51 protein-coding genes (1 of these 51 running past the window's edge) are annotated in these 57671 nt (G+C 46.7%); 13 read left to right on the top strand and 38 right to left on the bottom strand.

Annotated elements, in window-relative coordinates:
• The 4 genes from BK127_RS29715 to BK127_RS29700 all read right to left on the bottom strand — a co-directional run.
• Positions 1-1058, bottom strand: the 5' portion of a protein-coding gene (locus BK127_RS29715; RefSeq protein ID WP_076235736.1) for an ABC transporter substrate-binding protein. 319 nt of this gene lie to the left of the window's left edge; 1058 of the gene's 1377 nt are visible here — the first part of the coding sequence; its start codon is at positions 1056-1058; its stop codon lies beyond the left edge, outside the window.
• 42 nt (positions 1059-1100) lie between these two features.
• Positions 1101-2657, bottom strand: coding sequence for an ABC transporter substrate-binding protein (locus BK127_RS29710; RefSeq protein WP_076235735.1), 1557 nt, complete (start codon positions 2655-2657; stop codon positions 1101-1103).
• Between the two features lie 61 nt (positions 2658-2718).
• Entirely contained in the window at positions 2719-3267 is a 549-nt protein-coding gene (locus BK127_RS29705; protein WP_083689701.1) for an RNA polymerase sigma factor, read from the bottom strand.
• A gap of 132 nt (positions 3268-3399) precedes the next feature.
• Complete coding sequence (locus BK127_RS29700; RefSeq protein WP_076235734.1) at positions 3400-4833, bottom strand: hypothetical protein; 1434 nt, start codon at positions 4831-4833, stop codon at positions 3400-3402.
• Positions 4834-5002: 169 nt separating this feature from the next.
• Here BK127_RS29700 and BK127_RS43985 point away from each other — a divergent pair, with 169 nt between their 5' ends.
• Positions 5003-5149, top strand: a complete 147-nt coding sequence (locus BK127_RS43985; RefSeq protein ID WP_179097652.1) for a hypothetical protein — start codon at positions 5003-5005, stop codon at positions 5147-5149.
• 24 nt (positions 5150-5173) lie between these two features.
• A complete protein-coding gene (locus tag BK127_RS29695; RefSeq protein ID WP_076235733.1) occupies positions 5174-7234 on the top strand; it encodes a peptidoglycan D,D-transpeptidase FtsI family protein in 2061 nt (686 codons plus the stop codon).
• 152 nt (positions 7235-7386) lie between these two features.
• Here BK127_RS29695 and BK127_RS29690 read toward each other — a convergent pair whose 3' ends face one another.
• A complete protein-coding gene (locus tag BK127_RS29690) occupies positions 7387-7611 on the bottom strand; it encodes a hypothetical protein (protein ID WP_076235732.1) in 225 nt (74 codons plus the stop codon).
• 278 nt (positions 7612-7889) lie between these two features.
• Here BK127_RS29690 and pdxR point away from each other — a divergent pair, with 278 nt between their 5' ends.
• Positions 7890-9320: a MocR-like pyridoxine biosynthesis transcription factor PdxR gene (pdxR, locus tag BK127_RS29685; RefSeq protein ID WP_076235731.1), complete on the top strand. Its 1431-nt coding sequence runs from the start codon at positions 7890-7892 to the stop codon at positions 9318-9320.
• 122 nt (positions 9321-9442) lie between these two features.
• On the opposite strand, the gene BK127_RS29680 is transcribed toward pdxR, so the two are convergent.
• A complete protein-coding gene (locus tag BK127_RS29680) occupies positions 9443-10669 on the bottom strand; it encodes a benzoate/H(+) symporter BenE family transporter (protein WP_076235730.1) in 1227 nt (408 codons plus the stop codon).
• Positions 10670-11020: 351 nt separating this feature from the next.
• The gene (locus BK127_RS29675) at positions 11021-14017 is read right to left on the bottom strand and encodes a family 78 glycoside hydrolase catalytic domain (RefSeq protein WP_076235729.1); all 2997 of its coding nucleotides are present in this window, start codon (positions 14015-14017) and stop codon (positions 11021-11023) included.
• 169 nt (positions 14018-14186) lie between these two features.
• On the opposite strand from BK127_RS29675, the gene BK127_RS29670 reads away from it, so the two are divergent.
• Positions 14187-15062 carry an AraC family transcriptional regulator gene (locus tag BK127_RS29670; protein ID WP_076235728.1) on the top strand — a complete coding sequence of 292 codons (876 nt, stop codon included), beginning with the start codon at positions 14187-14189 and terminating at the stop codon, positions 15060-15062.
• Positions 15063-15108: 46 nt separating this feature from the next.
• Here the strand turns inward: BK127_RS29670 and BK127_RS29665 are convergent, their stop codons facing one another.
• Positions 15109-16500, bottom strand: coding sequence for an MFS transporter (locus BK127_RS29665; protein ID WP_076235727.1), 1392 nt, complete (start codon positions 16498-16500; stop codon positions 15109-15111).
• Entirely contained in the window at positions 16497-17420 is a 924-nt protein-coding gene (locus tag BK127_RS29660; protein ID WP_076235726.1) for a LysR family transcriptional regulator, read from the bottom strand. Before BK127_RS29660 ends, BK127_RS29665 begins: the two co-directional genes overlap by 4 nt.
• Before the next feature lie 110 nt (positions 17421-17530).
• Between BK127_RS29660 and aroA the strand changes: the two genes are divergently transcribed.
• Positions 17531-18922 carry a 3-phosphoshikimate 1-carboxyvinyltransferase gene (gene aroA, locus BK127_RS29655; protein WP_076235725.1) on the top strand — a complete coding sequence of 464 codons (1392 nt, stop codon included), beginning with the start codon at positions 17531-17533 and terminating at the stop codon, positions 18920-18922.
• Between the two features lie 134 nt (positions 18923-19056).
• On the opposite strand, the gene BK127_RS29650 is transcribed toward aroA, so the two are convergent.
• From BK127_RS29650 to BK127_RS29610, 9 genes are all read right to left on the bottom strand, one after another.
• Complete coding sequence (locus tag BK127_RS29650; protein WP_076235724.1) at positions 19057-19965, bottom strand: dihydrodipicolinate synthase family protein; 909 nt, start codon at positions 19963-19965, stop codon at positions 19057-19059.
• A gap of 55 nt (positions 19966-20020) precedes the next feature.
• Positions 20021-21298, bottom strand: a complete 1278-nt coding sequence (locus BK127_RS29645; protein WP_179097651.1) for a nickel pincer cofactor-dependent isomerase, group 22 — start codon at positions 21296-21298, stop codon at positions 20021-20023.
• 54 nt (positions 21299-21352) lie between these two features.
• Positions 21353-22315, bottom strand: coding sequence for a phosphoglycerate dehydrogenase (locus tag BK127_RS29640; RefSeq protein WP_144026597.1), 963 nt, complete (start codon positions 22313-22315; stop codon positions 21353-21355).
• On the bottom strand, positions 22315-23145 hold the full coding sequence (locus tag BK127_RS29635; protein WP_076235722.1) for a carbohydrate ABC transporter permease: 831 nt from the start codon (positions 23143-23145) through the stop codon (positions 22315-22317). Before BK127_RS29635 ends, BK127_RS29640 begins: the two co-directional genes overlap by 1 nt.
• An 11-nt stretch (positions 23146-23156) precedes the next feature.
• A complete protein-coding gene (locus BK127_RS29630; RefSeq protein WP_076235721.1) occupies positions 23157-24029 on the bottom strand; it encodes a carbohydrate ABC transporter permease in 873 nt (290 codons plus the stop codon).
• Positions 24030-24100: 71 nt separating this feature from the next.
• Positions 24101-25426 (bottom strand): ABC transporter substrate-binding protein, encoded by a 1326-nt coding sequence (locus tag BK127_RS29625; RefSeq protein WP_083689699.1) that lies wholly within the window; start codon positions 25424-25426, stop codon positions 24101-24103.
• 168 nt (positions 25427-25594) lie between these two features.
• Complete coding sequence (locus BK127_RS29620; protein WP_076235719.1) at positions 25595-27250, bottom strand: response regulator; 1656 nt, start codon at positions 27248-27250, stop codon at positions 25595-25597.
• Position 27251: 1 nt separating this feature from the next.
• Complete coding sequence (locus tag BK127_RS29615; protein WP_076235718.1) at positions 27252-28973, bottom strand: sensor histidine kinase; 1722 nt, start codon at positions 28971-28973, stop codon at positions 27252-27254.
• 242 nt (positions 28974-29215) lie between these two features.
• Entirely contained in the window at positions 29216-30115 is a 900-nt protein-coding gene (locus BK127_RS29610; protein WP_076235717.1) for a LysR family transcriptional regulator, read from the bottom strand.
• A gap of 114 nt (positions 30116-30229) precedes the next feature.
• Between BK127_RS29610 and BK127_RS29605 the strand changes: the two genes are divergently transcribed.
• Positions 30230-31510 (top strand): adenylosuccinate synthase, encoded by a 1281-nt coding sequence (locus tag BK127_RS29605; RefSeq protein ID WP_076235716.1) that lies wholly within the window; start codon positions 30230-30232, stop codon positions 31508-31510.
• Positions 31511-31615: 105 nt separating this feature from the next.
• Here BK127_RS29605 and bcp read toward each other — a convergent pair whose 3' ends face one another.
• Entirely contained in the window at positions 31616-32083 is a 468-nt protein-coding gene (bcp, locus tag BK127_RS29600; protein ID WP_076235715.1) for a thioredoxin-dependent thiol peroxidase, read from the bottom strand.
• A 351-nt stretch (positions 32084-32434) separates the two neighbouring features.
• Between bcp and BK127_RS29595 the strand changes: the two genes are divergently transcribed.
• Positions 32435-32695: a GlsB/YeaQ/YmgE family stress response membrane protein gene (locus tag BK127_RS29595; RefSeq protein ID WP_076235714.1), complete on the top strand. Its 261-nt coding sequence runs from the start codon at positions 32435-32437 to the stop codon at positions 32693-32695.
• Positions 32696-32727: 32 nt separating this feature from the next.
• Positions 32728-33186 (top strand): YtxH domain-containing protein, encoded by a 459-nt coding sequence (locus BK127_RS29590; protein ID WP_076235713.1) that lies wholly within the window; start codon positions 32728-32730, stop codon positions 33184-33186.
• A 95-nt stretch (positions 33187-33281) separates the two neighbouring features.
• Here BK127_RS29590 and BK127_RS43135 read toward each other — a convergent pair whose 3' ends face one another.
• The 6 genes from BK127_RS43135 to BK127_RS29565 form a co-directional block, all read right to left on the bottom strand.
• On the bottom strand, positions 33282-33521 hold the full coding sequence (locus tag BK127_RS43135) for a hypothetical protein (RefSeq protein WP_144026596.1): 240 nt from the start codon (positions 33519-33521) through the stop codon (positions 33282-33284).
• Positions 33522-34059: 538 nt separating this feature from the next.
• Positions 34060-34377, bottom strand: coding sequence for a hypothetical protein (locus BK127_RS29585; protein WP_076235712.1), 318 nt, complete (start codon positions 34375-34377; stop codon positions 34060-34062).
• Positions 34378-34507: 130 nt separating this feature from the next.
• Entirely contained in the window at positions 34508-35284 is a 777-nt protein-coding gene (locus BK127_RS29580) for a sigma-70 family RNA polymerase sigma factor (RefSeq protein WP_076235711.1), read from the bottom strand.
• Complete coding sequence (gene rsbW, locus BK127_RS29575; protein WP_076235710.1) at positions 35281-35730, bottom strand: anti-sigma B factor RsbW; 450 nt, start codon at positions 35728-35730, stop codon at positions 35281-35283. The genes BK127_RS29580 and rsbW overlap by 4 nt, the downstream gene beginning before the upstream one ends.
• A 19-nt stretch (positions 35731-35749) precedes the next feature.
• Positions 35750-36085, bottom strand: a complete 336-nt coding sequence (locus tag BK127_RS29570; protein WP_076235709.1) for an STAS domain-containing protein — start codon at positions 36083-36085, stop codon at positions 35750-35752.
• Between the two features lie 92 nt (positions 36086-36177).
• Positions 36178-36639: a DUF948 domain-containing protein gene (locus BK127_RS29565; RefSeq protein ID WP_256711504.1), complete on the bottom strand. Its 462-nt coding sequence runs from the start codon at positions 36637-36639 to the stop codon at positions 36178-36180.
• A 164-nt stretch (positions 36640-36803) separates the two neighbouring features.
• Between BK127_RS29565 and BK127_RS43980 the strand changes: the two genes are divergently transcribed.
• Complete coding sequence (locus tag BK127_RS43980) at positions 36804-36959, top strand: hypothetical protein (protein WP_179097650.1); 156 nt, start codon at positions 36804-36806, stop codon at positions 36957-36959.
• A gap of 130 nt (positions 36960-37089) precedes the next feature.
• Here BK127_RS43980 and BK127_RS29560 read toward each other — a convergent pair whose 3' ends face one another.
• From BK127_RS29560 to BK127_RS29535, 6 genes are all read right to left on the bottom strand, one after another.
• Positions 37090-37677, bottom strand: a complete 588-nt coding sequence (locus tag BK127_RS29560; protein WP_076235708.1) for a hypothetical protein — start codon at positions 37675-37677, stop codon at positions 37090-37092.
• 227 nt (positions 37678-37904) lie between these two features.
• On the bottom strand, positions 37905-39086 hold the full coding sequence (locus BK127_RS29555) for a glucose-1-phosphate adenylyltransferase (RefSeq protein WP_256711503.1): 1182 nt from the start codon (positions 39084-39086) through the stop codon (positions 37905-37907).
• A gap of 169 nt (positions 39087-39255) precedes the next feature.
• Positions 39256-40482, bottom strand: coding sequence for an ATP-binding protein (locus BK127_RS29550; RefSeq protein ID WP_256711502.1), 1227 nt, complete (start codon positions 40480-40482; stop codon positions 39256-39258).
• Positions 40479-41357 carry a CheR family methyltransferase gene (locus BK127_RS29545; RefSeq protein WP_144026595.1) on the bottom strand — a complete coding sequence of 293 codons (879 nt, stop codon included), beginning with the start codon at positions 41355-41357 and terminating at the stop codon, positions 40479-40481. The genes BK127_RS29550 and BK127_RS29545 overlap by 4 nt, the downstream gene beginning before the upstream one ends.
• Positions 41358-41405: 48 nt before the next feature.
• Positions 41406-45101: a response regulator gene (locus BK127_RS29540; protein ID WP_076235773.1), complete on the bottom strand. Its 3696-nt coding sequence runs from the start codon at positions 45099-45101 to the stop codon at positions 41406-41408.
• 44 nt (positions 45102-45145) lie between these two features.
• Positions 45146-46285 carry a PP2C family protein-serine/threonine phosphatase gene (locus tag BK127_RS29535; protein ID WP_076235706.1) on the bottom strand — a complete coding sequence of 380 codons (1140 nt, stop codon included), beginning with the start codon at positions 46283-46285 and terminating at the stop codon, positions 45146-45148.
• Positions 46286-46508: 223 nt separating this feature from the next.
• Between BK127_RS29535 and BK127_RS29530 the strand changes: the two genes are divergently transcribed.
• Positions 46509-46952 carry a YflT domain-containing protein gene (locus BK127_RS29530; RefSeq protein ID WP_076235705.1) on the top strand — a complete coding sequence of 148 codons (444 nt, stop codon included), beginning with the start codon at positions 46509-46511 and terminating at the stop codon, positions 46950-46952.
• Between the two features lie 111 nt (positions 46953-47063).
• Here BK127_RS29530 and BK127_RS29525 read toward each other — a convergent pair whose 3' ends face one another.
• Both BK127_RS29525 and BK127_RS29520 read right to left on the bottom strand, forming a co-directional pair.
• Positions 47064-48959: an S-layer homology domain-containing protein gene (locus tag BK127_RS29525; protein ID WP_076235704.1), complete on the bottom strand. Its 1896-nt coding sequence runs from the start codon at positions 48957-48959 to the stop codon at positions 47064-47066.
• Between the two features lie 72 nt (positions 48960-49031).
• Positions 49032-49967: a DMT family transporter gene (locus tag BK127_RS29520; RefSeq protein WP_076235703.1), complete on the bottom strand. Its 936-nt coding sequence runs from the start codon at positions 49965-49967 to the stop codon at positions 49032-49034.
• A gap of 140 nt (positions 49968-50107) precedes the next feature.
• Here BK127_RS29520 and BK127_RS29515 point away from each other — a divergent pair, with 140 nt between their 5' ends.
• Positions 50108-51463 carry an aminotransferase-like domain-containing protein gene (locus BK127_RS29515; protein WP_076235702.1) on the top strand — a complete coding sequence of 452 codons (1356 nt, stop codon included), beginning with the start codon at positions 50108-50110 and terminating at the stop codon, positions 51461-51463.
• Positions 51464-51550: 87 nt separating this feature from the next.
• On the opposite strand, the gene dgoD is transcribed toward BK127_RS29515, so the two are convergent.
• A complete protein-coding gene (dgoD, locus tag BK127_RS29510) occupies positions 51551-52699 on the bottom strand; it encodes a galactonate dehydratase (protein ID WP_076235701.1) in 1149 nt (382 codons plus the stop codon).
• Complete coding sequence (locus BK127_RS29505) at positions 52689-53372, bottom strand: FadR/GntR family transcriptional regulator (protein ID WP_076235700.1); 684 nt, start codon at positions 53370-53372, stop codon at positions 52689-52691. Before BK127_RS29505 ends, dgoD begins: the two co-directional genes overlap by 11 nt.
• 240 nt (positions 53373-53612) lie before the next feature.
• Between BK127_RS29505 and BK127_RS29500 the strand changes: the two genes are divergently transcribed.
• Together BK127_RS29500 and BK127_RS29495 are read left to right on the top strand one after the other, a co-directional pair.
• Positions 53613-54341 (top strand): response regulator transcription factor, encoded by a 729-nt coding sequence (locus BK127_RS29500; protein ID WP_076235699.1) that lies wholly within the window; start codon positions 53613-53615, stop codon positions 54339-54341.
• The gene (locus BK127_RS29495; protein WP_076235698.1) at positions 54338-55771 is read left to right on the top strand and encodes a sensor histidine kinase; all 1434 of its coding nucleotides are present in this window, start codon (positions 54338-54340) and stop codon (positions 55769-55771) included. Before BK127_RS29500 ends, BK127_RS29495 begins: the two co-directional genes overlap by 4 nt.
• Positions 55772-55834: 63 nt before the next feature.
• Here BK127_RS29495 and BK127_RS29490 read toward each other — a convergent pair whose 3' ends face one another.
• The 3 genes from BK127_RS29490 to BK127_RS29480 form a co-directional block, all read right to left on the bottom strand.
• Positions 55835-56317: a C40 family peptidase gene (locus BK127_RS29490; RefSeq protein ID WP_076235697.1), complete on the bottom strand. Its 483-nt coding sequence runs from the start codon at positions 56315-56317 to the stop codon at positions 55835-55837.
• Between the two features lie 211 nt (positions 56318-56528).
• Positions 56529-56957: a chemotaxis protein CheW gene (locus BK127_RS29485; RefSeq protein WP_076235696.1), complete on the bottom strand. Its 429-nt coding sequence runs from the start codon at positions 56955-56957 to the stop codon at positions 56529-56531.
• A 19-nt stretch (positions 56958-56976) separates the two neighbouring features.
• Positions 56977-57546 (bottom strand): HD-GYP domain-containing protein, encoded by a 570-nt coding sequence (locus BK127_RS29480; RefSeq protein ID WP_179097649.1) that lies wholly within the window; start codon positions 57544-57546, stop codon positions 56977-56979.
• Between the last annotated feature and the right edge of the window lie 125 nt (positions 57547-57671).

Raw genomic sequence — 57671 nt, 5'->3', positions numbered from 1 at the left:
ACCTCCCAAGCACTCTTTATATGCTCAGCCTGAGCATTAATGCTGTAGATGGGCGATAAATAAAAATTGGGATTACGCGTATGCCCTGGATCTGCTGATGGTGTGCCCACCATCCCCCACTCGAAAGCGGCTCCCCGCTGCCTTAGAGCATTGAGCTGTCCTTCATTGGAAATCGTCATCGCTGTGCGGCCGATACTGAATAAATCCTCTGCTTCGACATCCTCTTTTTCATAACGGGTTTTTCCCGGCATATAATTCCATTGCAGCACACCGCTTCGGTAGCCATCCATAACCAGCTGATAGATTCGCTTCCAGGAATCCGTCTGCATCAGCAGTTTTTTTCCTTCAGCATCTATCATTCCGAGTCCCTGAGCTTGTCCTATATAATCAGCCAGATCCTGTGGAGAGCTCATATAGCCCATATGAAAGCCATACACCCGCTCTCCTTTGCCACCCTCTGCCGGGAACCGCTGAGCCAAGCGGAACATATCCGCCCAGGTCATTTGGTCTGTCGGATAAGGGATGTGATAACGATCAAACAGCTCTTTATTATAAAACAATACGGAGTTTGTAAATTTCGGAGCCAAACCGTATATACTCCCCTGCCCTTTGATTCGTAAATAATCGACCGCGGCCGGCAGTAAATTGTCCAGATCAAAACGGTCCTTTTCAATTAGTGCGGACAGGTCGTACAGCTTACCCTGGGAAGCCAGCTTTTCATAATCAAAAGAACTCGTGAACAACAGGTCAGGCTTTTCCTGATCAATCAGCTTGGTCAGCTCCTGCAGTGGTTTTTTGCCGGGACCATAAATCCCTTCCGTCGGTATAATCTGGACCTCCAATTCAGGGAACTTGGCAGCAAAATAATCGGCATACATATATTCAAAAGTATTCTCGTTGCCTATGGCAATACGAAGCACCCCCTTGGGAGATGCGGCCGCTTCCTCATGCTTGTCACAGCCACTTAATACAAGCGCAAAGCCTACGATGGACACAGCAAGCCAGTACCATCCCGGAGTCCGTGCTGATTTGCTCCTTCCATTAACAGCTATATTCATACTCAATCCCTCCTCTATCTGGTGCAGTGGTAACCCCACGTATTAATTCCGACTGTCAAGCAGCGCCGAGAACAGCGCATTTTGCGAATCCTCCTGCAGCTGCTTCAAAGCGTCGTCCAGCTTCAAGCGCCCTTCCACTACCGCTTTCATCTGTTTGACTGCCAATGGGCTGTAGGCTTCCTTGAACTTGCGCAGCACACGAGGATGAAGTCCCGATTCGGCTCCCACCGTGCTTGGCTTCATGCTATAGAACGGCGCATAGTTGCGGCCATCCTCAGGCTTTAAGGATTGCAGCCTCACTGACAAGCTGCCCCCCCCTGCAGAACGGTTCAACTTCTTAATAATTTCCGTGCTATTGATAAGCTTGATCATTTCCCAGGCCGCACGCTGATGTTCGGATTGTGCATTCACTGCATATACAGGACCCAGCGCGAACGATGCGGATTCATTCGGTCTTGATGAATCAACAGGCTCGCTGACCATATCCCAATTAAATGAATTCATTTTATACTGTGATTTGGCCGTCTCCAAATCTCTACTGAGTGAATAGCCGGAATACGCCATTGCTGCCTTGCCGGTAATAAAAGGATTCCTTTTGTACATATCCTCCATTAAGATATTGCCCTGCGGATTCGCCCTTGGCTCAGGCTGATAAACATAACCTTGGCTATACCCGTCAGCAGCGAGACTCCATGCCTTTTTCCATCCGTCTGTTCGCAGCGTTACCTGATTCCCATCCGCATTCGTCATGCTCAAGCCCATCGTTCTGGCAATTTGTTCAGCCAACTGTGAGGCATCACCGTAATAGGAGGGCAATAGGCCATACACTCGATCGCTTCCTTGACCGTTCACAGGAAAACGCGCCGCCAACTGCATCGTCTCTTCCCAAGTCATCCCGCTTTTCGGATACTGCACACCGTACTTGTCGAATAAATCCTTATTATAGTAGAGCGCGTTCATCTCGTAATCGGGCGACAGACCATACAGCTTGCCGTCAGCTGCTGTACGCAGTGTTTCCGTAACGCCGCTGTACATGCTGTTCAGATCGTAGCTGTCCTGCTTCATTACAGGATCAAGCGGATATAGACGGCCTTCCTTGGCCAGCTCACCGTACATATTCGGGGACAGGTAAACGACGTCGGGCTTTTCCTTATCCAGCAGCTCAAGGATTTTGTCCTTATCGTCATAGCTATTCCAACCGTTATCCCCCATCGTAATGACCTTGACCTCAATATTGGGATAACGAATGGTGTAGGCTTTGCCATAGTGCATCATGAAGGTGTTCTCATGGAAATAGGCGACCTTTAAGGTGAATTCCTTTTCTGCATCGATAGGTTCCAAGGCCATGGGTATAACAGGCTTGGACATGGGACCGACCATACTTTCTAACCGTTCCCATTGAAAAAAGCCGATCACAAGCATCGCAGATATAGCCAGCAGCGGAGCCAGCTTCAGCCACCGCCTGTTTGTCGGACGTTCCTGCATTTCAACACGCTCCTTAATTTTTTGCATTAAATCCTTGGAAAAGCCCGCTTCACCTTTGGGGATTGGTGAGTTTGCCAGCTGTTTCTCCCAATATTCCGGTTCGTTGTGCTTCATATTGTTTCCCCCTTAGAAGTGCGGTGAATAAATCCCGCTGCGCGGCCAAATATCTCTCCGATCACTGTTGTTTCCATGTAGGCTCCATGAGCTTGCCAACCTTCAACCGCGCCCGATACAACCTGGACTTTACCGTCCCCTCGGAAATGGACAACAACCGAGCTATCTCGGTATGCGTCAATTGATGGTGGGCATGCAGCAGCAGTACCTCACGCAGCTTGATCGGGAGAGATAGCACAACCAGCCACACTTCCTCGCTGACGAGTCGGTTCAGTGCCTCTGTTTCCGCTGAGGGGGCACTCTCCCCTTTGGCCAGTGGTGTTCCAAATGGCATAACCTTGCGAAACCAAGCCGAACGCCAATGGTCCCTAACCAAATTTCTTGTAATCGTGAGCAGCCAGGTTTTCACGGAGGCCTCTCCCCTATAAGAAAACAAGCGTTCATATACCCGTACGAACACATCCTGCGTAATATCGTCCGACAGCTCGGATTGCCGTGTCAGAAAAAACGCATAATTCCATACATCCTCTCCATATGCCACCATCAAATCCTCTAAGATGACATTTTTGTCCATACCGCTGGAGAGCGATTTCAAATATTCAAATGCCACCCTTATTCACCTCTCACACAATTGGACGAAGCATCGGATAAAAGGTTCCCTGTTCCAATTTTATGGTCAAAAAAATAACGCCGTGCCAGCGCGAGAAGAACAGCGTCAGTACGGCGATCAAGGAAACGTTCATTATTTAGTTTGACTTGAACCCGTAACCTCCGAGGCGCCAAAAAGTTCATAATCCCAGAAGGTACGGCTCTCGTTGCGTGTTTTGTTCGTGATCGTATTTCCATCCACCTGGAATAGATCATAATGATAGCCCTCTACATACGCCCCGTAGGGAAGATCTGCTCCATATTCGCCATAGAGCTTTTTGACGTTCAACTTCGTATCCAGAGCATACGTGCTGTATGAAGGCGAATGGGTTTTAATAATCAACGTCCCTTCACTCGTTCTCGGATAACCAAAGTGCGGAATCTCTACCTCCGATCCCTGAAACAGATCGTTCACAGTTGAAATTTCACCTTGAGAACTAACGAGCAGCAGCTTCCAGTTATCGCCCACTACCCAGTGACTTCCATCCGCGTTACTCCAGGACTCACGGATTATTGAAAAAGGCAGCTCGGTAACTGCTCCCCCCCGAATCAGATAACTGAGCTGGTATTCTTTGGGCCCTTGAAAGCGTCCTTTCACCGGTACATCGACGATAACAGAAAGCTTCAGCAGGGTTTGCTTCTCGCTTAAACGATGTGTCAAAGCACGATAAGTCACCCCGTTATTCACAGCATCAGGATACTGCGCGAATAGCGTCTGACTTTCACTCAGGTACTTCGTCAATGAGGTCAGCTGCAGGTTATTGTAGTAGAGCTCATCCTGTTTTCGTTCCAAAGCCACCTCATCCTTGTAGGTCCACATCCATTGCGATGCATGTTCAAACAGCTCCCCCACCGTTGCTCCTCTGATCCACTGCGGTGGCTCCTGAAGAGATTTAGCGATTTTTAAATAGCCGTTTTCGTTGTTTTTGTACATATGATTCCGGATGTACACATAATTTTCATCATCATATTCGATACGGTCTAACAGGCGGTTCTGATCTGTTGTGATCGTCAGTCCAGCTATGTTCTCCCACTGCAGATTCATATGAAATAGATCGTGAGCGTAACGCCAACTCATCGGAAAATACGTAATGTCGCGGAATTGCAGCAGTGGATACGGCTCTGATGCTTGATCAACCGGCTGTTCATATACCGTAACGGCAAAGGATGCGATCGTAGCATTGTAGCTGGCACCCAGACGATTCGTGACGGAATCATCCTGACTCCATTTGTCTTTGCCTGGCAGCCCCTGCTCGTAACCGGGAACGATCGTAAGTCCACTTTGCTGATTCCAAGTGTAAGCAAGCCCTAATGCGCGCGCAGCGTTCCAGGTAAGCGGAAAGTAAGTAATGTCCTTATAGGTAATCAGCGGGTAGGCGCTATGCTCCTGATCGATCTGCACCCCATCCAACGTAATGGGAAACTCGGGGATTTTAACTTGCACTTGCCCAGACTGTGCCTGAAGCTGCTGCGGCAGCTGGCCAAGCAACACGATGAATAGCGCTGCCGTTAATAAAAATCTCCACATCGCAGTTTCCTCCTGAATCTATAATTATTTTCCATTCAGTTAGACGCTGCGGTACATGGATTAGTTTCAGACGAGTACCCACTCTTTGAAAATTACTGTTTTTTTATAATTAATCTTTCGCCTTATTGATCATTCCCGTGGTAAAATAAAGGTAAAAGGAGAGTCATGGATGCGAAACACAGAAAGCCATCAGCACAAGGGCAATCAATGGCGCAAGGCTATCGTTTATCTCATGCTGGGACTGCTAAGTGGCATTCTTCTCTGGGTGATTGTGCTGTGGGCTGCCTTACCAACGAATACGAATGTAATGAACTGAATACAGGGCTTGGAGAGTGAACGGATGGCTAACCAATTTTCGCGATATACGGAGGAACCGCCGGACCAGAAAAAGGGAAGAATACAGAAACATTTTTCGATACGGCTGAATATATTCTTTTTTGCTACCTTTTTGATTTTCACTGTACTGATTGTCCGGTTGGCCATTTTACAGTTTGTGGAGAGCAAGTACCTGAAGGAAGAAACATCCGAGATTACCAAAAGCAAGAGCCCCATCGCCCCCATCCGCGGTACCATCTACGACCGCACGGGTTATCCAATCGCACAATCGCGATCGATGCAATCCGTATATTACCGCGTAGAAGGCCGAGCAACCGATAAGGATGACATTATCCGCCTTGCCAAGGAGCTTGAAGATATCTTTGCCCGCTTCGGTAAACCGGAGCAAAAGCGTCTTAGCGCCAGTGATATCCTCAAGCTGATGGATGTCGGATTCGACCTGGACAAGAACAAGACGAAGGAACCCAGCTATTATTACGTTCCCCGAAGAATCAAAACCGACCTGACCAATACGGAAATTGCCTATTTATTGGAGCATCGCGATCAGCTCCGCGGCATTGAAGTGTTCGAGGATAGTATCCGCGTGTACGATAAGCAAAGCATCTCAGCCCAGCTCGTCGGCTATATGAAAAGGTATAATGCCGCAAGAAACCCTGTTTCAGGGCTTGATTTCTACAAGAACAAGGGAGACGAGTATCTGGAGGTGGAGGATGTCGGATTTGATGGGCTGGAGCTGATGTATCAGGATGAGCTTCGCGGGCAAAAAGGAGTCAAGTCGTATCCGGTCAATGCCCTCCAAAAAATTATTGGTCCTGCCACACTCACACCACCGGAAAAAGGCCACAACCTGCATCTGACAATCGATAAAAATGTACAGCTGGTCGCTCAGCAAGCAATTACGGATCATCTGAACTTCCTTCGTAACCGCCGTTTGGCAGGCGATATCGCCTACGCGCCCAATGCCCGCTCAGGCTATGCAGTAGCTATGGAGGTCAAAACCGGTAAGATCGTAGCGATGGCCAGCATGCCGGACTATGATACAAACACGTGGACAGGCGGCATGAGTACGGAAGAATACAACCAGATTATGCCTTTTATCAATAATGGTACGATCACGACCTCTTACCCCGATTATCCGGAAAAAGAGCGCAGCAAGCATCCGTCTTCCTTGGTCTACATGGGCTCTACGGTTAAACCGTTGTCGGTAATGATCGGCTTGATGGAGAATGTGATTACACCTTCTTCTACTTACAGCGATGGCGGCTCGTTTACGTTCGGTAAGGATAAACGAACCATCAGCAACTCGGACGGACACGCCTATGGATTGTTGAACCCTACAACGGCCATTCAAGTATCGTCCAATACGTTCATGTCAGCCATGATCGGGATGCCGCTCTATAACAAATACGGCGGAGAGAAATCAGAGGTACTCGACGTATGGGCTAAGTATTTTGCCGAATTTGGGTTGGGTGTCAAAACAGGCAGCAAGCTGCCCAACGAGTACGAGGGCTCCAATGAGTTTTATAAAAATGCCAAATCCAGCAGCTATCAGTCTGCTATGGTCTACGCCTCCTGGGGACAAAACGAAAAGTACACAACACTGCAGCTTACACAGTTTGCCGCAACTCTGGCCAGCCGAGGTAAACGCATGATGCCGCAATTCGTGGAAAAAGTGACCAAATCGAGCGGTGATCTTGTTCGTGGTTATGAGCCTGTAGTCCTTAACGAGGTTAATTATCCAAAGAACTATTGGGATACGGTCATTAATGGAATGCGAAGTGGAGCGGAAGGCATTGAAGAGCTGCCCTTTCCTGTAGCTCGCAAAACCGGAACCTCCACACAGGACGTTCCTGGCGGACGTGTAGATAACGCGGTATTCATCTCTTTTGCCCCTATTAATGATCCTGTTCTAGCGATAGCCGTAGTCGTGCCCGAGGGGCGGTTTGGAAAGTACGGAGCCGCACCTATCGCTGCCAAAATGTATCAGGCCTACGATCAATATATCGGGGGTCTAAGCGCGCCTGCTGGTGCTGCCGGAGCTGGCAATGCAGTGAAAAGACCCTGATGCTTCTGCATATATAACGTGACAAGACCTTGTTTGCCCGGATCCGAGCAAGCAAGGTCTTTGTTCTATGCTTACTATTGTGCACAAAGCATCGCTGGTCTGTTTAATTCTGAATTTTGGAAGTTATACCTGAGGATGTTGGAGAGGACTGCCTACGCGGTTTGTGATAGCTGACCTTGCTTGGCTTGCTGCAGTTCTTCGCGCAGTTCATACATCAGGCGATTAAATTCTTCCTGAAGCGTATGTAATTCCGAGTAATAGTTACCTTGTAGGCGATTAAGCTCGAAGAGAGATAGTCCTGTAAAATACTGATACTCCGTATAGCAACGGTTTGAAGCATCCACAATCGACTCATGATTTCCCTCGGAAATTCTCATCAGCTATCCGCTCCCCTGCAAATGGTATTTTGGAATAAATAAAGCATAATTTTGTAAGCATTTCCATGTCAAGCAATAATTCTGATTGTTTTTAATTTTCTGATTATTAGGTATTTCAAGTCATTTAATAAATGATTTTTATCTGAACCCATTCTATTGCAAGGCATGTGTCGTCATGATAGTGTATCAATTAATGGATTGTACTAAAAATCCATTAATCAGTAATTCGAACAATCCATATTCCTATTTACTTGCAACTACGCCTGGAGGTGAATCGAATGCTAAAAGTCAACCGAAACGACGATCGTCCCTTATGGCTGCAACTGCTTGACCAAGCTATCCATAATATCACAACTGGAAAATGGCCACCAGGCGAATTGCTACTTCCATCTCGTGAACTCGCCCTATTGGTGGGTGTCTCGCGCTCAACGATACAGATCGTTTATGAGGAATTGTTCAGCCGCGGTTATACATTAACCTCTCGGCGCGGCGGAACAAGGGTAAGTGAGTGGAGCTATATGACCTATTCTTCAGAGGACGTTACATCTCAAGGACCTGTCCCGCCCGAATTGCCTTTATTAAACACTGCAGTTAACCATTTGCACAATTGGTTCAGAAGCAAAGAGAATCGGAAAGTGGAGATCGATTTCAGTCCCCATGAACCCTATTTGGACGAACAATTTCAAAAAAATTGGAGACAATCATTTTTACAAGCCTCAAACGAAACTGACCTGACCAGTTGGACTTACGGCAATGCCCACGGTTTCGTTCCGCTACGCGAACAGATTCAACGCTACTTATCATTAGAACGTGGCATCCACGTGCATATCGATCAGATTTTATTAACTTCAGGTGCCCAGCATAGTATAGATTTGATCGCCCAAGCACTTTTAAATGAAGGAGATACGGTTTCTGTTGAAGATCCCGGCTTCCCTGCTGCCTGGATGGCAATGAAATATCGGCGAATGAAGGTTGCTCCTGTTCCTGTCGACGAGTATGGAATACAAGTAGACCATATTCATCCACAATCCAAACTAGCCTTTGTTACCCCTTCGCATCAGTGCGCGATTGGAGTCATTATGTCGGAACCTCGCAGGCAACAATTACTCCACATGGCCGTTCAAAATCGATTTTGGATTGTCGAAGATGATTATGACAGTGAATTTCGATATCGCGGTGATCCTCTTCCAACTTTGTTCAGCCAACAACCTCAAAACACATTATATATGATGAGTTTCTCCAAAATGGTTGCTCCTGGTATCCGAATATCAGCAATCGTTGGTTCAAAGGAGGCTATAGACCAACTTGCTCGAGTCCATGAGTTGACCTATCGCCATCTTCCAATTATGGAGCAATTAACGCTTGCTCACTTTATCGAACACGGGCATTTCATGCGCCATATGAGAAGAGTTAGAAATGTATATCGGAGGAGACACGAAGCCATGACAAAGGCCATAGTCGCGAGCGGTCTAGGCGAACGCTTTAAACTAAGTGGCGTAGAAACGGGATTGCACATGCTTCTAGAAGGTGAGGATTCATTTGATGAGGAAACCGTTACTTACCAAGCGCTCGAAATAGGGATAGGTGTCTATCCGCTCAGTACTTATTGTTTGGAAAGCGATCGAAAAGGATGGGTGCTGGGCTTCGCAAAAGTAGATGAGGCTGCAATTGAACGGGGAATATATCGTCTTGCGGAGATGCTTTCATAATATAAGCATCCCCGCATAAATCTTATCTTTATCTGAATTAATGAACGCGTGCTAGTGCCATCACCGCTATCGCCCCCCGTGGCTATGGCTATTTTCCCAGTATTCATTTTTAATGCCTCCTTCTATTTCTGTTCAGCTTGTTGTAATCCACTCGTTCTACTTTGCTTTCTGCGAAATTGTCCATGAATCACAATATGTGCCGCCAAACCAGCAACAAGCCCCCAGAATGCACCACCAACTCCAAGTAATGTAACGTTCGCAGCAGTCGCCAGAAAAGTAATTAACGCTGTCTCACGTCCCTTGGGATTCGCTAAAGCATTGGTGAGGCTGCCACCAATTGTCCCCAGCAATGCCAATCCCGCTAATGTCGCGATAAAGGTAGCAGGAAGAGTCAAAAACAAAGCAGCCAGCGTCACACCAAAAATTCCAACAAAAATATAAAAAATGCCACATGCAATACCTGCAATATAACGCTTTGTTGAATTCTCGTGTGCGTCTTTCCCTGTACAAATCGCCGCAGTAATCGCCGCTGCATTAAAGGCATGTGAGCCGAATGGAGCTGTAAGGAGCGAGCCCACACCAGTAACCACTAAAATCGGATTCGCACTCGTCTTAAATCCATCATTTCGCAACACAAGCATTCCGGGCATATATTGTCCCGTCAAGGTAATAACAAACAGCGGCAATGCAACTCCCAATAAAGCATGAACCGAAAACTCCGGAACGACAAATACCGGTGATGCTATAGCCAGTTTGATATTACTGAAATCTGCTTTCTCAGTACTAATCAAAAAAATAAGACCGAGCACCAAAATGCCAACGACAGCGTATCTAGATGTATACCGCCTCAACACCACATAAGCTACAAACAGGACAACGACAAGCAAGGGATCAACTTTCGCTCCTCCGAATGCTGAAATTCCAAATTGCAATAAAATACCTGCCAGTAACCCGGAGGCAATGCCTGGTGGTATAAGCCCGACTAGACGTTCAAACATTCCAGATAGCCCCAAAATAATAAATCCTAATGCAGATATCATATAAGCGCCAATAGCCTCCGCATATGGGGTTACAGCTAGCGCCGAAACAAGAAAAGCCACTCCTGGTGTTGACCAAGCCGTAATAATGGGTTCACGATATCGGTAGCTTAGCCATATTCCGGTTACACCCACACCAATGGAAATCGACCATATCCATGAAGCAGTCATTTCGGGACTCAGACCCGCAACCTTTGCTGCCTGAAACACGAGAATAAATGTGCCCCCATAGTTGACAATGACAGAAATTAAAGCAGCTAAGGTAGGCGATATCAAATCTCGGACGCGTAACGAAGATGATGTTGTGTTCATATGCACTCTCCTACCTCTCTCCTAATCGCCCTGACGCACGCTTTTTCGTTCCGGTAATCGTGACGCACGGTTTCGAGATTTTCTTCGACAAAATGTCCCATCTTCTCCCCACTTTCTGCTTTTTACTCATGTTTGTTGATCGAGCAATCTTAGCTTAAATTACTTTGGATTGTATTAAAACATCCAAAAATACTAATTCAATAAATCCATAAATCAATTCATAGTTTCGATTTCCAAATAATATAAAAAAGACGACTCTAAAATTCAGTAAATGAATTTGAGTCGTCTTTTTTGATTACACCTATTCAAAATATTTTGCAAAAGGTCAGTTGTCCAGTGTCCGCTCGTTGATTAGATTCGAACGATCGTGATCTCAGGCGTGTAGCCAACGGGACATTCGACCTCCAGCCGTATCTCTTTCGGGGCACTTACCCGCATCTGGAACAGACGCTGCTGTGCATCCAGCTTCCAGGATACCTCTATGCAGCCTTGAATTGGTAGCGGGATTCGTCCCTTGGCATAGCGCAAATCTCCTGGAGACGGCGCTACCTTGACCTGAGTCCAGCCTGGAGTTAACGGTTTGACACCGAGCAGCTGATCTCCCAGGAAATATCCCGGAGCCGCAGACCAGGCGTGGCAGTGACTGCGTGTCAGCATGCGCGGATTCGCCCGATTTTCCTTAAAGCCGGGATACATCTCCCAGCAGGTCGTCGCATCATTTTCGATCATTTCGCCAAAATGTTGACGAATATCTTCCAGCATACGGCCCGTTTCACCGTATTTGGCAAGCGCCTCGTAGTAAAAGAAAGACATAAACGGGCTACCGATTTTCACAAAATGCTCCGGAGGTGCAAGCAAATACTCGCGTAAAATCGACTCGCGCTCCCTGCTGGCAATATGACAAATCAGTGCCACAACCTGTGTTTGCATGCTAAATATAGACGAAACCCTTCCATCTACATGGATACAATCCACGTATGCCTGCTGCTCCTCTGACCACAGATGACGGTTGATCGCCTCAGCCAGCAACGCGGCACGCTCCCGATACAACACGGCCTGTTCGCTGTCGTTTGCTGTTTCGGCCAATTCCGCAGCTGCATACAGCGTCTTCACCAAAAACATCGTTTGGTGAGTAACGACACCATCCCGCGGTTGGTCGATAGGTGCCCAATCCAACAGGTTCCAGCCTCTAAAGCTGAACAAGCCATCCTCACCAATGTGCTGCAGGTAATGATCAAGCGTGTATTTCACATGCGGCCAAATGTCCTCTGCAAACTGGATTTTGCCTGTGTAGTCGACATATTCCTTGCAGGCAATGACCCAGAAGAAGGTCCAGTTCGGTATGACGCTTACCCAGCCGCTTGGCACCTGATCCCCATAATAAGGGGTCTGTCCAGCCGACCCCGGCACCAACCGCATGCAGCGCTCAACGATATCGGTCGCCCCAAATACATAATAATTAACTAATGCTTCATTACGGCTATCACCTACCCAGAAGGTCTGCTCATAAGCTGGACAATCTACGAATGTATCCTCCATACATAAACGGGTCGTATGACGACTGATTTCCCATATATCATTTAATAAGGGGTCAGAGCACTGAAACTCGCCGATTTGTGCAACTGGGAAGTTGCTTTGACGGACTACTACCTTATACCACAGAGTCGGACGCACGGCGCCGCGTACGGTGACCATGAGATAGCGGAAGCCCCGGCGAACGGGCGATACATAGCTTTGCCTGCCCTCACGGCATGTATATCGCAGCGTATTATCCAGACCGTAGGTTTCCTGACGCCAGCCATCCTGCTGGAACTCATAGCCATACAAGTCGATTACCGTTCCGTCTGGAGCATTCAGCTCAAATTCCAGAAAGCCTGACCATTGCTTGCCAAAATCCAATACAAATTCCGTATCGCTTCCCTCAAATAATGGAGCCTCCACAGGTACCCCATTGGCCGCTGCCAGAAGCTGTAAGGATACGGGAACGGCATGACTCACGGAATCCTGTTTCCAAATGGACATCGCAAACGTATCCTCCAGTCGAACCAGACTTGGAGAAATGGCTTTCACCGGATAAGCCCCACTAAGCAAATCATCTATCGTCTTGATCTGTTTGATGGTCTCGTTAACCTTGGATAAGGCTTCAACATAATCCTCTGTCTCCTTGGCATCCACGACATCGGTATCCTTGATAACCATATGCTTATAAGGTCCTACCGTGACGACTGGCGATGGTTGCGTTCCATTGCCTATTGATGACGACTCCAAAGGTGATACAACCTCAAACGGAACGTTCGCATCCAACGCAATCCGGAAGGCTTTGCCATGGTCTTTGCCGGATACGTCCAGCAGCAGCAGGTGGTCTCCTACAGTCAACTCCACACCAAGCTCCAGCTTCGGATCTTCCCCGTCAAAATCCGATTTCTCATACAGCTGTCCATTAATCGCACAAGCGAGAAATGAGGTTCCCACCATACATAGAGTCACCAGTCCCGGCTCGGACAGACGTATTAGCGCCGCCACCATCCCGGCAACCTGATAGTGATTGGCGTGATCAGCGCCATAGTCCTCCCACTGGTATTTGACATCGATAGCAATCGACCATGCCGGAGGTCTCGTTTGGTTCAACGATTCCACCCGTGCAGGATAAACCACTTCCTCAGTAAGCATCGGAATGTCTCTCTCCATCATACCCGTCCACGGTGCCGTACCTACCGGACCAATGGTGTGTGCGGCCTGCCACCCGCTATCATCGAACCCGGCCTCTGTCCAACTGTCATCCCACAGCCTGGCATCCGTACTCTCGGCAAATGCATGCTGCACGGACATCCGCGCCTGATGAGGATCGTGACCTGCGTGCAGCGCTGTTTTCCAACTGGAGTCCGTCACAATGGATTTCCTTGGCTCCGTACTCGGTTCTGCCCCGGCTCCAGAAGCTTCACTCCTATTGGCAGGTTCAATGCTGCCTGTACCTGACAAGGTCAGTTGTGCCAGCAATCCGCCGCGACCCCGCAAGCTATAAAAGGTCGCCACCCCAAAATGCAGCACCAATACAGCGATACTGTTTGGAGCTCCCGATTGAAGCAAATGAGAGATCTCGTAAACATCATAAGCATACTGGTGATGATACGATCGTACAGGACCACGTCCAACCAAAACCCCATTCACATACAACACATAACGGGTATCTGCGGATAACAGCAGCTCGGCTTTTCCTGTAGGGTCGACTACAGGGATGAACGAAGTTCTGAAGCATCTCCATTCGTTTCTCGGGCTTTCTTCCCCTTCTCCCCAAATCCAGCGCGCCTCTGGTACAAACGGTAAATCGTGAACCGTTCCAGTTTCCATGTATTGTCCTCCTTAGATTTCCTCTGATCATATAAAACGTTCATAAAAACACTTACTTCGTAAGTGGATGCTTGACTACTGTCTATTCTTATTTTAATATGATCGCAATGGAGTATTAGGGTCTATACGGACATTTAATAGGGGTATTTTTACAAGGAGGTCATGGAGTATGGTTCAGCAAGCCGTTTTTGTCACCCGAGGTGAGCAATTTTTTGACAAAAGCTTTCCTATCTATGTGAATCGGGTCGCGGAATCGTTCCATCTTGGGGTGCATTCGCATGATTTCTATGAAATTTGTTACGTCGGGGAAGGATCCGGTTTTCATTTTATAGGAGGGCAGTGCTTTCCGGTACGTAAAGGGGATGTGACCTTTATTCCAATTGGGGTTTCTCATGTATTCCGTCCCGAATCACCGACCGCCAAAACCAAGCTGATCGTCTATAACTGCCTATTTACCCAGGAAGCCGTAAGTCATATGCAAAACATCCTGCCGTGGGAACCGGGAAGTGGAATGCTGGACAGCATGAACGGAGACAGCTGGCTGCGGCATCGTGAGGAAAGAGATGAATTCGAGCGGATTTTCAGCTTTCTTCATCAAGCTTTCTCCGCCAAAAAGCCCGGCTGGCAGCTCATTGTATATGGAGGGATGCTCCAGCTGAACGGTTTACTGTTCCATACAGCACGACCGATGTCCAATCCCGCAAGTTTACCGGCCCTAAGTGCCGGAAATGAACCCTTCGATCAAGCTTTGGTCATGATGGAACGTGATTTTGCTCATCCTCTGACGGCCTCCATGGTTGCTTCAGCGATTAAGGTCAGTGAACGCCACTTGTCACGGCTGATCAAAGCCCGGACAGGAATGACCTTTGTCGGTCTGCTCCAGCATCTGCGTATTCGCGAGGCATGTTTTCTTCTCAGGGAAACCACCTTTAAGGTAAGTGACATCGCTTCTCGTGCCGGATATCAGGATATGAAGTTTTTTAATCGTTTGTTTAAAAGCAAAACAGGTGTCACCCCAAGGCAATACCGGGACTCCACCTGTTGAACCGCAATTTATTTATCCCGGGGTTATGCCTAATCCGGTACCCTGTCTAAGACTTTGCCTTGCTCTGCCTATGATACAGCACGCCGAAGCCCAGCAGCAGGACTCCCATGACACCGAAGCCGCCAGCAAGACCAATAACCGTCGTCATCATACCAAACAGCAGCGGATTCGTTAATTGCACGATTCGGTTGGACATGGTGCGGATACTCATCCCCAAGCCACGTTCGCTTGGCTTCACGGTTTGTGACACCATCATGAGTGCAACAGGTTGATTGACGCTCGTACAAACTCCCCAAATAAACACATTAGCAGCAAGCAGCCCATACCCGGTATTCAGCAGTAGTGCCAGTAAGCAGCCAGCTCCGCTAAAAATACTGATCATCATAATTCTATGATAGCCAAGTCGATTCATCATATACCCGGCCAATGGCCGAACGATAAGTGCAGCCAAAGCAGCCACGGACAGCATGCTGCCGATTTCAGTATGTGTCAGTCCCCTATTGACCAGAAATAATGGAAAAAATGTAGTCCGCACATCGATGAGCATAAACAGAATACCATTTAACAAAATAGCGACAGCAAACGGCTTATTGGTGCGCATCATCGCATATCCCGTTCCATAGCTTTTCCAGAGTGGTTCTTTTTTGACTTGTCCGGATTCGGAGCTTGGTTTCGATTTCTGCTTGGACTCTAAAGCTGCTTCCCCCTGCACAGGCTCTTGAGCGAGCAGCTTGTCCATACGACTCGTGTATGAGCCTGCAGGCAAAGCCATCGACAAAACCAGTCCCAGCAGATTCAATCCGACAAACAGGTAAAATACCAGCTGGAAGCTTCCCCAATCCGATACCACCCCACCGACCGCCGGACCCGCCAGCTGTCCCATCGAGTTAACGAAAGAAAAATTGGAAATCACATGATTACTTTTATTGGGATTGTGCTGTTGATTGGCTGCAAGCGAAGCGGCTACCTGCAGCGCTCCCCAGGCAAACATCCCACTGACCCCGTTGATGACTTGTCCGAGCAGTACGATCAGGATCATTCCCTGCGAGCTGCCGACCATAAAAGCGACTCCGCTAAGCAAACCGAGCAAACAGCCTATTACGACAGCTCGCCGGGTGCCCATACGATCAATCCAGCTGCCAATGGGCATCCCGAACATAATCGGAATAAATGCATTCAGCGAAGCAAACAAACCAATCATCACCGCAGCATATCCGACACTATCAAAATATAGCGCCATGATCGGCCGCAGCATGTGGACACCCAGCATGTATACAAAAGACGAAGTAAAGATCGACAGTAAACCCACTCCGGCAAGAAGCCTGCCCCTGTCTCTGGACATCATAGGATTACCCATAACCATCATTCCCCGGTCTACAATCAGATACAAAACGTACAGCCTAACGAAAATCCGATCAGCAAAGCTTCCTGTTATCATACCATACGATCTATTGGATGCGCCTCCATTTCATTCTGCTCCATATGAGCGACAAGCTCCTTTACAAAAAAAGCCGCTGCTTGCGACAAGGCCCCATCCGGTATCGTAACGACCCCGATCGAGCGGGAAGGGATCGGCTCTACAAGCTTGAGCTCGACCAGCGTACCTGCCGCCAAATCATCGCCTACAAACTCCTTGGTTATAAAGGAAATGCCCATCCCCTTACGGACAAAATCGATCAGTAAATCAACGCTCCCGAGCTCAATATCCGGTACGACATCCAACCCATAGGTTTGCAGCAGCGCATGAAAAAATGTACGTGTCCGACTGTGTGCCGACAACATAACAAAAGGCTGCTTGCTCAACACCTGAAGCGTAATCGGTGCTTGGGCAAGCGCTGCATATTCAGGCCCCGCTATGAAGCAGTCCTGGATCGGCTTCGTCGTTTGCACAAGAAGCCGGTCATCGACCGGCAGATGGGCAATTCCGCAATCGATCTCCCCATCCCGCAGACGCTGTAGGATGGACTCCGTTTTTCCGTGAGATAAGCAGATGCGTATGCTCGGATGCGCCTTGTGAAATTTATCGAGAAAAGGAAAGAGGAAATATTTGCAGAGCGAGTCGCTGGCACCGAGACGAATCGTCCCCGCTATATAGGTTTTCATCTCGCTGATTTTCCGCTCTCCGGCAACAAGCAGCCCGTAAGCCTGCTCCACGAATTGAAACAGCACCCTACCCTCTTCCGTCATTTCAATTCCTTTGGCCTTGCGCAGCAGCAGACGTACGCCCAACTGCTCCTCCAGCTGTTTGATAGCGTAGCTGGCACTTGGCTGCGTAATGTAAAGCTGCTGCGCGGCTCCGGTTATGCTGCCTTCCTTCACGGTGTGATAGAACACCTTATAGTAGTCCATCGAGCTCATGACATAGCACCTCTCTATGTGAAGTATAGAAGATAACAATTTTTTGTATGTCTATCTATTCCTTATAATAGAGAAAACATCCAAATTCGTAAACAAGGAGTGACAAGCTGATGTCTGCTAACCAGTCGCCAAATGATGGCAAGAACGATTCTAAACACAGTTTCACCCCCGATCTTCAAGCCCGCTCTCCATGGGCCGCTCTGTCAGATACGAAGGAAGTCGAGATTTATCCTCCCCTTCATGTACAAGATGGCGCCATCGCCATTCCCGGCAGCAAAAGCTGCACGAATCGTGCACTCCTTATAGCTGCATTAGCAGAAGGCACATCCACAATCGGACATATTCTTCGCAGTGATGATTCTTACTGGTGTCTGGATGCTTTGCAAAGGCTGGGCGTGAAGCTTGAGGTCGATGGAAGCACGGTAACCATTGAAGGAACTGGAGGCCAGTGGCCAAATCAGAGCGGAAGGCTGTATTTGGGTGCGGCTGGCACAGCAGCCCGTTTCCTGCCAGGTGCTTTGGCGGCAAGTGCAGCGGGCAGTTGGTTGGTTGAAGGCAGCCAACGTCTAAGCGAACGTCCGATTCGGCCATTGATTGAAGCCCTTCAGCAGTTAGGTGCAAGCATCGAATATAAGGCTCTTGATGGGCAGCTGCCTATAGAAATTCAGGCACATGGACTTCGTGGGGGCAATGTACATGTATCCGGGTCTGTTTCCAGTCAATTCATAAGCGGATTGCTGCTTGCTAGTCCATATGCGAGGCAAGCCACACGAATCAGAATCACTGACACCATCGTCCAGCACGCATATGTGAGTTTAACGATAAGCCTGATGAAGCAATTTGGTGTTACCGTAACGCACCATGAACGATTGAATGAATACGAAATTTTGCCCCAGGTGTACGCAGCCCAGACGCTGACACTCGAAGCCGATGCATCAACCAGCTGCTACGCGCTGGCCTACGCCGCACTAACCGGTGGTCATGTGAGAATTACCAATCTTCCAGACCAAACAAACCAACCGGATCTCGGTATGCTGGAGGTTTTTGAACAAATGGGCTGCCGTATTCAGAAGAGTGCCGCCGGTATTGAGCTATGGGGAGCACAGCAATTAAAGGGTGGTTTTACGATCAGTATGAAGGAAATGTCGGATCAGACGATGACTTTGGCAGCCATGGCTATCTTTGCCGATGCACCGATTACGATTACGGAGGTTGGTCATATACGAGCACATGAATGCGACCGCATACAGGCCATGTGCGAATCACTTGGCCGTCTGGGGATTCAGGTCGTTGAGCACCCTGACGGAATGACAATCTATCCCGGCAACCCGCAGCCTGCTGTACTGCCAACCTATGATGATCATCGTATGGCGATGTCGCTTACCCTGATCGGCTCTCGCATCGGCGGTATCCGTCTACTGGACCCCGGTTGTGTATCCAAGACGTATCCACGCTTTTTCGAGGATATGGAGCAGCTTGGGCTGCAAGTGCATAGACGCTGATGATGTATCTGCAAACAACATGCCAGAAGATGCGTACCTTAGAACACAATACATCAAAAAGGCCAACCGACGTTCCCGGTTGACCTCATCATACAAAGAGCACCTCTCCGGGTGCTCTGCTTTTCATGCAATAATTACCCCAATAACACTGCTGCCTGTTGTTCAAGTTTCTTTAAAACTGCTTCCAGCTCAGTAATCTCAGCCGAAGTAATATTTAATTGAGGTGCTTTCATCAATCCGGCATCGACACCTCTGAGCTTGAGAGCTTCTTTAAAGTAGGACATGTTGCTTCCACTCTTCAATGCTTCACAAAACTGGGTAGCCAGCCTTTGCATCTTTCTTGCTTTATCCAAATCATTTGCTTTATAGGCGTTGTAGACGGCTACAAATGGTTCAGGGTATACGCAGGACACACCTGATACAACGCCCTCACAGCCCATAGCCAATGCAGGCAAAAACAAGCGGTCAGCACCCGGCACTACCGAGAAATCACCTTGATTAACGGTAAGATATTCGTTCACTCTTAAAAAGTCGGGATAACTGTATTTGATGCCTATCACATTCTTACATTGGTCAGCCACACGCTGAGCCACATCCGGTTTAATATCATTCGCCGCACATTGCGGAATGCTGTACAAATATACAGGAAAATGATCCGGTACGCTGGAAGCAACATTGACGAAATACGTTTCCAGCTCTTTATCGTTTGCTCCAAAAAACACAGGTGTAACGACGCCGATCCCGTCCGCACCAATCTCATAAGCATGCTTAGCCAGAGCAATGGTCTCTTCTTCGTTCATTGCACCGACATGAATATAGACAGTCACACGTTGATTTGCCTTTTTGACAACGGCCTGTGCAACTTTTTTCCGTTCCTCTACCGAAAGTCTCAACATCTCCCCTGTTGTACCGAGCGGGTACAAGCAATGAACGCCCTTGGAAATTAAAAATTCCGTTAGCTCCTCCACTTTATCGATCTGAACATTGCCTTGCTCATCGAACGGAGTTACCATAGCTGTCGTTACACCATATAAATGTTTCATTTGTCCTATCTCCTTAATGATCAGATGATCTTTATCATTGCTAGCGTTGTGTCGATCAAGAGTGCTCAACAAACAGTGGCGGTACTGCCAGATTACCCAAATCATCAAATTCAAATGGTATAGCGTCTCCCATAATAGACAGCGTGGAACAGCCACTCAAAGCCTCGTCGTACGTGTCCGAGATGTAGATATGCTGCAAAAATAATGTATTTTTAATCCAAACGATTTTAACATTTCCCGGAACAATCTTGTTGCACGTTTGAATTGCAATATTCAAGGCATCACGGTCCGCAGGCATCGTAACCGGTATTTTGGCACCTGTCAGAACGGTTGAAGTGATACAATTCGTATAAGTTTTGTTAAAATCAATCTTATCCACCAGTCGTCTTGTCGTAATATCCGCCAACCCAATTCCTGTAGCATTTCCATGAGATTGATAGGTTAAATCGCGGACAAACACCTTTTGAATAGACGGAGCTTCAACAGGATGATGAATCGGTCCGCCAAATCGGCCCGTAATGTTGGGGTCCATTCCTGCTCCGCTGATGTTCTTGCCTATCTCATCGATGATCAGCACATCTATCTTGTCCAAATGAATTCGCGGCATATAGGTTTTAGCTATAGCCAGCAGCTCCGGCTCCTTGGCAGCTATTTCTTCGGAGGTGAGGATTTGGATATCTGCTATTTCGTCATACGCATTCTCAAGGATGGCAACCCCTAATACGATGGGTGTCTTCGCTAACAAAATAGCGCCGGCTTCCGGAATCAACGCTGCAAAAGAGTCAAAGCCCTGGCTGTGAAGAGCTGCTGCTCCCTTATGCTTGCCTAAACCGATCGCTGCCATTTTGAGCAGCCCGCTTTCCACAGAGCCCTTAAAATCGGTATGGGCTTTAATTCGTCCCACCATGACGACGGCATCCGCTTCAAAGGCATGCCGATCAAAGTACAAGGGGATACCACCACTCGTCATCCCTACCTCAACCGTATCCATCGAGCTGACAACAGGCGCTCCAACCTCAGCTTCCGTAATTCCGTATTCCGCCAATATCTCGATTTGGCCTTCGGCAGAGGCTCCACCGTGGCTGCCCATAGCGGGAACGATAAACGGCTTCCCTCCATAATGCTTAATCATAGCGATAACAGCAGCTACAACCTGCTGCAAATCAGCAATGCCCCGGCTGCCAACTGCCACTGCGACCTTCATGCCGCTGCCAATTTTACGGTGAATATCCTCTAAAGCAAATTGCTGCTGTATAGCTTCCAGTATATGCCCAACCCTTTTACGTGCAAAATGCTGTTCAACCGGAATCATTCGGGGAAGAATTGTGTCCATCAACATCTGCATCTGCATCCGCCTCGATCTCGTAATAAAATGTGCTGCTGCAAGCTACGTGAGCAGGTTGGCCGGCTGCTTGTCATTGAAAACATCGAGAATCGCTTGGGCCGTCGTCAAGCTAACCAAATGGTACGTTTCATAGGTTTCGGCAGCCGTATGCGGCGTGGTGACGATATTGCTGATTTGAAATAATGGATTATCCGCTGAAACCGGTTCTTGCTCATACACATCAATAGCCGCTCCAGCAAGCTTTCCTGATCTCAGCGCCTCATACAACGCCTTCTCGCTAACAACAGCTCCTCTTGCGGTATTAACAAAGTAAGAACCGTCCTTCATCATCCCGAATGTTTCATTATTCATGAAATGATGCGTTTCCTGGAGACTTGGTAAATGCATACTCACTACGTCGGATTCACGTAAAATATGCTCATAAGAAGTTAGCGTGACATTAAGCTCTCGGGCTTTGTCGGCATTTGGATATTTATCGTAAGCTGACAGCTCAACTTCGAAGCCTTGCAGCTTCTTGGCAACCATCTGGGCAATGTTTCCAAATCCAAGTAAACCAATTTTTCTGCCTTTAAGCTCCGCTCCGACAAACCGGTCCCACACTCCATTTCTTGCTGACTGCTGCAATGCCGGAATATTTCGCACGGCGCCAAGGATAAGTCCAATGGCTAGCTCCGCTACCGCGTTCGCATTTCCGCCTGGTACGTTCGTTACCTTGATGCCGTATTGCTTGGCCTTCTCCAGATCGATATTATCAACGCCGACGCCAAATCTTGCGATAACCTTCAGCTTGGGAGCGAGCTGGAACACAGCCTCATCCCATGTATCGACACCAGCGACAACGCCATCGATATCATGCACGATATCCTTTAATTCCTCAAACGTGAAGGGGCGGCCCAGCCTATTCTCTATAATTTCACAGCCGTTATCCTCCAATAATTGTTTCGCTTCTGCACACAGCTTGGAATAGTTGGTCGCCGTTACTAATATTTTATTCACTTTAGTCATTATTTAACTCCTCCGACAGTCATTCCGCTGACCATATATTTTGAAGTAAACAAATACATAATGATGACTGGGATTGAAGCGATGATAGAACCACCCATGAGAGGACCCCAAGCAAATACGTCACCAACAATCATATCAGCCAAGCCTAACGTAATCGTTTTGTCCGCACCTTTGGTTACCACCACTAATGCATACAAATACTCGCTCCAGCACAACGTGAAGGCAAAAATAAAGGTGGCCGCAATGCCCGGTGCCGATAACGGAAATATAATGCTCATCATCGTGCGAACCCTTGTGCAGCCATCGATCATAGCCGCTTCTTCGATCTCTACCGGTATGGACTTGAAATAAGAAATAAGCATCCACGTTGCATAAGGAATCGTAATCGTTGGATAGATAACCATCAGGCCAAATATGGAATCGTTTAGTCCGATCGCAGACACCAGCATATACAAAGGAATGAACAATACGGCTCTTGGCATTAAATAAGCGTATAGAATCCCTTTGGAAATAATGCCTCTGCCTGCAAAGCGCAGCTTCGATATCGCATAAGCAGCCAGCATACTAATCATAATAGACACCAAGGAAACAATCAGAGACACAACCAGACTATTCTTAATGTTGTCGAGGAAATGCTTCTCGGTAATCAGCTTCACATAAGCGGACCACTCGAAATGCTTTGGCCAAAACGATGGCACCATATTATAGATTTCACCCTGCGATTTAAAAGAAGTGTTCAACATCCAGTAAAGCGGAAACAAGGCAAAGATTAATAAAATGGCCAACGTCACGTATACTAAAATTTGTTTACTTACATTATTTTTTTCCATAGCAGCATCACCTACTCATTTGATGAAAGCGAACGCTTTGTCACATAGTTAATCAGCAGGATTAACGGCGGCATCGTAATAATTGCAATAGCAATCGCTTTACCAAGGCTCAAATTCAAAAATCCGGTCGTATAGCTAAGTGTGGATAAAACTTGAGTGCCGTTGGATGGTCCACCACGGGTTAACAGCCAAATAATTTCAAAATCGTTCAGCGTCCATATCGTTGTCATCACAGCCGCCAATATCGTGACTTCTTTAACAGAAGGCAATGTCATATATACAAATCGTTTAATTGCGCCCGCACCGTCCAGCATAGCCGCTTCGTACATCTCCTTGGATATCGTCTGCAAACCGGCAAGAATGGCGATACCCATGAATGGAATGCCTCTCCATACGTTAACCAGAATGACAGAGAACATTGCCAAATTGGGAGTAGCCAGCCAGCCTACCTGATGATCGAGGATTCCGGTGTTCATCAATATATAATTCAACACGCCTCCAACATCCGAATAAATCCACTGCCATGTAAACACGGAAACGATGGTTGGAATTGTCCACGGAAGAAACAGCAGCACCCTGAAGAGATTACGGCAAACAATTTTTTCATTTAAAACTAAGGCCATCACCATGCCGAACACGGTTTTTCCAATTACTGCCACTATAGTAAACAGAACTGTGTTCCAGGCTACCTTCCAGAACAGCGAATCTTTCATGAGATCGATATAGTTTTTCAGACCGATAAAGGTGGCAGGAGTACCCACCGCTTTATTGGTAAAGCTTAAATAGACAGCCCAGCCGAACGGCAGCACCATAACGGCGAGCAAATAAAGGAGCACAGGACTCAACAGTACGTATGCAAGCTTGCTATCTTCGTTTGTTTTCATGCTTCATCCCGCCTAACCCGCCGGACCTGCGGAATGACGGCTTTTCGCCACTCCGCTGCCAAGCTTGGTAATTATTTTTTGTTATAAACTTCCTCAATCTTCGTGTGCAAATCCTTGACCGCGGTTTCAGGAGTGTAGCTTGCTTCCAGCAGTAGACGCTGGAACGCATCGTTAACAAGTCTCAGGTTGAAGATTTCTCCCGCCTTTGGATTGTATTCACCTGGATATCCAAGGAAATTGAACCCTTTGACCGATTCAACGAAAGCTTTATTTTTCTCATCCTGCCATATAGGCTCGCTCATCAGCTTCGTGTAAACCGGACCCGATAATGGCGCTCCTTTTTCTACCCAAGTTTTGTACCAGTCGTTGGCCAGCATATACTCCATAAATTTTTTGGCCAATTCTTTATTCTTGGAATCCTTAAAAATTCCGAGGTTGTTGCTGATTCCGGGAATAAATACCCCTTTAGGCCCTGCAGGATAAGGAGCAATCCCGGTGTTTTCGTACATCTCCGGATTGTCTTTTTTCAACGTGCTGAGCACACTTCCTGTGTTGAAAATCATCGCAGCCTGTCCACTCAAGTAGGCTTTGTTGTTGCCGCTGTCATCCCAGCCAATTGCACTTGGCGGTGTGCTCTTGTCCGTCAGGAAAATATCCCGGATGTATTTGGTCGCTTCAACCGTTTCCGGTGAATTCACAATCACCGTTTTACCATCCTTCGTATCGACGGAGCCACCGTATGACCAAATGATCCCGCGCGTCAAAAACTCTGCATCCGAATTTCCTTTTCCGTAGCCGATCCCTGCGCCATATAGCCCTTTGCTTGGATCCGTGAGCGCCTTAGCCATTTTTCTAAATTCATCCCATGTTTTCGGAGGCCCGTCGAATCCCGCCTTTTTCAACAGATCCTTACGATAGTACAGTACTTGCGATTCGGTCCAATACGGTACGGCGTACTGCTTTCCTTGAAAGCTGATTGCTTTTTTCAAGCTCTCCTGAATTTCACCGTTGGTGCCTTCTATTTTTTTGACTACATCCGTTATATCCTCAAGAACGTTTTTACCGTAAAACTGGCCAACCTCCTGATAACCGAAGAACGATACATCGGGCACAGTTGAGGTTTCGATAGCTGCCGACCATTTGGGATAAAAATCTTCATATGCGATGATCTCGACGTTGACATTCACATTATTTTCAACACCGAATTGCTTGGCCCGCTCCTGAATCATTTTGTTCTGGTCATCGAACAGCTGCTTTTTCATCCAGAAGGTTAAGGTTTGCGACGGCTTGGAGCTTGTATTTGTTTTGGCTTCACCTGTCGGCTTCTCTGTACTACAGCCCGCGGCAACAGACGCGATTAAAGCGACAGCCACAGTTTTGGACACCCATTGTTTCATGTGAATAGACCTCCCATAGTCGTAAAATCTGTGCATGTTTTCTTGGATAGCAAGATTTACTGAGCATCCCCTGCTCACAGCATCCTTGCCTCTGTATTTATTGTATTGCATCTAAGATAACGTTAAAATGCTAACTATTTAACATCGATAGTACTAAATTAGCAGACTCTATTCTCCCTCTTCGAGTCTCAAACGAAATTCCTGAGGGGTTACAAAATAGTATTTTTTGAAAACTTTAATAAAATAATTCGGATTCTGATAACCCAGCTTTAATCCGATTTCATAGTTTTTCAGCGCACCGTTGGCAAGCAGAGAAGCCGCCAGCTCCATTTTCAGGCGCAGCACATAATCGCTTAAATTCTCGCCCGTCTCCAGCTTGTACACTCTGGACACATGCACAGGATGCATGTACATATGGTCGGCAATAGCCTGCAGGGAAACATCTTCAACCAGATGCTTCTGGACAAAAAGCTGTATTTTGCGAACTGCACCTTCACGATCATTCCTCGTCTCATTCTCCATCCCTTGCTGCAGCTGCCGGAACGAATTAAAGATCCACTGCTCCAAGGTGGCTATCGAACGGCAAGCAGGCAAGCCCGAGACTTCGGACAAGCCCGGACCTATCATGTCCGCTAGCTCACGCCCATTCTTATGTGCAAACGAGCTGAAGGACGCATAGACCGAGAAAAACACCTCAATAAGATGCTCCTGCGAGTCGGCCCATTTGATGCTTAACTCATTTAAAATGCTGGTCAGCTTCTCGTGAGTCACTTCCCAATTCCCGGATTCCAGTAAATGAATGATATGCGGTGGTTCGTACAGCTTTTGAAGCGATTGAACGCCAAGCTGCTCGATTTCATCAGCTACATAAACTAACAGCTCACTTTGATTTCCGATACGTCTGCGAAGTGAAAGCAAGCTATCCTGGTACAGCTTCTGCACATCGCCAGGGAAGCTCCCCCATTTATTAAGCAGAACGGAAACAGTCCCTTTCAAATAACGATTCACGTTCAGCTGCAGCTGGGAGCCCATAAGGTCAAGCTGTTCTTCAAGAATAGCCATCCCCTTATCCGGAGTTCCGACAAGCTCAGACTGCTTATCCGGAGAAACCGTAGCCAGAAATACCAAATATCCATGGACGTCTTTACTTGACCACAGCTGAAAAAATTCCCCGGATAATTCTTCGGCCATGTTAACAATGGCGTATTCCATTAAGGATAAGCTATAGAAGTCGAAATCGAGCATCGGACCCTCCAGTCGAACGAGCATAAAAGCAAACTGCTCATCCGTTTTAATGGACATTTTTAGAGAGTCAAGCTTCTCCATCAAACGCTGGGAGGCATACTTCCTTCCTTGAAGCAATTCATTTAATAATTCTCCTCTTAGCTTAGGAAGATTTTCCTCAAAGGCCCTTACTACTTGCTGATAGGACTGATTCTCTTCCCTTTCCTTGTGCAGCAAATCTACAGCTTCCTTCACCTTGCTCATGACATCTTCATCACTAATCGGCTTCAGCAAATATTCATACGTGTTATGCTGGATCGCTTGCTGGGCATACGTAAATTCCGCATGTCCAGACAACAGGATACACTTGATTCTTTTCCAGCTGCGCCGCACCTGCTCCAGAAGCTCCAAGCCATTCATTCCGGGCATTCGAATATCCGTGATCATAATATCGATCGAGTTCGTCTTCAATATATCAAGAGCCTCGAAGCCCGAATAAGCTTTAAATACCGCTGTGACGCCTATTTGCTCCCATGGTAATGTATCGCCAAGACTATCGACGACGAAGGCCTCATCATCTACGATCAGTAATTTAAACAACTCAAGCTCCCCCTTCGGCGGATGATTTTATATCTTCCCATCTCAACTCGACACGGAATCCGGTTAACGGAGACTGGGAAAAGGACAAGCCTGATGTGCCACCGTACATATGGAGCAGTCTTTGGTGAATGTTCCACAACCCACAGCCCATTTCTTCATTCAACGGAATCGTGATTCGCCTTTGCAACTCCTTCAATCCTTCAGGGGCAAGGCCAGGTCCTGTGTCATCCACAATAATGGTATGGACACCGTTCCTAGACTCCCCGTGAATTCGAAGCATGCCGTACTCCAGACTATTTTCCATCCCATGAATAACTGCATTTTCAACAAGCGGCTGAATAATGAGTCTTGGAATTTCCATTCCCATCATCGCCTCAGGAATCTCAATTTCGTAATGAAACCTTTGAATACGCAGCATCTGGATTTTCAAATAGTTTTCAATCAGCTTCAGTTCTTCTCTCACTGTTGTCATCGTTTTCTCCAGCCGCGTGGTGTAACGGTAATATTCGCCCAAATTTAAAGCCATCGCCACCACTGCCTCCTGATCGCCTAATTTGGCCATGCTTTTAATATAAAATAAACAATTATATAAGAAATGCGGGTTGATTTGTGACTGCAAATGCTTTAAGGTGGCCTCCCGGGACTGTAAGGTTTCCTTATACACTTTTTCGATCAGCTCTTGAATTTGCTCAGCCATTTCGTTAAAGCTGACGAACAGAAAATCAAATTCATTGTTAGGCTGCTTCCTTAGCCGCGAAGAGTACTGCCCCTGTTTAATTCTTTGCACGCCTCGCAGCAGCAATTGAATCGGCTTTTGAACATTGCGGTATAACAAAAGCGTCGCCAAAATACTCAACACCATTAACAATCCCACAGAGGTATAGAACAAATTCCGGCTCGTTGTAATAGGGAAGAAAATGCTCTCCAGCGGCACAATATCGATCAGATACCAGTCCAGGCTCTCGGAGCGGATATAATTAACAATATACTTTTGTTTATCCAGCGAGATGTTCAGACTTCCGTTATAGGCAAGCTGCGAATGGTCCAGCTGTTCAATAATCCGGTTTACAAGTATCCGGTTAGCAGAATAATTAACGATAGGCTCCATACCTGTCCGGTATAAAAAAGGCTCCCTTTGGCCTCCTTGCTTCAGCGTGCTCAGCATGTTTTTGATATTGTCATCCGTAAATCTCACTTCAACAAGCAGGTTGGTCAGGTCGGTTTCATGCACTTTGGCAAAATAGCTTTGATACATTCCATATACTAATGAACTGCGGTGCAGCCATTTTCTCGAACCCGGATTAAGCAGATAGTTCTCCTCATAACGCACTGAGTAATCGGGAGACAAGATTTCTTTGGAATCCAACAAGTATAAAATGAGCTGATTATTCCAACCACTAGTTGCTGTTTGAATATTAAGGGTATCAGCGATCCGAAGCTGTTTTTGCAATAACGTACGGGATTCATCGGAATTGCGACTGTCAAAATATTGTTTGATATTGTAGTCCCGGCTGACCGTAACCGGAAACTTCGTCAATTGGTCAATCATCATCTCCATCTGACTCATAAAAAAAGACAACCTGTTGCGATTCGTGTCCTCCACGGTCTCTCTCACCACATTTACGCTTACCTGATAGGAGTACCCATATAATAAAATGATCGGAATCAGCAGAAAAAAAACAAGAGCAATTACTTTACCGAAGGTGTTCATCCTTAATTTCATACCAGTAACCTTCCCCCATTTCCTCATGATGTCATCTCTAACTTTTATTTTATTGTGTCCAGCATTTTTAGCTATAGCATTAACTTAACATTTAGGGGATTAATTTAATTGAATTCAGCGGGCTGCTGTACGCTGAGATATGTAAATTGGTGTTTGACAACCACCATATAACAACAAGAACGCACGCTTTGGAGCTGCGTGCGTTGGAAAAGCGAATTAAATAGATCCGTATGCCGATGGTTTTACTTAATACTGTGTATCTCTGGCAGCAGCATATTAATAAACCGGTTGGCCGCCGCAGATACAGGAACGCCCTTGAGCGTAACAATCCCAGCCTGCCGCGGCGGTATGGGCTCCTTCAGCTTTATTTCAACCAGTACGCCCGATGCGAGCTCAGGCGATACGAAATTCCGGATCACATAAGCAATACCAAGTCCAATCCGCGCAAAATCAACCAGCAGATCGATGCTGCCCAGCTCAATTTCCGGCTGAAGCTTCACCCCTCTAGCTTCCGCAAAGCCGTCAGCGTAACGGCGAATACTGCTACCCTTCTCTAACAGCAGCAGTGGATAGGTAATCAACCGTTCCATCGTAATCGGAGCTTGCGCCAGCGCCAAATAATCCTTTCCTGCTACAAACGTGTCCTGCAATTCCAACGCTTCCTGTACCTGCAGCTGTTTATCCTCGATTGGCAAATTGACAATACCAAAGTCAACCCTCCCCTGCTTCAGCAAATCAATCGTTTCCTGTGTCGTCCGATTCGTCACTCGCAGCTTAACGAACGGATAATCGTGGTGAAACCGCTCCACATGTGGCAGCAAAAAATGCTTGCACAGCGTATCGCTTGCACCAATAGTAATTTCCCCGCTGTGCAGCTCATGTATCGAGGCCATTTCTTTTTCTCCTGCTTCAATGAAGTGGTACGCTTTCTCGATATATCGAAATAGCACCTCTCCCTCGTGCGTCAGCTTTACCCCTTTATAGGTCCGAAAAAACAGCTTGCTGCCCAGTCTGTTCTCCAGCTGCTTAACGGCATAGCTCACTGCCGGCTGGGTAATATAAAGCTCATCCGCTGCTTTGGAGAAGCTTCCAGTCATAGCGATTTTGTAGAAAACCCTATACCATTCCAAATTTTCCAACACCAATATCAACCCCCTTTATATCCTATATCAATAATATCAATTTAACTTATATCTTAATACAGATTATACTGAAACCTGTAGGAGCAAGCAATCTGATGGAAAGAGGCGATGAATATGCCGGTTACGGCTGTAGTAGGAGCTAATTGGGGAGATGAAGGCAAAGGTAAAATGACGGATGCTTGGGCATCCCAATCGGATTATGTAGTACGTTATCAAGGGGGAAGCAATGCAGGCCATACAATTATTAATGACTACGGCAAATTCGTGCTCAACTTGCTGCCCTCAGGTGTATTTGATCCTCATGTGATCAATGTAATCGGACCCGGAGTTGCACTTAACATATCTGATTTGATGAAGGAATGGAACAATCTGCAGGCACGTGGGATTCCGGCTCCCCAGTTGGTCGTATCGGAGCGTGCTCAGGTGCTGATGCCTTACCATGTCCTCTTCGACGAGTTGGAAGAAGCCCGCCTCGGTGCGAACAGCTTTGGATCGACCAAGATGGGAATTTCGCCATTTTATGCCGATAAATATGCGAAGCTGGGCATTCAGGTCTCCGAGCTCTATAATCCAGAGCATTTACGGACCCGACTGGAGGCCTCGCTAGCTGCCAAAAACGTACTGCTGCAGCATCTATACGGGCAACCGCCTGTTCAGGTAGACGAGCTGATACCGGAATTAATGAAGCTGGCTGCATGGCTGAAGCCTTTTGTTACGGATACAACAACGATGCTGAATCAGGCATTGGCGGAAGGTAAGCACATCCTCGTTGAAGGTCAACTCGGCTCCCTGCGTGATCCTGATCATGGCATTTATCCATTTACGACCTCTTCCTCTACGCTGGCTGGCTTTGCCGCGGTAGGAGCCGGGATTCCTCCCCATTCGATCCAACGTGTTCTTGCCGTAGTGAAGGCATACTCAAGCTGTGTCGGGGCTGGACCTTTTGTGATGGAGCTTGAGGGAGATGCTGCTGAAGAGCTGCGCAAACGCGGTGGGGATGCAGGAGAATACGGCTCCAAAACTGGACGCCCAAGACGGGTAGGCTGGTTCGATGCTGTGGCAACCCGATATGGCTGTGAGGTACAGGGAGCCACAGAGGTGGCCTTAACGAACCTGGATGTACTCGGTTATCTGGATGAGATTCCGATCTGTACAGCGTATGAGCTGGATGGTCAGACAACAATGACATTTCCGGTGTCCGAGCAGCTTCAGTATGCCAGCCCGGTAATCGAAACAGTCCCTGGCTGGAAATGCGATATTTCCCACATTCGCCGTTTTGAGGATTTACCCGAGCAGGCACAAGCCTATGTCGCCTTACTGGAAAAGCTGATCCAGACGCCCATTCGTTGGGTATCCAACGGTCCGAACCGTGAGCAGTTGATGGACAGAGTCTAGAGCTCTTCAAAGCGAAAAAACCGCTTTATCCCCCTGCGGGTATATGAGCGGTTTTTTAACATTTTAACAACCAGAACGGGATCCATCGATCAGATCTATCTGATTTTATAACGACTTGATAGCTTCCAATACTTCGGCCACGTGCCCGTCGACCTGAACCACACGCCATTCTTTGATCAGAACACCCTGCTCGTCGATCAAAAATGTAGAGCGCTCCACGCCATAAAACTGCTTTCCGTCTCGTTCCCGAAGCTTCCACACGCCGAATTGCTCGCATACCTGATGATCAACATCACTAAGAAGCAAAAAGGGCAGCTGGTATTCGTTGATGAATTGATTATGGGAGGCTAGATCATCCGGACTAATTCCGATCACCTCGGTATTTAATTGGCCAAATTGACCGTTAAAATCTCTGAATTCGCAGGATTCCTTGGTGCAGCCAGGTGTCATATCTTTCGGATAAAAGTAGATCAGTACCCTCTTGCCACGAAAATCACTGAGAGAAACTTCGGCTCCATTCGCCGCTGGTAAAGTAAAATCTGGTACCGCTTGTTGAACTTGAACAGCTGTCATGGTTTGGGCTCCTTTACACGTTATTGGAATGGGTTTATAGACTTGCACATATGCAGCACTCTGAGATCGTTATTCCTATTTTACCATAAATCCCACCTGATATAAGAACTATCCATTTGCATGCTTGTATGTATCAAATCGTTATCATTTTGTCATCTAACTGAAATAAATTATTCATCTTCTCTTCATGTAGTTAGGCTATACTAATCCATGACCCCCTTTTTAAAATATAGTTTTACTTAAGACCCGCGGCCCGTTGCTAGCGGGTCTCTTTTTGTCCTGTTTCGGGTCTCATGCAGCAGGGTAATAGACAACATGGAAGGAAACCTTATCCGAAAGGAGCGTGGTGACATGGTTGGAATCGTCATTACTATTATCATGGCAATCGTTATTGGAGCTATTGGTTCCGCAATAGCACCGGGCGGAATGCCGGGCGGCATCCTCGGCTCAATGATTGCCGGATTTGTAGGAGCGTGGCTCGGTAGCTGGCTGCTGGGAGCATGGGGTCCTGTTATCGGAGGCTTTGCCGTAGTACCTGCAATTATTGGGGCTGCATTGTTCGTCTTCCTGTTGACTTTATTGTCAAGAACGATGAACAGCAGATCCTATTAATTACACAAAAAAACAAATGGGAGTGGATAATCATGAGTACAGTATCGAATCGTAGCAACGTAATCACAGCAACAATTATTGGTGGCGCCGTAGGTGCAGTAGTCGCTTTATTATTGGCACCGAAATCAGGTCGTGAGCTTAGAGAAGATATTAAAGAAACAGTTCAAACTCTTCAATCCAAAAGCTCGGAATGGGTGGAGCAAGCCAAAACCACTACAGCAGACGCCATTCAGCTAGTTTCCGAGCATGGCTCTGAGCTGTTGGACAAAGCCAAGAGTGCTGCTGACAGTGCAGCTCAATCTGCTCGCAATGCTACTGAATCTATCGCTCAGGCCGTTCATACAACGACGGATCAAGCCGCAAATACGATTCATCGAGTGACGGATCAAGCTGCTGATTCCACACATAGGGCAACAGATACGGCAGCTAATGCTACCAATCAGGCGTTACATGAAACCAAAAAGTTAGATGCTGTTGGCAGCAAAAACTAATTGAATGCTGATACGTACACCGCATCGGCATCATAGCAAACACTAGAACGGTTCCCCGCATGATAGGGAATCGTTCTTTTGCTATATTCCAAGCCTTAAAACATTTGTCTAAACCCATCATTCGCATGTGCGGAGAGAATGGGTATGGGACTCCGGCCGCTGTTGAAGCTCGTGTTCCCTGAATGGAAAGCTTGCAGCGGTTGGAACACGAGCGCATCAAAGGCGGACGCTAGCGCTCCTCCACCCCACACCCATTCCCTCACTTGTTCTACTCTGAGCTTGGGGCTATCCCCTTCTTTCAGAGCCGATCTGGAAGCCGATATCAGCTCTGTCACCTACCTTGTAGTATTCCAGGTACAACAGATTTACTCTTCCTATGTAGTGACACTGGCGCAACCTCCAGCAGGTCATACATGGCATCGTGTTAAAACTAAACTGCAACGGCACTACCGTATCGCCATCATCCTCTTACTCAGCACAAATACCAACCGTGGCCGCCTTCTACTGCAATAGTTTATGACTAAATACGATCAACAAATATGGATAGGGTACTTGTATCGATGTAAAACATCGGATTGGCGAATTTCAAACTGATCCAGACACTTTTAATGATGTAAAACATCGTAATAGATGTTATTTAGATCAAAACGCTCGTTTTTAAATTTTAACGATGCTTTACATCGTATCAGATACTCATTCAATGAAAGATGCTTGTGTTACGATGTTTTACATCGTACCAGATACTTAGTTCATGGCAGATGCTCCTACTATGATGTTCCCGCTACCTTTCCCTTCTATATATACAAAAGAGATGGTAGCAGGATACTCCCCGCTGCCATCTCTTATATTCGCTTACAAACCCTTGTCGGGTGCTTACTTTTCCAATAGCTGCAAAAATTGCTCCGGCTCTTTTCTTTCATTAAGCAGCTGGCCTACATGGAGCTTGGGTCGGTCTGGTTTAACAAAATGCCCATTTTCCAGATAGTAGCCCTTCTCTTTAGCGGCAGCGTGCAGCTTGCAAAAGTGTTCCGCCGCAACGATAGCTTCCTCCAACCGAGTGAACGTTTCCAACACATTGCCTTTTCCTAACGGATTTGATTTAGATTGAATACTTACCTGATAGGAGTTTGAATCTGTCTCATGGACCAATACATCGCTGCCCTCACAGGTAATACTGTGTTTTATCGTCATAACATCCACCGCCTTTTCGAGTTGTACTACTGGAGTTCTTACTACTTATTACCCGCTGTGCGTTACCCTGAATCAATTTAAAAACGCGCCCTCTCCAGAGGACGCGTTTTACAGGAATAATCTATGAGTTCTATACATCATGGCTACCTCTGGATTCTGCAAAAAATGTTTTCAGCTTATCCAAGGCTCGCTTCTGGATTCGTGAAACGCTCATCTGTGAAACCTCCAGCTCTTGAGCGATCATTCTTTGCGACTGGCCCTCCACATAAGCAAGATGAAGCACCTGCTGCTCCTCAGGCTTCAATTGACGCATAGCTTCCTCGATATCAAGCCGCCTCTCCAGCTGTTGAAAATCGTCTTTGTCGGTACCCAACAGATCACCGATGGTAGCCCCATTTTCTTCCGTGGAAAGAGGTGTATCCAGAGAGACATAGTGGTAATACTCTCTTCCTGCCAAAATTTCTATCGTTTCTTCAACGGTTAATTCCACGTCAGCCGCGATCTCTTCTACATTTGGTGAACGCTCCAGAATCACTGTCAGGCGATCTATCGCTTCCTGAATCCGACCGCCCTTTTCCTTTACCCGCCTGGGCACCTGAACATACCAGGATTTGTCCCGCAAGTAATTTTTCATATGCCCAATGACACTTTTCATCATATAAGGCTCAAACTGCACGCCTTGCGCAACATCAAACTGCTTAAAAAGTCGAAGCATCGACATTTGTCCCACTTGATATAAATCTTCGAAGAGGTCCGGACGATTGCGCGACATTTTACCTGCTGCCATTTTTACAAGGGATTCATACTTTAGCAGTAGCGTTGTTGCGACTTCATTACTTCCCGTTTCCTGATACTGTGTGATCAGCTCATGGGTATTGAATGCCGGTCTCTCAGAATTTAATTTCATACAAGTTCCTCACTTTTACTCAGCCATTTTGTCAAAATGACCTCTGTGCCTCCGTTGCTTTTCACTTCGACTTCATCCATCAAAGCCTGCATGAGATAAATACCCAAACCACCGATATTGGCTTCATCCAACGTTTGCTCATGTAGGGACTGCGCTTGCTCTACCTTTTCTGCATAATTAAAGCTGGCTCCCTCATCCTTCACAGAGATCCGGATACCTGTCTCAAGCAGCTCAAATTTCACATCCATAGTTCCTGTGCGCCCAGGCTCATAGGCATGTACAACTGCATTGTTGCATGCTTCGGCAACAGCAACCTTCATGTCTTCAATTTCCTCATAAGAAAAACCAACCTTGCTGCATAGGCCATACAACGTCAACCTTACCACATCAATAAATTCCGCATCCGCAGGCAGAGTCATACAGACCATTCGATTGTTCCCATTCATATCGTCGCTTCTTTCCTTTCTAATTCGTATTATTCGAGGATTGTTGGATAAAAGATGTCAAGCCGGTCATATCGAATAAACGCTGAACCTTGAGCGGAATCTCCACCACTTCAATAGGTGCTTTCAACACGTGTCTGGCTTTTAACAAGGATAAAATCACACCAATTCCCGTACTATCGATATACTGAAGGTCCTTTAGATTAAGGATAAGCTTGCGTCCTGTATCTGCTACATAAGGGTCAGCGGCAGCCCGCAGCTCTGCAGCCTTGGACAAATCCAATTCTCCCTTTAAATACAGCAGCCAGCTATCCGCTGTAGCCTCTTTCTCTATCTCAAATACATGTTGACGATTCATTCAAGTAGTTCCTCCTTCAAATCACCTTATAAGGGTGTACAATATATCTTATCTTTACCCTAACCCAAAGACTTCGAAACAGCAATTACGAATTATTTTGCTACTGCTGCTTCTTGCCTTCTATGTTTGATCTGGTGCCAGATATCAAGCACAAGTGGAATTGTGTTGATTGCTTTCGCAATGTTACTGGTAGTCGGGGAATAAGCCTCACTAGCCACCTTCTCCTTAATGGTCCTCGCAACAGATACCGATGCATTTTTCACTGAGGTTGTAATTTCATCCACTGCTTCACCAACCTGCTTCACCGAATGAAAAGTAGGCTCCAAGCTATGCAGTTTATTCAGCACATCCACCGTGACAGCATTAGTATGACGAAGCACATCAGATGCTTCTTTAGTAACACCCACAACATGATTCTGCAGATCGTGAATCGTTGTATTGGTTTGGACCAATAGAGCCGACATCGACCTTAAAGTTGTGATCAAAAACACAACCAACACTACAAAAGCCAAAGCTACCGCTGCAACACTAATTTCGATGATCATACTATTCATACGACATCCTCCTCCATATGTACCCCTGAGTTTACCTGCTTCAGTTATGTTACTCATTACCCCTGAGGCCGTTATTTGAACCATTGATTCAAACGTATTTTACAAGGGTAATGGAAGTCATAACAGGTATCACCAACAACCTAAAACTAAAGGAGAGATCTACTATGGATGAGTTCAAAACCGAGAAGGTCAATACATCGGAAACACGTCTGGACAAAGGACAGGTCGCTTCTACCTTTATCAAGTATGCGGCTTACATCATTATTTTCTTCGGCTTTCTATACTTTATCGTCAAGTACGTATTCCCGGCTTTTCATTAAGTGACGGTAGAAAGCATCGAAGAACAAAGTAAAAGAAAAGACGTTAGCAGATGGGGATTATGGTAGCTAATCCCCATCTGCTAACGTCTTTTTAATGAAGCCAATCATCATGCATATGCATTAGATACTCCTACTGATTCCCTGCATGAAAATAGCTAACGGATTTGATGTGATTATCATGAGGATCCATGAATATTTTGAAGGCCATATTGCCTTTTTTATAAACGATCCCATCCTCACTAATGAAGTAAGGCATCCCAAGTCTATCCTTAAGCTTATCAAAAGAAAAGCTGATCCCATCGATCTCAACCTTTCCGACTGCTGCACCGACGGTAACGCTTTGAACTGCGCCGTCCACGATATTAATTTCACAGTCCTTGAAAAGGTAAGTACGCGACGATTTTATGATCTCATCCTGGATCATGCTTAGAGGTTCTCCTTTAAGCTCAACAATCGTTTTTAAATCATCAGATAAAGCAATCCCGTTGACTGAGCCAAACCGCAGAAGAGATGAAGGTGTTTCGGAAGCCGAAGTACCTGCAGCCGTAACCTCAGGAGTCATATAAGTGGCTGTGGTGATGTCTGTGGCCGCGATATTCTCGGCTACTGCAGACACACTTGTGGTTAGCACAGGATGTTCGTATTCCTGATATTGCGTCCATAAACCACCCGTTACCAGCATGGCTAATGGTAAACCCACTCCAAGCAGCTTATTCATGAGCTTCTCCTCCTAAGAGTTTTTGCCAAGCAACACCGGCTTCATAAGCATCTTTTGTTGAAACTCCTTCATGGGCCATCTTCGCTTGAGCATTGCTGGCTTCAAATTATCTTCTGGGTTTTGCAAAGCTAGTCAACTATAGCAAGTTAAGGTTTAACAGCTCCCGCGGGATTTTGCTCATCTATATGGTTTACGCAGCTGTTACCCGATTCGTGCGTGAGAGAAGCTTAGCCAATCATTTCTACAAGCAGTTTATTGGCTGGAATATATACTTTAGGCAGTTTTTCACCTTTAACATGAATAATTTCCTTGTCACCTATGACAGAAACACCATTACTATTAGGAATTCCGAGGCTGACGCCATCATGGATAATTGCATTTTCACCAATAATTGCTTTGTGCAGCGTTACGCCTTGACCAATTACAGCACCCGGCATAATCACACTGTCATAAATCCGACTACCTTGACCAATCTTGGCTCCTGCCGATACTACGGAGCGCTCAACCATTCCTTGGATACTGCAACTATCATACACCAACGAGTGACGAATCATACCTGTGGTCTCCTTAAAAAGTCGAGGCTCTCCACGTACAACCGTATGCAAAGGCCAAGCTTGCGAATGAATAGCAAACTTAGGGTTATCACCCAACAAATCCATATGCGCCTCCCACAGACTATCCAAGGTCCCTACATCTTTCCAATACCCGTCATAGGCAAAAGCATTCATCCTGGCTCCACTCTTCAGCATAGCGGGGATAACATCCTTGCCAAAGTCATGACTGGATAAGCTGATCCTTGCATCCTGCTTCAAGTATTGCTGCAAAAAAGCCGTATCGAACACATAAATACCCATGGATGCCAGATTGCTTACAGGCTTGTCCGGTTTTTCCGAAAATTCGGTAATGCGTCCATACTCATCCGTGTTCATAATTCCGAAGCGGCTGGCTTCAGCCCAAGGAACAGCTGTAACGGCAATCGTAGCCATAGCCTTCGTGTCCCGATGCTGCTTGATGAGCTTACTGTAATCCATTTGATATATATGATCTCCAGACAATACAATGACATATTCAGGTTGTTGGCGTTCGATAAAGTGCCAATTCTGGTAAACGGCATCAGCAGTTCCTGTAAATCCATCCTTACCTACATGCTCCTGAGTTGAGCATAGAATAGCCACTTCTCCCTGTTCTGTGTCCTGAAGCCAAGGTGTGCCCTCACCAATATGTTGGTGCAAGGCCTCAGGCCGGTATTGTGTCACAACACCGATGTGCTGGATGCCCGAATTTCTGCAGTTGCTTAATGCATAATCGATCATTCGCGCAGCCCCGCCAAAATGAACAGCAGGTTTCGCTTTGTGATGTGTCAAGACACCGAGTCTGCGTCCCTCCCCTCCGGAAAGTAACATTGCCACACATTCCCTCTTGCCCATTCCTTATCACCAGACCCTTCATTAGTTTCATCTTTCCCCTTATGATCTCCTAATCTCTATTAAACGATGAGGAAATCATTGAAACATTGGGTTCAGAAGCAAAAAAAAGCAGCCCTGCCATAATGGCCAAGCTGCTGCTTCCTTATTTTGCTTATCCAGTTAAATTGTCCACTCCGCCTACCTTGGCACGTATCGTAAATATGAATAATGCTCCATTAGTGTAGTCCGGATCCAGGCGAATCGTTCCACCTAGCAATTCGGCCAGGTTTTTGCAAATGGCTAATCCAAGCCCGGTTCCTCCATACTTTCTCGTCGTCGAGGAGTCAAGCTGTGAGAATGGACGAAACAGCTCGTTTCTTTTTCCTTCGGGTATGCCGACACCTGTATCCTTTACGCAAAATTCCAGCTCGATTTCCTCATCGTAAGTTTTGAGCACGGCCACACTCAGATATACACCGCCCTCTTTGGTAAACTTCACAGCATTCCCGATTAAATTCATTAATATTTGTTTTAATCTGGCTTCGTCACCAATGAGATACTCCGGCAGCAAAGGATCCACTTCAAATGCCATGTCAAAAGACTTTTTACGTCCATCCAGCTGAAATAAATCAAACACTTCCTGTAAGCTCGAACGCAGATGGAACAGCTCCTCGCTTTTTTCCATCTTGCCGGATTCAATCTTCGAGAGATCCAATATATCATTGAGAATAGCCAGCAGGGAGGCACCGCTCTTACGGATCGTCTCGGCAAGCTCCAACTGCTCTGTACTTAGCTCTGTATCCATTAACAGATCGGCCATCGCCAAAACACCATTCAAAGGAGTCCGAATTTCATGGCTCATCACAGCCAGGAATTCAGATTTAGCCCGCACGGCCTGCTCCGCGGCTTCTTTGGCAAGCTCCAACTCCTCATTGCGCTCATTTAAGAGCGCTGTCTGCTGCTGCAGCTTCAGCTGCGTCAAATAAATATGGACAAAACCGGCGATTTTAGACCTCAGCACGTGAGGAATCACGGGCTTTACCATGTAGTCAATCGCTCCCACCGAATAGGCGGTGAAGGACTGGTCACGCTCCCCGTAAGCGGCTGTTACAAAGATGATCGGAATATCCTTGGTCCTTTCGCGGGATTTAATCCATTGCGCGGTTTCAAACCCGTCCATTCCCGGCATTTGCACATCCAGAACGATGACAGCAAAGTCATCAGAAAGCAGACAACGAAGCGCCGCCTCCCCCGAGTTCGCTTTGACCAAAAGATATTGCTGGTCTCCCAGCACCGCTTCCAAAGCCAGTAAATTTTCCATCTGGTCGTCTACCAGCAAAATACGAATCGGCTCTATCATAGTCGCTGCTCCATTCTTTTGAGTCTGCTGTCCGTTCATTTCCGTTTGCAATACAGCTTTTCCTGCGGGTTCACCAGCTCATAACAATCTGAATATTTGGTAAAGGTAATCGTCTCTTTGTCACCCAGTACAAGAAATCCCGACTTACACAGGCTTTCGTAAATAAGCTCATGAACCCTTGTCTGCAGGTCAGCATTAAAATAGATCATGACGTTACGGCAAAGAATCACGTGGAATTCATTAAATGAACGGTCAGTTACGAGATTATGCTGGGCAAACACGATATTATTGCTGAGTACGGAATGAAAGGTTGCAGCATTGTCGCTGGTTGAGTAATATTTGGAAAACTCATTTTTGCCACCAGCTATAATATAGTTCTTCGTATACTCCCTCATTTTATTGAGGGGGTACGTCCCCGCTTGCGCATATTCCAATACATCCTCGCTCATATCGGTTGCATATAGGGTCGTACGATCGTATAACCCTTCTTCATGTAAAAGGATCGCCATGGAATACACTTCTTCTCCCGAAGAACAACCGGCGTGCCAGATGCGTATCGACGGCAGATTACGCAGAATCGGAACGACATGCTTTCGAAAATAAGCAAACATACGGGGATCGCGAAACATTTCCGTTACATGGATGACTAACTCCGATACTAATCTTTTCATACTTTCATGATCATGGAGTACCTTGGCCTGAAGCTCGGATACTGACTGCAGACGTTCCGCATAGACTCGGTTCCATATTCGGCGTCGAAGCGAAGGATAGGAGTAATTGCGAAAATCGTAGCCGTATAATCGAAACATGCCTTCGAGCAGCAGCTGTATTTCTACCTTCTCCCGTTCCTCATCCGAAAACCCGCGCAGCTGCTCCAGTATTCCAGATGGCTGTTTTGATTTGTCCAATGGCATTGTCCCCTTTCCTCTGTACGTTCTTCTATGGTGAACTGCTAATTGATCTTATTGGCATAACCAAACACGAATTAACGAGAGCAGCTGCTCCGTATGAATCGGTTTCGTAATATAATCGGAGGCACCGGCCTGAATACATTTTTCACGATCATCCTTCATCGCCTTTGCGGTCAAAGCAATGATTGGCAGCTGTTCAAAGCCCGGTTGTTTACGAATTTGGCGCATCGCCTCATAACCGTCCATTTCCGGCATCATAATATCCATCAGCACGATGTCATAATCCGAATCTGTACGCAGCCGTTCCAGGGCTTGCTTACCGGTTTCCGCAAAATTAACGATCATGTCAAAGCCCTCCAGCAAATTGGAGAGTGCAAACACATTGCGGATATCATCATCAACCAGCAGCACTTTTTTGCCTGTAAACATCTCTTCCTTGCTGTGCAGCTTGCGCAGAATCTGCCTTTTCTCCTCAGGAAGATTATCCTCAACCCGATGTAAGAAAAGCGAGGTTTCATCCAATAATCGTTCAGGCGACCTCACATCTTTTATGATGATCGATTCCGCGTATTTTTTCAACCTTAGCTTCTCCTTTTGCTCCCATACCTGGTGTGTATAAATCACAATAGGTAGTCCACGCAGCTCAGCGGCCGATTTAATTTGATCGAGCAGCTCAAATTCTTTTAAATCGTCAGGACCCATATCAATAACCATGCAATCAAAAGACTCCCGCTGCAGACATTGCCAAGCCTCCTGACCCCCGTCTGCTGCCACAATATGTACGTCATCGTGACCGATAAGTTCCATCATATTATGCCGTTGAACGGAATCCTTGCTGACAATGAGCAGCTTGCGCGGTCCTTTCTCCAGAAAAGCTTCAATCTGGGCAAAAGCTTCCTCCAGACGATCCTTGCCGGAAGGCTTCTGCAAATAGGCAATCGCCCCCATAGCAAGCCCCTGCTGGACCTCATCGACGACTGAAATCACATGAACCGGAATATGACGCATTTCCGTATCGTTCTTTAGCTGTACGAGAATCGACCAGCCGTCTATGATTGGCAGCTGGATATCGAGCAGAATCGCATCAGGCTTGTACTGCTTTGCCAAGCGAAGTCCGGATTCCCCGTCCAGAGCTATCAATACTTTGAAGCTGCGCTCACGAGCCATATCAGCCAGTATACTGACAAAATGGACGTCATCCTCCACGAGCAGCAATACACGGTCATCTCCTCCAATGGAGTCCCGGTCATCCAGTAACAGCGGATCGGTTGTCTGAGCCAGCTGTTCCTTATGTGATGTCAGCTGCTCTTGAGCAGGCAGAGGCAGGGTTAAAGCAATAACGGGATCAGGAGAAGCCGCTTGTCGCGGTTCAGTAAAAAATGCTTCCAATTCGGCAGCAGCAGCTATTTCTCGATTCCCGATCTCGTCGCTTGGTATCGCATGATGAGGTACGTACAAGGTGAACACGCTGCCTTGTCCTTCCGTACTATCCAATTCGATTGTCCCACCAAGCAGATTGGCCAGCTGCTTACTGATCGAGAGGCCCAATCCGGTGCCGCCATACTTCCGACTTGTGGTGCCATCCGCTTGCTGAAAGGCTTCAAAGATCATGCGGCTTTTCTCAGAAGGGATGCCAATCCCCGTATCGGTTACCGAAAAGGCTAATATCGAAGGATCCTTTTCTACAGGTGCTATATGAACAGAAACGCTGCCCTCATTCGTAAATTTAAACGCGTTGGACAGCAGGTTTTTCAAAATTTGCAGCAATCGCATACTGTCCGTAAACATATGCTTAGGTGTGTGCTTATCCACTTCAAACTGAAATTTCACATTTTTCTTTCTCGATATGGGCATGAAGGCTTTCATTAATGATTCCTTTACATCACATACGAGTATATTATCGTACTGAATATCCATTCGTCCTGATTCTACCTTGGCTAAATCCAGTACATCATCAATCAACCTTAGCAAGTCTGTTCCAGAAGAAAGGATGGTCTCAGCATACTCGACTTGCCTGTTGGTCAAATTGCCTTCCTTATTCTCTTTTAACAGCTGAGATAAAATAAGCAAGCTATTCAGCGGCGTACGGAGCTCGTGTGACATATTGGCCATAAATTCCGACTTATACTTGGAGGCAAATGCCAGCTCTCGTGCCTGCTTTTCCAACGTATCCCGGGCATGTTCAATCTGGCGGTTTATTTCCTCGGTTTCCTGTATTTGTTCCTCCAACAGTCCCGTTTTCTTCCTAAGCTCATCATTGCTGTGCTCCAGATCCCGCTGCTGCTGCTGCAGCTGCTTTTCGGACATCTGCAGCGCTTCCGTCTGCTGCTCCAGCTTACAGTTGGAAGCTTGCAGCTCCTCCTGTTGAGTAAGCAGCTCCATGGATTGATTTTGCAGCTCGTCTGTCAGCATTTGCGAAATTCGCAGAAGCTCCTCCACTCGAAGCTGTCCTTTAATTCGATGAAACGTAATGGCTATAATCTCGTTCAGATGGTCCAGCAGCTGCAGTTCAAGCTCGCTCCATGGTTTGACAGCAGCGATTTCATAGACGGCAATCACCTGATCGGTATGAGTAACTGGCCGAACGGCCAGTGAAACGGTAGGAATGGTACCAAAGGCAGCCGATATTTTAATATAATCCGGGGGCACATCGCTTATTGTTATCGATTGACCGTTCTTAACCGCTTGTCCGATCAAACCTTGTCCAGGTTGAACGTGCTTTACAGTAGGGTGCTCAGGCATGGCATACGTACCTTTTAAAACAATATTACGCTCACTGCCCTCCTGCTCCACAATGTATATCGCCCCGCTCTGAGCTCCAATAATACGACATAAAGCATCGATGAACTTCTCCGATGCCTCCTCCAGCCGTTGTGTATCCTGTAATTGGGTAGATACCTCAGCGATATTGGTTTGAAGCCAAGCGCGGTCCGCGTTAAGCTTGCTCAGTGTACGCTCATTGTGAGTCGTGCCTTCCAGATCATCCGTGATAGTATTGAAAATATGAGCAATTTCTCCGAACTCGTCCGTGGTTTTTACCGCTACCCGATACGAGCCTGAGCTTCCTCCCCCATTGCCAAAGTTAGAAATAATACCTGACAGCATGCCAAGGCCACGGGTTATCCCCAGAACGATCCAGAACATAATAGCGACACTTAACAGCAAACTAACTATCGTTAGCATTCCTGTGTACATGTAGGTTTTACGACTTTCCTCCTGAGCGCTTTCCATAGCTTGAATCAAGGCATCATTCTGATACAAACTCGCTGCCGCGATACTATCCAGAAACTCCTTCTGATAGGTCAAACCGTCTTCAGATCGTAAGCTATTGGCTTGCTCTTTTTTATTGGCTCGGGCTAAATTGACGATATCATTTTTGTAATCCAGGAACTGCTTGCCTTTCTTCATCATATCCATTGCCAGTTGCTGTTCGTTCGGTCCCTTAAACAAATTCTGGATCTGCTCCATCGAATTGTTCACCTTTTGCGTAGAGGTACGAATCGCTTCAAGTATTTTGGCGTTGGAGCCCGTATCCTCATTCAAAAGCAAATTGGCCACATACTTAGCAAGCTCAGCGGTATCATTACGCAGCGTGGATGCGATTTGCACCTTCGCATAACGGTTACTGAATATTTCATTCATGCTCTTATCCAGCGTAGTTAACCGGTTAATCCCGATTCCCGCCAAAGCAAACATCAGGAGCATCAATATGCCAAAGCCAAGAAATAGCTTTGTTTTTATTTTCATCATGCGCTTCACCTTTCTTCCTGCTAACCTGATCGACACACCGGCTATCTCGCGCAGACCAGCACCATGCAAATATCATCTTCCTGCTGATCGCGAATTTCCAGCGGCAGCAGCTCGTCAACGATACAAGCCAAATCCTGTCCCGAGCAGGCCTTCAACCCTTCCGTCAGCTTCTCAATTTCATCAATACCGTCTTCTTCCAGCGCCTCCAGTAGCCCGTCCGTAAACAGAAACAGTTCGATTTCATTATCGTAAGAGAGCACACCCTTTTGAATGTCCATTTGCTCAAAAAATCCGACCGCAAAGCTGCCCTTATTGAGCTGAACAGGAGGTTTGTCCCGTTCAAACAGCAAGGCAGGGGGGTGTCCGGCATTCACATACTCAATGGTTTTGTTATGGGTATCGATCACCAAATAAATCGCTGTAAAGTAATAGCTGACCGACGAATTTTTCTTATTCAGCTGACTCATATACCGGTTTAATTCGGCAATAACCATCTCAGGAGCTACAAAGCGGGTAATCGTGTCCTGCATAACCGAGGAAATAAACATACATACGAGTGAAGAGGAAATTCCGTGGCCCATCATATCCAGCAATATGATGCCATAGCGATGATCATCCAACCGATACCAGGAATACAGATCCCCAGCCAGCTCAAATGAAGGATGATACGATGCGGATATGCTCAGCTCATCTCGATGAATCGGCTGACTCAGAACACTACTCTGTACCTGCTTCGCCAAATCCAGCTCACTGCGAATACGTGCCTCATTTTCTTTGTGCCAGTCCTTTTCAAACTTTAGGCGCAGGGCGACCCGAATTCGTGCAATCAGCTCCACCTTGTTGATAGGCTTCATAATGTAATCAATCGCTCCGGCTTCCAGAACATCAGCAAGCAGGTTCGAATCACCAACTGCCGTAACAATGATGATCGGTATATCCCGTAAGCTTTCCTGCTTCTGTATGCGCCGGCAGGCCTCAAGTCCATCCATTTCGGGCATCATCATATCCAGTAATATCAAATCAATAGAAACCTTGGGCTGGCCATCTGATTCCGCATTCAATAACGCCAGCAGTTCTATTGCCGACTCCATCTTAATGAAATGCTCGTATCCCGCACTCTTTAATATTTTCTCGATTACCATTAGGTTAACCGGGTTATCGTCTACAATTGCGATGCTCATAGTGGGTCCCCTTATTAGTTGAGTTACGTAATTAATTCTCTTTTAAGTATAACTTAGTTCTACTATGTATGTAACCTTGTGTCGGTGCATTGAATCACGTTGCTTGTTTCAATTACCATTTATAAGGTTAATGAATCTTATATTTTATCCAAGCGCTGGAAAAATTAATGAATGAAAGACTTCATGAAACCGTTTTCTTTACAAAAAAGAAAGGAGCGATATGATGAATAACAAGGTGAAATTGGTGACGCACGAGGAGCAGGCGATTATGGAGATTCGTGCTTTTCAACGGGAAGGCTATACACTGGAGGAAATTTATGTAATCGCCCATGATGATGGAACGACAGATGGTCTTAGTAAATTAATGTCAACCAATAAATTGGGTATGCATGAGCAAGGACTTACAAATACGTTTACCAATCTATTCCGTTCTCGAGGTGACCAGCTGCGTGTCAAGATGCACTCCCTTGGACTATCCAAGGAAGAGGCGGATCGATATGAGCAAGAGCTGGATAAAGGTAAAATTATGGTGATGGCATGGAATGATGACGCTGACCTGGATGGGCTGGAAACGGATTGGACAAGCCTGCGGCGAGAGGATACTGCTGTGGCAGAACGTACGCGTATCTACACAACAGAGCGTACGAGAACACGAGGAATCTGGTAATTGGGTACGATTTTAGTCATTCTTTTATAGTAGTAAACAATCAAAAGCCATTCCCTATATGCGATGATAAGGGATGGCTTTTGATATGCAGCGGCATTAAAGATTAAATGATTATTTGCCTTGATGGAGTAAACTTAACAAATTCTCCAAAGCACGGGCGGTTTCGGCACGAGTTGCAAATGCAGCAGGCGCAAAAAGACTTTCCGTACGCCCTGACAGCAACTTTAGCTCAAGTGCCGCTTCAATCGAAGAAGCAGCCCAGCCCGCGACTTGGGTCTGATCGGCAAATGATGATAGCTGCTGAATAGTTGTACCAGAACGGTTACGGACTGCTGACTGTACTTGTGAATCATATACGCGTACAAGCAGCACCGCAAGCTCCTGACGGGTTAACTGTTCATTGGGTGCAAAGTGATTCGAATCGCTGCCCTGTATCAGGCCAGCCTTCACAGCTGAAGCCACAACAGCTTGAAACCAATCGCTCTCCAACACATCGCTGAAGGGCGCAGCTGCAGGAGAAGCCGGCAAATGAAGTGCCCTTGCTAGCATAGAGGTAAACTCCGCCCGAGTCGTTTCCTGGCTTGGCCGAAAGCGCAGCGGCTCCACACCATTCACAATGCCCTCACGACTTAAGTTGTCAATCGTAGTGTAGGCCCAGTGAGACGGTGTCACATCCGCATAGCGCTGTCCCGGAACAGGCTTATGGATCGTGAACGAGTCTACGCTGCTGCCATCGCGAGCTGTCACTTTGAACGTCAAATCTGCTTTGGCAACCGTGACTGCCGAAAAAATTTGTGTGTTATCATCAAACTTAACCTTCATCCATGGGTAGTCACCCATATCATAAAACTTGGGCCCAGCCGTACCTCCAATCACATAGGTAGTGCCTTCGCCTTCTGCTACATTCTGGCCTTTATATAAAGGCCAGCTGCGCATATAGGCATGGTCATGGCCTGTTAGCACGAGATCAACACCCGCTTCGTCAAAGATCGGTGTCCACGCATCTCTAACATCAAGACTGGCGCGTGCGGCATGGCTCTGGTAAGGCGAACGATGGAACGCAACGATTTTCCATGGCAGTTCACTAGCCAACATATCCTCGCGAAGCCAGGCAGCCTGCGCCGATAAATTACCCTCACTATTGAGCACGGCCAAATGCACAGAACCGTAATCAAAAGAGTATGCCAGCTCCTTCTCCCCTGCAGGCCCATTTTGCGGTAGTTGGAACTGGGCACGGAAATTTTTCGTTCCGGTTTTCAACACATCATGATTGCCAAGTGTTGGAACCATATTGAGTCCAGGCAGCTTATCTTTGGCCGCTTCAAACCAGCGTTCCCAATGTGCCTGCGAGTAACCAACATCGACAATATCACCGGAAAGCAGCAGGAAACGTGAATCTGGCTGTTGGTCGAGCGCCTTATTCAGCATTTCGCCCCAAACACCATAACCGCTAACGCTCGTTGGATCGGCCGCAGCCTGTGTATCAGACACAAATAAAAAAGTAAATGGCTGCTGCTCCTCAGGTGCCGTTACAAATTGAAAGGGACCGCTCCACTCCCCATCCTTACCACTTCCCACACGATACGTATAGGATACACCCGGCTGCAAATCAACAGCCTCAGCCTCATGCATCAGCATTTCACCCACGTCGGAGAGAAACGGCACCTCCGTACCTGTAATGTGTTGAGCGCTTTGGGAAGGAAAGCCGCTATAATCGGAGGTTTGCATATATTCGACAACTGTTCCCAACCGTCCCTGTGCCGTACGCCAAGTAAAGCTTTGGGTAGTTTTGGGATCATGCTGCCAGGTCAGATTAAGATGCTCTGGAAGCTTCGTTCCGATTCCGACCGCCTGGACCCTGTTCGGTATTTTGAGCGCCAAAAATATAAGTAAGAGCACAACCGCTAACAGCAGTAAGCCGATAACGCCCTTCCAGCTGTTATTCATGGGTAAGCGTTCCGTTTTTACCAGACGGTTAGCAGGTTTTAGATGATTTGGCTCTCGCATACATGCCCCCCTTTTCGGTTCTGAATCGGTTTTCCTATTTATTACCACTACTTTCCTATTACCACTAAAAGGTTATATAGAAACCTTGTTAGTAGCAGCTGGCTTCGCAGCCCGTCTCCAATTGGTACCGATAACTCCGGCAATGATGGCGGCGCCCCCGATCATCGTATCCAATGTCAGCTGCTCCTGCAAAAAAATAATCCCACTCGTCACGGTAACCAGCGTCGATACATTGTTAAATACACTCATCTTGGAAGCCTCCATCTTCGACAACGCATAATTGGATAGAAACGAAGAGACCAAGGAAGCCATCACACCCAAATAAAGAATCGAGCCTACGAACCACATATTCGTAAAAGGCTCGAAATATTGCCCCAATGTCCCGTTTTCTACATGACGTACAATATTCATACCATTAAAGAATACAAAGCCGATAGCTGTCATCGTATAAGTGATGCTCGTCGCACTAATATTTCGCAGCAGTTTTCTGGCAAGCACCCCATAGCCGGCCAAAGAAATCGCGGAGGCCAGTATCAGCATGTTCCCTTGAAACCCACCGGATTGCCAATGAATCCCCTTGGACACAAACAAATAAGCGACACCTGCAACGGATAGCAGGGTTGATAGCTTTTGACGCATACCCGGGCGTTCCTTTAGCCAATACATCGCCATTAACAGCGTAAAAATAGGGACGGTCGCCTGAATGATTCCCGCCTCGGATGATGACGTATCGACCATTCCATAAGTTTGAAACGTAAAGAACAGTACCGGATAGATTGCAACCAAGGGTACAATGGCCATAACTTCTTTAAGCTTGATGTTTAAGCGAAACCAGCCAAACAGCACCAGAATCGAAGCTGCCGCGAACGATATCGTAAAGCGGTGTGCTAGCAAGTCCACAGGATGTGCAGATTCCAGTGCCAACTTGACAAATAAATACGAGCAGCCTATGATGCAGGCGTAAAGAGCCGCGGCTACATAAGCGATTTGATTCGGTTTGTTGTTCATTTCCCATTCTTCTCTCTGTACGCATGCAGTACATTGGATTTATCGGCCGTTATGGCTTCATAGTAACCGGAAATCAGCTGTGCTACAATGATCAAAACAACGATCTGTACCGATACAGATTATCACGGAGGAGTGACAAGATGCTAAAGTATGGGCTGCTGTTGAATGAATTGGAGGCATTGATCAAGAGCCATCCATATAAAGAAGGGGACAAGCTTCCCTCCATTCGCACGCTGTCGGAGCAATATGGCTATAGCAAAAGCACCGTCATCAAGGCGATGGATGAGCTTGAGAAGCGGCATCGAATTTATTCGATACCGAAGAGCGGTTATTATGTAGTAAAGCGTACGGTAAATGTGGAACAGGAGGAACCGACTCAAATCGATTTTGCTGGGGCCGCTCCGGATTCCGAAATTTTCCCCTATCTGGATTTCCAGCATTGCATCAATAAAGCTATCGATACGTACAAAAACGATCTGTTCGTATACGGCACTTCCAAGGGTCTGCCCTCTCTCATCCAGGTTGTTCATAAACAGCTGGCGAATTATCAGGTATTTACAAGTCAAAGCCGACTTTTCATTGTTTCTGGCGTACAGCAGGCCTTATCCATACTGACCTCGCTGCCTTTTCCAAATCGAAAACAGACGATTTTGATCGAACAGCCCAGCTATCATTTGTTTATTGAGCATCTGACAACGCATCAAATTCCGGTTATCGGCATCACAAGAACTGCTCAAGGCATTGATTTGCAGGAGCTGGAGACGTTGTTCCGCACTGCAGATATCAAGTTCTTTTATACAATGCCTCGATTTCAGAACCCACTTGGTAACTCCTACAGCAAAGAGGACAAAATCGCTATTGTCGAGCTGGCTCGCAAATATGATGTGTACATTGTAGAGGATGATTATTTAGCTGATTTGGAGCAGGACAGCAAGGCTGATCCTTTATATGCATATGATACCACGGAACATGTGATTTATTTGAAAAGCTATTCCAAAATTATTTTCCCCGGCTTACGTATCGGTATCGCCGTCATTCCCGAAGTATTGTCGGACCTATTCAATCGTTATAAGCGGCTGCTAGATATCGACAGCTCCATGCTATCACAGGGCGCGCTTGAGATTTATCTCAAAAGCGGGATGTTCGAAAGGCACAAGCAGCACATCAGCTCCTCTTATGGACAGCGGGCCCGGCTGCTAGCTGATACCTTGCTGCGGTATTGTGATCATCTTTATCCGGATTTGTTTAGCTTTACCCAAACCAAGCAACCATGCATTCATACCCATATCGTGCTGAACGGCTCGATTTCCGTTTCCAAGCTCGCGGCTCAGCTAAAGCCACATTCCGTTATCATCGAAGCAATTGACAAGCATTTTCTACCTCACTTTCCCAAAGCACCAATCCTGAAGCTGAATGTTTCCAATGTGAAGGATTCTGCGATTGAACAAGGGATAGGTATTATGATTAAGTGCCTGATTACTGCCACAAAAGCTTGATTCTCAATATGTGCAGTCGAATCACTGTTTAAACCCAAAAAGAGCTGTGCGCAAACACAGCTCTTCAGGAGTCAATTCATCAGCTTCCTACCACTCCGTAACAACGCCATCCTCATTACGCCATACCGGATTGCGCCATTGATGACCGATAGCAGCCATTTCGCGTACCTTCGCCTCATCAATTTCAATGCCCAGCCCCGGTTTGGTCAGCCGCTTTACAAAACCACCTTCGTAATCGAATACTCCCGGATCAACCAAATAGTCCAACAGATCAGATCCTTGATTGTAGTGGATGCCCAGGCTTTGTTCCTGAATAAAAGCATTCGGGGTGCAGAAATCCAACTGCAGCGAGGACGCCAATGCAATTGGCCCAAGTGGACAATGCGGGGCAACTGCCACGTCAAAAGCCTCTGCCATCGCTGCGATTTTGCGAACCTCCCAAATGCCCCCGGCATGACTCAAGTCAGGCTGAATGATGTCAACGCCACCATGTGTCAGCAGACGTTTGAAGTCCCAACGCGTATACATCCGTTCACCTGTTGCAATCGGTACGCTGGAGCCTTTTGTAATTTCATGTATGACCTCATAATTTTCAGCTAATACCGGCTCTTCGATGAACATCGGTTTGAACGGTTCCATCTCCTTGATCAGCACCTTGGCCATCGTCTTATGTACGCGTCCGTGCAAGTCGACACCGATTCCGTTACTATTGCCAATAGCTGAGCGAACAGCAGCCAAACGCTCCACCGCTTCCTCAATTTTGGCCGGAGAATCAATCCACTCCATCTCGGAGGTACCATTCATTTTAATAGCTGTATAGCCCTGAGCAATCTTTTCCTTCGCAGCTTCCGCTACATCGGATGGCTTATCGCCGCCAATCCATGCATACACACGCATCTTGTCGCGAACAGGACCCCCAAGTAAATCATAGACAGGTACACCCAGCTTTTTCCCTTTGATATCCCACAAAGCCTGCTCGATCCCCGAAATAGCACTGCTCAGGATCGGACCGCCTCTATAAAAGCCGCCGCGATACAGCACCTGCCACAAATCTTCAATATTTCCCGGGTCCTTGCCAATCAAATATTCACTCATTTCCTCTACGGCCGTCCGCACGGTATCAGCCTTACCCTCAACGACCGGTTCACCCCAGCCGACAATTCCGTCATCGGTCGTAATTTTCAAAAACAGCCAACGCGGCGGTACTTTAAACAGTTCCATCGATTTAATTTTCATCTTTAATCTCTCCCTTATGAAATTCAGTTAGCATATCTTCCAAATGGCATTTCATCAAAGCTCGAGCCTGTGTCGGGTTGCGTTGTATAATCGCCTGCGCGATCAAATAATGAAATGAAGACGCTTTCTCATTCATCCCCTGCCATTTCATCGATTTACGTCGGCTGTCCACTAACAAGTCACTCATCCGATCCAGCATATGGTACATAATCTCGTTGTGCGAGGCTTTGGCGATTTGATCGTGAAACTCCATATCTTCCTTTAGAAAATCACGTTTTTTTTCCACCTTGCGCTTCATCGTCTCAGCCGTCACCATAATAGCTTCCGCTTCCTCCTGGGTAGCTTTGTCGGCAGCCATCGCGGCAAGCTCCGGCTCTATGATCAACCGCGCTTCCGTTAGCTGCAGCATAGTCGCCCGCTCCAGAAAGTCCAATCGATGCTCCGGTGTTTCCGTCAGCTCACTTTCCACATAGGTGCCGCGGCCCTGCTCAATTCGTAAAATTTTTTGCTTACCGAGAATACGGACCGCTTCACGAACCGATGAAATACCTACACCCAGCTCAGCCGAAAGCTGCTCTAGCGGCGGCAGCTGCTCACCCTGCTTCCAATGCCCTTCCTTGATGTTCCGTTTGATCTCATCGTAGACGGTTTCATACGTTAACTTCTTGTTCACCGGCTCACCTGCACTTCATTTTTTTGAAAATTCATATGATGTATTATTAATATATTACAATTCATATGATGTTTCAAGCTATTTTTTGCCTTAGCTCCCAGTCCTTCGATATACAAATTTCAACCTGGCTTCGTGACGAACCGAGCACTAACCTCATTCCATCGCTTGTCCTTCATATTTTTCGCTTCCAAGCCGCATACTACATGTACAATACATACCAAGCATGGGCGGGTGAACAGCTTGAAGCACAGCATTTTGGTCATTGAAGACGAGATTAAAATTGCACGGGTCCTGCAGCTCGAACTTGAGCATGAAGGCTACTCGGTGCATTGCGCCAAAAATGGCAGAGATGGACTGGATGCTGCGCTGGAACAAAATTGGGATCTCATTTTACTAGATATCATGCTTCCAAAGCTTAATGGGCTTGAAGTGCTCAGGCGCATTCGACAACAAGGCATTCAAATCCCGATTATCCTGCTAACGGCACGGGATACGGTTCCCGACCGCGTCAGTGGTCTGGATCAGGGAGCCAATGACTATATGACGAAGCCATTTGCCATTGAGGAGCTGCTGGCACGTGTTCGCAATCTGCTGCGTATGTCCGCAGTAAGCCTTCAATCGCAGCCTACCGATACGGGTAGTGATGGTGCTCACGGAGATGAAATTCATATAGATGGCTTAAGCATGAATATACGTACCCGACAGGTGAAACGGGAATCACAATCCATTGAGCTTACAACCAAAGAATTTGATCTGCTCTATTACTTGGCAAGCCGACCTGGGGAAGTGATGTCCCGTGAACAAATTTTATCACAGGTATGGGGGTATGAATTTATTGGGGATACGAATGTAGTGGATGTGTACATCCGGTACTTAAGACAGAAGATCGATCAGGGCTTTCACAACAAACTGATCCATACGCTTCGTGGTGTCGGCTATCTGGTCAAAGATGGTGAGACACCCAAGTGAAACTGCGCACAAAAATAACACTGCTGATTGCTTTTTCCTTGCTGCTGGTTTTGCTACTCTTCAATGTGATTACCTACATCACGGTCGTCAACATGACAACCCAAAATGAAATCCGCCTTCTATGGGAAGCTGCTCAGCCCATCATGTCGCAGCCAGGGTTATACAACCCTGAACGTTGGAATCGTGTTGGCTGGCTTCGGCCTTTTCTTACGCCACAGTCCATGATCCGGATTATCGATACGAATTCATTAGTACAGGCTGATCTACATTCTGAGGATCAGCTGACCCAAATACCGGCAACCTTCAGCTCCCGTGGTTTTGCCAAAACAATCAAAACAGCCAATACGCTGATCGTTTACATTCAAACTCCCATCATCGATGAAAATAACATAACCTTGGGAGCACTCCAGATGGGGCGTGAATTGGATACTCTGGATGAGTATTTGCGTGTGCTTATTACTGTACTCATGTTTACAACACTTGGGGCGGCTTTCTTTTCCTTAATGAGCGGGATGTATTACACAAGAGTCATTTTGCGGCCGATACATCGTCTCGCGTTCATTATGGAGGTCAACCAACAGAACGGCGTGTTCATGCAGATGGCAGTCCCTCCTAATGGGCAACAGGATGAGCTTGGACAATTGGTTCACACTTTCAATACGATGATCGGCAAGCTTGAGCACAACTTCAATCGGCAAAAGCAGTTTCTGGCCGATGCATCCCATGAGCTGAAAACACCTCTGACCATTATTGAAAGTTATGCCGATCTCTTGAAACGATGGGGTGGTAACGATACCGCGCTCCGAGAAGAAGCTATCGAAGCGATTCAATCCGAAGCAGCCCGACTGCGCAACCTAACCCAGTCCCTGTTAACACTTGCCAATACGGAAGCGGAAGGCCAAAAGCTCTGGCAAACCTTCGACTTGACCGAGCTTGTGCGCACAACAGCAGCAGCACTTCAGCAGGCGTTTCATCGATCCATTCTAGTAGAATGCGAGCAGCCAAATATTCCCCTATACGGAGATTCTGGACAAATCAAACAATTGCTCATTATTCTGCTCGATAATGCGATTAAATACAGCCAAAAGCCGGTCCGTATCAATATGATCAAGGATCAGCGGGATGAGCATATCATTGTGCTGCAGGTTATTGACCAAGGGATCGGTGTAGAAATCACGGAGATCCCGCGACTCTTTGATCGCTTCTATCGCGTCGATCAAGACAGAAGCCGTGAAACCGGGGGTAGCGGCTTGGGGCTTGCTATTGCCCGCAATATCGTCCGGCTCCATAAAGGAACCGTCACCATTACAAGCTCAATCGGTGCCGGAACTCAGGTGACCGTGAAGCTGCCTCTCCGATACGATACGCAGGTTTTAGACACGCCAGAATTTCACGCCAAAAACTCTCCATCGCAAGGGACGGAGAGTTAAATGGCGGCAGAAATATTGATTTTGAAGCTGCTTACTTAGCCTACAACTAACAGCTTGTCCAGCTTAAAGTACTCTGCGTGCCGTCTTATATTTAGATTTCCAGAAGGCGTTGTTCATATTCGATATCGTAACACCCGGTTTGCCATACGTATGCAGCACTTTGCCGTTACCGATATAGATCCCAACATGATGGATTGGGGAATAGAAGAATACCAAATCACCCGGCTTCAATTGACTCTTAGGCACATAGGTACCTACTTTTGATTGCTGCTGGCTTGTACGCGGAAGATGAATTCCGTACTTGGCAAATACAAATTGCGTGAACGTTGAACAATCGAAGTTACGGGTCTGTCCCGATGTCGCACCAAACTTGTAAGGTACACCCATATATTTTTTACCTGTAGCAATTATCGAATTAGCTTTGGATGCGCTGTACGCGTATGCTGTATTCGACGGAATCATTGCAGATACCGAGAATAACATGGATAAGCTGACTGTAGTGGCGATCAATGTTTTACCGATGTGCTGCTTGTTCAAAATTTTCATTTGTATTCCCTCCTGTTTTTAACAAAAAATTGAATACTTAGTGGGCTTTTCCCTGTCATGCAACGAGTATAACACGCAAAAAAAAGCCAGCATCTACCAAGGGCTTAACGATCCCTTGCTGCTTCTGGCTTTCAATCACTCTATTAGAATCAGATAAGAAAATTTTAATCTTCAGGGGGTTGACAGTTCAAATGTCTGTACTGCTTGCGATTTACGCATGTGCAACAATCTCATTCATGTTCAAAACACCAACCGGCACACCATCACGATTCGTAGTTCCTTTAAAATAAGTACCTTTTACAGTGCCTAATTTATCCCGCACAGGCTGTATATTCTCATAGACCGACACTTTGTTTACCTGATCGACGATAAAGCCTATGGATTCACGATGATGCTTGTGAATAATAATACGCGTGGCTGGGGTAAACACCTCTTCTGTCATACCAAAGAGGGTACGCAAACTAATAACTGGTATGGCTTTTTCACGTAAATATATAAATCCTCGTAAATAGGAATTGTCTTCAGGAGTATCGAAAATGGTCTGCATTTTGATAATCTTATCCACCTCTTGAGTGGCTAGTGCATAATAAGCCTTACCCAGCACGATTTCAATATATTGCTCTTGTAAAAGTATGCTCATCTTGTCATCTCCGGAAGAATTATTTAGGATCATTGCGGGAACCCAAAGGCTCCAGATGAAACAGTTGGATAAAAATACGCACATAATGTTCATCAAATTGCTGGCCAGCATGCAATAGCAGTTGATTCGTTGCTTCTCCGACTGACATGCCTTGTCGATATGGACGATTCGAAACCATACAATCAAACGCGTCAATAATCGCACAAATTCGAGCAAAATCTGGTATATTGCGTCCGCTTATACCAGTGGGGTAACCTTTGCCATTCCAACGCTCGTGATGAAATTGGACAATTTCTATGATCTCTTTATCCAGATGTCTATACTCTTGCAATAGCTTGGCACCTATGCTCGGATGAAGCTTCATCAAATCCCACTCATGCGGCGCCAATGCAGATGTTTTGTTCAATATCTCTACAGGAATACGCAGCTTGCCGATATCATGTAAAAAACAGCCAGTTACCAAATGATTGGTTTGTCGTTCATTCAGATTTAAACCGCGGGCCATCACTTTGGCCAATGAGGAGACTCTGACACTGTGGTCGTATGTGAGGCTGTCCTTGTCCATCAGTTGATTCATTTCATCAATCATCAACGTGTATTGCATTTGACATTTTGCACCACCCTCCAACAAAATACGACACACATTTACATATTTCCTACTGGTGGGGGATTACACTCCCTCCAGTCATGTCGTACAATAACTGTTGTGCGACA

This window comes from Paenibacillus sp. FSL H7-0331, assembly GCF_001956045.1.
Note: the sequence above shows the minus strand (reverse complement) of the source record. Positions and strands in the feature narration are given on the sequence as shown.

Excerpts from the sequence above, each read along its gene's own strand:
- BK127_RS29710 (WP_076235735.1), bottom strand. The coding sequence starts at position 2,657 with ATGAAGCACAACGAACCGGAATATTGGGAGAAACAGCTGGCAAACTCA.
- BK127_RS29700 (WP_076235734.1), bottom strand. The coding sequence starts at position 4,833 with ATGTGGAGATTTTTATTAACGGCAGCGCTATTCATCGTGTTGCTTGGC.
- BK127_RS43985 (WP_179097652.1), top strand. The coding sequence starts at position 5,003 with ATGCGAAACACAGAAAGCCATCAGCACAAGGGCAATCAATGGCGCAAG.
- BK127_RS29695 (WP_076235733.1), top strand. The coding sequence starts at position 5,174 with ATGGCTAACCAATTTTCGCGATATACGGAGGAACCGCCGGACCAGAAA.
- BK127_RS29690 (WP_076235732.1), bottom strand. The coding sequence starts at position 7,611 with ATGAGAATTTCCGAGGGAAATCATGAGTCGATTGTGGATGCTTCAAAC.
- pdxR (WP_076235731.1), top strand. The coding sequence starts at position 7,890 with ATGCTAAAAGTCAACCGAAACGACGATCGTCCCTTATGGCTGCAACTG.
- BK127_RS29680 (WP_076235730.1), bottom strand. The coding sequence starts at position 10,669 with ATGAACACAACATCATCTTCGTTACGCGTCCGAGATTTGATATCGCCT.
- BK127_RS29675 (WP_076235729.1), bottom strand. The coding sequence starts at position 14,017 with ATGGAAACTGGAACGGTTCACGATTTACCGTTTGTACCAGAGGCGCGC.
- BK127_RS29670 (WP_076235728.1), top strand. The coding sequence starts at position 14,187 with ATGGTTCAGCAAGCCGTTTTTGTCACCCGAGGTGAGCAATTTTTTGAC.
- BK127_RS29665 (WP_076235727.1), bottom strand. The coding sequence starts at position 16,500 with ATGATAACAGGAAGCTTTGCTGATCGGATTTTCGTTAGGCTGTACGTT.
- BK127_RS29660 (WP_076235726.1), bottom strand. The coding sequence starts at position 17,420 with ATGAGCTCGATGGACTACTATAAGGTGTTCTATCACACCGTGAAGGAA.
- aroA (WP_076235725.1), top strand. The coding sequence starts at position 17,531 with ATGTCTGCTAACCAGTCGCCAAATGATGGCAAGAACGATTCTAAACAC.
- BK127_RS29650 (WP_076235724.1), bottom strand. The coding sequence starts at position 19,965 with ATGAAACATTTATATGGTGTAACGACAGCTATGGTAACTCCGTTCGAT.
- BK127_RS29645 (WP_179097651.1), bottom strand. The coding sequence starts at position 21,298 with ATGGACACAATTCTTCCCCGAATGATTCCGGTTGAACAGCATTTTGCA.
- BK127_RS29640 (WP_144026597.1), bottom strand. The coding sequence starts at position 22,315 with ATGACTAAAGTGAATAAAATATTAGTAACGGCGACCAACTATTCCAAG.
- BK127_RS29635 (WP_076235722.1), bottom strand. The coding sequence starts at position 23,145 with ATGGAAAAAAATAATGTAAGTAAACAAATTTTAGTATACGTGACGTTG.
- BK127_RS29630 (WP_076235721.1), bottom strand. The coding sequence starts at position 24,029 with ATGAAAACAAACGAAGATAGCAAGCTTGCATACGTACTGTTGAGTCCT.
- BK127_RS29625 (WP_083689699.1), bottom strand. The coding sequence starts at position 25,426 with ATGAAACAATGGGTGTCCAAAACTGTGGCTGTCGCTTTAATCGCGTCT.
- BK127_RS29615 (WP_076235718.1), bottom strand. The coding sequence starts at position 28,973 with ATGAAATTAAGGATGAACACCTTCGGTAAAGTAATTGCTCTTGTTTTT.
- BK127_RS29605 (WP_076235716.1), top strand. The coding sequence starts at position 30,230 with ATGCCGGTTACGGCTGTAGTAGGAGCTAATTGGGGAGATGAAGGCAAA.
- bcp (WP_076235715.1), bottom strand. The coding sequence starts at position 32,083 with ATGACAGCTGTTCAAGTTCAACAAGCGGTACCAGATTTTACTTTACCA.
- BK127_RS29595 (WP_076235714.1), top strand. The coding sequence starts at position 32,435 with ATGGTTGGAATCGTCATTACTATTATCATGGCAATCGTTATTGGAGCT.
- BK127_RS29590 (WP_076235713.1), top strand. The coding sequence starts at position 32,728 with ATGAGTACAGTATCGAATCGTAGCAACGTAATCACAGCAACAATTATT.
- BK127_RS29585 (WP_076235712.1), bottom strand. The coding sequence starts at position 34,377 with ATGACGATAAAACACAGTATTACCTGTGAGGGCAGCGATGTATTGGTC.
- BK127_RS29580 (WP_076235711.1), bottom strand. The coding sequence starts at position 35,284 with ATGAAATTAAATTCTGAGAGACCGGCATTCAATACCCATGAGCTGATC.
- rsbW (WP_076235710.1), bottom strand. The coding sequence starts at position 35,730 with ATGAATGGGAACAATCGAATGGTCTGTATGACTCTGCCTGCGGATGCG.
- BK127_RS29570 (WP_076235709.1), bottom strand. The coding sequence starts at position 36,085 with ATGAATCGTCAACATGTATTTGAGATAGAGAAAGAGGCTACAGCGGAT.
- BK127_RS29565 (WP_256711504.1), bottom strand. The coding sequence starts at position 36,639 with ATGAATAGTATGATCATCGAAATTAGTGTTGCAGCGGTAGCTTTGGCT.
- BK127_RS43980 (WP_179097650.1), top strand. The coding sequence starts at position 36,804 with ATGGATGAGTTCAAAACCGAGAAGGTCAATACATCGGAAACACGTCTG.
- BK127_RS29560 (WP_076235708.1), bottom strand. The coding sequence starts at position 37,677 with ATGAATAAGCTGCTTGGAGTGGGTTTACCATTAGCCATGCTGGTAACG.
- BK127_RS29550 (WP_256711502.1), bottom strand. The coding sequence starts at position 40,482 with ATGAACGGACAGCAGACTCAAAAGAATGGAGCAGCGACTATGATAGAG.
- BK127_RS29545 (WP_144026595.1), bottom strand. The coding sequence starts at position 41,357 with ATGCCATTGGACAAATCAAAACAGCCATCTGGAATACTGGAGCAGCTG.
- BK127_RS29540 (WP_076235773.1), bottom strand. The coding sequence starts at position 45,101 with ATGAAAATAAAAACAAAGCTATTTCTTGGCTTTGGCATATTGATGCTC.
- BK127_RS29535 (WP_076235706.1), bottom strand. The coding sequence starts at position 46,285 with ATGAGCATCGCAATTGTAGACGATAACCCGGTTAACCTAATGGTAATC.
- BK127_RS29530 (WP_076235705.1), top strand. The coding sequence starts at position 46,509 with ATGAATAACAAGGTGAAATTGGTGACGCACGAGGAGCAGGCGATTATG.
- BK127_RS29525 (WP_076235704.1), bottom strand. The coding sequence starts at position 48,959 with ATGCGAGAGCCAAATCATCTAAAACCTGCTAACCGTCTGGTAAAAACG.
- BK127_RS29520 (WP_076235703.1), bottom strand. The coding sequence starts at position 49,967 with ATGAACAACAAACCGAATCAAATCGCTTATGTAGCCGCGGCTCTTTAC.
- BK127_RS29515 (WP_076235702.1), top strand. The coding sequence starts at position 50,108 with ATGCTAAAGTATGGGCTGCTGTTGAATGAATTGGAGGCATTGATCAAG.
- dgoD (WP_076235701.1), bottom strand. The coding sequence starts at position 52,699 with ATGAAAATTAAATCGATGGAACTGTTTAAAGTACCGCCGCGTTGGCTG.
- BK127_RS29490 (WP_076235697.1), bottom strand. The coding sequence starts at position 56,317 with ATGAAAATTTTGAACAAGCAGCACATCGGTAAAACATTGATCGCCACT.
- BK127_RS29485 (WP_076235696.1), bottom strand. The coding sequence starts at position 56,957 with ATGAGCATACTTTTACAAGAGCAATATATTGAAATCGTGCTGGGTAAG.
- BK127_RS29480 (WP_179097649.1), bottom strand. The coding sequence starts at position 57,546 with ATGATTGATGAAATGAATCAACTGATGGACAAGGACAGCCTCACATAC.